This is a genomic window from Streptomyces sp. NPDC058145 (assembly GCF_042884245.1).
Taxonomy (GTDB): domain Bacteria; phylum Actinomycetota; class Actinomycetes; order Streptomycetales; family Streptomycetaceae; genus Streptomyces.
The window spans coordinates 308,406-351,232 of record NZ_JBHVUH010000011.1 but is presented as its reverse complement, the minus strand read 5'-3'; the positions used below and the strand labels follow the sequence as shown (position 1 = coordinate 351,232).

The window sequence follows — 42,827 nt, the reverse complement described above, 5'->3', positions numbered from 1 at the left end:
CTTTGTACTCACCCTCTCGGGCTTTCCTCCGGGCGCTTCCCTTCGTTCTTGCGTTTCCGACTCTATCAGATCTTTTCTCGACCCGATTTCCTCGGCGCTTTCCAGGTTCCCGCTCTCGCGTTTCCCTTTCCGGCGGTTCCGACTTTATCAGAAGTTCTGAGCCGGATTTCCCACCCGATCCGTGGCAACCGTCGTCCAGCGCATGAAGCTCTGGGGTTCCCGATCGGGCGGAGCCGTAAACGTACTGGAGCGGGGCGCCCCGATGCAAATCGGGGCGCCCCGCTCCGAGTTCACGCAGCCGGCGTGTCAGACCTCCACGACGACCGGGAGGATCATCGGCCTGCGGCGGTAGTTGTCCGAGACCCACTTGCCCAGGGTGCGGCGGATCAGTTGCTGCAGCTGGTGCGGCTCCACGACGCCGTCCTGGGCGGAGCGCTCCAGTGCCTCATTGATCTTCGGCAGGACGCCCGTGAAGGCCGCGTCCTCGATACCGGAACCACGCGCCTGGATGTACGGGCCGCCCGTGATCTTGCCGGTGGACGAGTCCACCACCACGAAGACCGAGATGATGCCCTCGTCACCGAGGATCTTGCGGTCCTTCAGGGCCGGCTCGCCCACATCGCCGACGGAGAGGCCGTCGACGTACACGTATCCGGCCTGCACCTTGCCGGAGATGGTGGCCTTGCCCTCGACCAGGTCCACGACCACGCCGTCCTCGGCGATGACGATCCGGTCGTGCGGGACACCGGTCATCGCGCCCAGCTCAGCGTTGGCGCGCAGGTGGCGCCATTCGCCGTGGACCGGCATCAGGTTCTTCGGGCGACAGATGTTGTAGAAGTACAGCAGCTCGCCCGCGGACGCGTGGCCCGAGACGTGCACCTTGGCGTTGCCCTTGTGCACGACGTTGGCCCCCCAGCGGGTCAAGCCGTTGATCACGCGGTACACCGCGTTCTCGTTGCCCGGGATGAGGGACGACGCCAGGATCACCGTGTCGCCCGGGACGATCCGGATCTGGTGGTCGCGGTTGGCCATCCGGGACAGCGCGGCCATCGGTTCACCCTGGGAACCCGTGCAGACCAGGACCACCTCGTGGTCCGGGAGGTCGTCGAGGGTCTTGACGTCCACGACCAGGCCCGGCGGGACCTTGAGGTAACCGAGGTCGCGGGCGATGCCCATGTTCCGGACCATCGAGCGGCCGACGAAGGCGACCCGGCGGCCGTACTCGTGGGCCGCGTCAAGGATCTGCTGGATGCGGTGGACGTGGCTGGCGAAGCTCGCCACGATGATCCGCTTACCAGCTCCGGCGAAGACCTGGCGCAGGACGTTGGAGATCTCCCGCTCGTGCGGCGTGAAGCCCGGCACCTCGGCGTTCGTGGAGTCGGTGAGCAGGAGGTCGATGCCCTCCTCGCTGAGCCGGGCGAACGCGTGCAGGTCGGTGAGGCGGTTGTCCAGCGGAAGCTGGTCCATCTTGAAGTCGCCGGTGTGCACGACCATGCCGGCGGGGGTGCGGATGGCGACCGCCAGGGCGTCCGGGATGGAGTGGTTGACCGCGATGAACTCACAGTCGAAGGGGCCGATGCGCTCACGGTTCCCCTCCGCCACCTCGAGGGTGTACGGGCGGATCCGGTGCTCCTGGAGCTTGGCCTCGATGAGGGCGAGGGTCAGCTTGGAGCCGATGAGCGGGATGTCCGGCTTCTCGCGGAGCAGGAAGGGGACGCCACCGATGTGGTCCTCGTGGCCATGGGTGAGGACGATGCCCTCGATGTCGTCGAGGCGGTCCCGGATCGACGAGAAGTCCGGCAGGATCAGGTCGATTCCGGGCTGCTCCTCCTCGGGGAAGAGCACTCCGCAGTCGACGATCAGCAGGCGGCCGCCGTGTTCGAAGACCGTCATGTTCCGGCCGATCTCGCCGAGACCGCCGAGCGGGGTGACGCGCAGGCCGCCCTCGGGGAGCGACGGGGGCGGTCCGAGTTCAGGATGCGGATGACTCAAAAGACTCTCCTCACCACGCGCGCCACGTACCGGTCGGGCACGTGGCGCGCATGACGTTCGTGCAGAAGCAGTTGTCGTTGTGGGGTGCGGGCACCGGTGGCCCGCTATTCGGTTGTCGATTCAGTTGTGAAGCTCGGGTGGTGCCAAGTCTGTTGTCAGAGCTGTACCCCGCCGGCAGCAAGATCGATCTTGAGCTGGGCGATCTCCTCGGGCGAGCACTCGACCATGGGCGCGCGCAGGGGCCCTGCGGGCAGCCCCTGGAGGGCGAGTGCGGCCTTGGTGGTCATGACGCCCTGGGTACGGAACATGCCGGTGTACACCGGGAGCAGCTTCTGGTGGATCTCCGTGGCCTTGACGACGTCGCCCGAGGTGTACGCGTCGACGAGGGCGCGCAGGTCGGGGGTGACGACGTGGCCGACGACGGAGACGAAGCCGACCGCGCCCACGGAGAGCAGCGGCAGGTTCAGCATGTCGTCACCGGAGTACCAGGCGAGGCCGGACTGCGCGATGGCCCAGCCGGCGCGGCCGAGGTCGCCCTTGGCGTCCTTGTTGGCGACGATCCGCGGGTGCTCGGCGAGGCGGACCAGGGTCTCGGTGTTGATCGGGACCCCGCTGCGGCCGGGGATGTCGTAGAGCATGACCGGCAGCCCGGTGGTGTCCGCGATGGCGGTGAAGTGCCGGTACAGGCCCTCCTGAGGGGGCTTGTTGTAGTACGGCGTCACGACCAGCAGGCCGTGCGCGCCGACGCGCTCCGCCTCGCGGGCCAGCTCGATGCTGTGGCGGGTGTCGTTCGTGCCGACTCCGGCCACGACGTGGGCGCGGTCGCCGACCGCCTCCACCACGGCTCGTACGAGGTCCGCTTTCTCCGCGTCACTGGTGGTGGGGGACTCGCCGGTGGTCCCGTTGATGATCAGGCCGTCGTTGCCTGCGTCCACCAGGTGGGTGGCGAGCCGCTGCGCGCCGTCGAGGTCGAGTGCGCCGTCCGCCGTGAAGGGCGTGACCATGGCGGTGAGGACCCGCCCGAAGGGGGTCTGCGGAGTCGAGGTCGGAGCCATGGGTAACACGCTACTCGGTGCTCCAGGCGTGGTCTGCCGTCGGGGTGCCGGGTAAGTCAGGACAAATATGGAGCCCGGCACTGCCTGCTCGGGGGTTCAAGCAGTGCCGGGCCCGTTTGATCAGGCTAGATGAACTTCTCCGAATGCCGCAATACGGACACTTCGCCCGGCTGATCCGTACATCCGTTCCGCGTGGGGGAACAGGGCTTCGTTATGGAGCCACACGCCCGTTCGTGTTGAAGGCGGCATATGTGAGCGGCATGAGCTTGGCCCACTCCGCCTCCATCAGCTCGCCGACCATCTCGATCTCCCGCTGCGGGAAGGACGGCACCTTGGCCAGCTCGTGCTGGGTGCGCAGACCGAGGAAGTGCATCAGGGAGCGGGCGTTGCAGGTGGCGTACATCGAGGAGAACAGGCCGACGGGGAGGGCGGCGCGGGCCACCTCGCGGGCGACGCCCTCGGCGAGGAGCTTCTGGTACGCCGCGTACGCCTGCTCGTAGGACTCCTCGAGGGTGCTGCGCACGGCCTCCTGCTGGGCCGGGGTGCCCTCGGCGAAGACGTACTTGCCCGGGCGGCCCTCCTGGACCAGCTTGCGGTCCTTGCCGGGGACGTAGAAGACCGGCTGGAGCTCCCGGTAGCGGCCCGACTCCTCGTTGTAGGACCAGCCGACCCGGTGCCGCATGAACTCGCGGAAGACGAAGATCGGGGCGCTGATGAAGAAGGTCATCGAGTTGTGCTCGAACGGGCTGCCGTGCCGGTCGCGCATCAGGTAGTTGATCAGGCCCTTGGAGCGCTCCGGGTCCTTCTTCAGCTCGTCCAGTGACTGCTCGCCGACAGTGGAGACGCGGGCGGCGAAGAGGACGTCGGCGTCCGACGCGCTGGACTTCACCAGCTCGACGGTGACATCGCTGCGGAAAGTGAGCGACTCGGGGGTGGTCACGGGGGTCCTTCCCATCACTTCTTGAGGTTCGCGCCCACTGTACGGGGCACCCCTGACAGTCCCGAACAGTGACCTTGCCACGCATTTTTTCGGACATGGGCACCTTTTGTGTCACTCGAGCGTCTGTATCGGTGAGGCCTGATCGTTCGACCCCGAAAGGAGCTGGACCCGCGATGTTCCTCCCCCAGCAACCGCCGGGAGGTGCCCCCAGTGGGCCCGTACCCTTCGCCTTCCTGGCCGAGGCGGACAGGTTCCGCAGTAATGTCACTCCCCCGCCTCGTGAGCGGGCCTCGCTCGGCGAGCTGGCCGGGCGCTGGCTGCTGGGCCTGACCCTCGTCGCCGGGCTCGTCGGGGCCCTGGTCCTCGGGATGCCGGCGCTGTCCACGCCGTCCGGTACGCCGGCCCAGCAGTCCCAGGCCTCGCAGGGGCACTCCCAGGGGCACTGACCCTTCCGGCCGCCCAAGGGTGGTGGGCGGGAATCCGGCCGGATAGCCTCACCGGGCACAGCCCCAGCGAGGATCGAGTGAGGACCAGCCGTGCCCCTGCCCTTCCTGACGGCCGACCGCTCCTTCGACGCGGCTTCCGAGAGCCCGCTGCCGTACGACGACCGGGACCGCTGGCGGCGGCCCTACCGGCCCGGGCCGTGGCGGGTGGGCGGTGCCGCCCTGGGACTCCTGCTCTCCTCGTTCGTGCTGTTCGGCGCGGTCCTCATCGCCCTGACCGACTCGGTGTCCGCCGCGGGCCTGGTCCTCAGCCTGGCGCTGGCCGTGATCGTCTCCGCGCTGCGCGTGCTGCGCATGGGCGTGTGGGTGAGCGCCCGCGGGCTGCGCCAGGTGGACTTCCTGGCGACGCGTACGGTCCCCTGGCAGCGGGTGATCGCGGTACGGACGGCTCAGCGGCCGGTGCGCTGGCTGGGGCTGCCGCGCACCGTGCAGGGGCAGGCGCTGACGCTCGTGCGCAAGGACCGGTCCGTGGACGACACGCCACCGCTGCTGACCACGCACTCCCTTGACTTCCTGCACCGGCCCGCGGCCTTCGACCGTGCGGCGGACACGGTGGAGGCCTGGGCCGCGGAGTACGGGCGCGGCTGACCGCCCTCGGACCACGGCGAAGGGGCCGGACCGCGTGTACCGCGGTCCGGCCCCTTCCTCGTACCGGCTGGGCTGCCCCGGCCGGCTCAGACCTGGACGGGCCTGCCGTCGTGCAGGGCGATGGCCCGCTGCATCGCCTTGCGGGCGCGCGGGGTGTCGCGGGCGTCGTGGTAGGCGACGGCGAGCCGGAACCAGCTGCGCCAGTCGTCCGGGGCCGCCTCCGTCTCGGCCTTGCGCCGGGCGAACACCTCGTCCGCCGAGTCGCGGTCGATGCGGCCGCTCGGGGTGCGCCTCAGCTCGTCGACGGGCAGGCCGCCCTCGGCCTCGAGTTCGGCGGCGAGCTGGTTGGCCCTGTGGACGAACTGGGTGTTCTTCCACAGGAACCACAGGCCGATGACCGGCAGGACGAGCACCGCCACACCGAAGGTGACGGTCAGGAGCGTGCCGGTCTGGATGAGCATCACGCCGCGGCTGCCGACCAGGACGAAGTAGAAGACCAGGACGGCGGCCGTGACGAGGTAGGTGATCTTCGCGCGCATGACGTGTTCGGGCTCAGCTCAGGTCGAGGAAGTGTTCAAGGCCGAAGGTGAGGCCCGGAGTCGACACCACGCGGCGGGTGCCGAGCAGGATGCCCGGCATGAAGCTGCTGTGGTGCAGGGAGTCGTGGCGGATGGTGAGGGTCTCGCCCTCGGCGCCGAGCAGCACCTCCTGGTGGGCCAGCAGGCCGCGCAGTCGGACGGCGTGTACGGGTACACCCTCGACGTCGGCCCCGCGGGCGCCGTCCAGGGCGGTGACCGTGGCGTCCGGCATCGGGGCCGAACCCGCCCGGCGGCGGGCCTCGGCGATGAGCTGGGCCGTGCGCGTGGCGGTCCCGGAGGGGGCGTCCACCTTGTTCGGGTGGTGCAGCTCGATGACCTCGGCCGACTCGAAGTACGGGGCGGCGACCTGCGCGAACCTCATGGTGAGCACGGCGCCGATGGAGAAGTTCGGCGCGATGAGCACGCCGGTCTGCGGGAACTGGGCGAGCCAGCCCGTCAGCTGCGCGAGGCGGTCCTCGGTCCAGCCCGTCGTACCGACGACCGCGTGGATGCCGTGGCGCACGCAGAAGTCGAGGTTGCCCATGACGGAGGCGGGGGTGGTGAGTTCGACGACGACCTGGGCGCCGGTCTCCGCCAGGGTCTCCAGCTTGTCGCCCCGGCCGAGGGCGGCGACCAGCTCCATGTCCTCGGCGGCCTCGACCGCCCGTACCGCCTCGGACCCGATCCGGCCCTTGGCGCCGAGTACCGCCACGCGCAGCTTGCTCATCTGTTGCTTCCTTACCGGAGGTGATTAGGCGACGGCGTCGTGCAGCCGCGCGGCCTGCTTGTCCTTGAGCGGGCCGATGACCGACAGCGAAGGGCGCTGGCCCAGGATGTCCCGGGCGACCGACCGGACCTCGTCCGGGGTGACCGCGGCTATCTTCGCCAGCATGTCGTCGACGGACATCTGCTCGCCCCAGCACAGCTCACTCTTGCCGATGCGGTTCATCAGCGCGCCGGTGTCCTCCAGACCCAGGACGGTGGAGCCCTGGAGCTGGCCGATGGCACGGCCGATCTCGTCGTCGGAGAGGCCGTTCTGGGCGACGTGGTCGAGCTCGTCCCGGCAGATCCTCAGCACGTCGTGCACCTGGCTGGGCCGGCAGCCGGCGTACACGCCGAACAGGCCGCAGTCGGCGAAGCCCGAGGTGTACGAGTACACGCTGTAGGCGAGGCCGCGCTTCTCCCGGACCTCCTGGAAGAGGCGGGAGGACATGCCGCCGCCGAGGGCGGTGTTGAGCACGCCCATGGACCAGCGGCGGTCGTCTGCGCGAGCGAGACCCGGCATGCCGAGGACGACGTGCGCCTGCTCGGTCTTGCGGCCGATCAGTTCCACCTTGCCGGTCGTGCGGATCGAGCGGCGGCCGTCGCGCGGGGCGACGGGCCGCGCGCCGAGGTCCTTGAAGGCGTCCGCCTCCTCGAAGGCGGCGCGGACCTGCCGTACGACCTTGTTGTGGTCGATGTTGCCGGCGCAGGCGACCACGAGGTGGGTCGGGTCGTAGTGCTTCTTGTAGAAGCGGCGGATGCGGTCGGCGGTGAGGGCGTTGACCGTGTCGACGGTGCCGAGGACCGGGCGGCCGAGGGCGTTGTCGCCGAACATGGTGTGCGCGAACAGGTCGTGCACACAGTCGCCCGGGTCGTCCTCGGTCATCGCGATCTCTTCGAGGATGGCGCCGCGCTCGACGTTGACGTCATCCTCGAGGATCAGCGAGCCGGTCAGCATGTCGCAGACGACGTCGATGGCGAGCGGCAGGTCGGTGTCGAGCACGCGCGCGTAGTAGCACGTGTACTCCTTGGCCGTGAACGCGTTCATCTCGCCGCCGACGGCGTCTATGGCGGCGGAGATGTCCAGCGCGCTGCGCTTGGAGGTGCCCTTGAAGAGCAGGTGCTCCAGGTAGTGCGTGGCGCCGTTCAGCGACGGGGTCTCGTCGCGGGAGCCCACGTGCGCCCAGATGCCGAAGGTGGCCGAGCGCACGGAGGGCAGGGTCTCGGTGACGATGCGCAGGCCGCCGGGGAGGGTGGTCTTGCGGACCGTGCCGATGCCGCCGGTGCCCTTGATGAGGGTTTGGGTACGGGCGACGGCCCGCGCCTCCGAAGAGGTGCGGGCCGTCGCCTTGGAGCCACGGGACGTCACTGGTCGGCGTCGTCCTTCTTCGTCTCGCCCGCGGCGGAGCCGCTGTCGGACGCGGTGTCTTCGCCCTCGACCACCGGAACGAGGGACAGCTTGCCGCGGGAGTCGATCTCGGCGATCTCGACCTGGACCTTCTGGCCCACACCGAGGACGTCCTCGACGTTCTCCACGCGCTTGCCGCCGGCGAGCTTGCGGATCTGCGAGATGTGCAGCAGACCGTCCTTGCCCGGGAGCAGCGACACGAACGCACCGAAGGTCGTCGTCTTCACGACGGTGCCCAGGTAGCGCTCGCCGACCTCCGGCATGGTCGGGTTGGCGATGCCGTTGATCGTGGCGCGGGCGGCCTCGGCGGCCGGGCCGTCGGCGGCACCGATGTAGATGGTGCCGTCGTCCTCGATCGTGATCTCGGCGCCGGTGTCCTCCTGGATCTGGTTGATCATCTTGCCCTTGGGGCCGATGACCTCACCGATCTTGTCCACGGGGATCTTGACGGTGATGATCCGCGGGGCGTTCGGGGACATCTCGTCCGGCGTGTCGATCGCTTCCATCATCACGTCGAGGATGTGGAGGCGGGCGTCGCGGGCCTGCTTGAGGGCCGCGGCCAGGACGGAGGCCGGGATGCCGTCCAGCTTGGTGTCGAGCTGGAGGGCGGTCACGAACTCCTTGGTGCCGGCGACCTTGAAGTCCATGTCGCCGAAGGCGTCCTCCGCACCGAGGATGTCGGTGAGGGCGACGTAGTGCGTCTGGCCGTCGATCTCCTGGGAGATCAGACCCATGGCGATACCGGCGACGGGGGCCTTGAGCGGCACACCGGCGTTCAGCAGCGACATGGTGGAGGCGCAGACAGAGCCCATGGACGTCGAGCCGTTGGAGCCGAGGGCCTCGGACACCTGACGGATCGCGTAGGGGAACTCCTCGCGGGTCGGCAGGACCGGCACGATCGCGCGCTCGGCGAGCGCGCCGTGGCCGATCTCGCGGCGCTTCGGGGAGCCGACGCGGCCCGTCTCCCCGACGGAGTACGGCGGGAAGTTGTAGTTGTGCATGTAGCGCTTGCGGGTCACCGGGGAGAGGGTGTCCAGCTGCTGCTCCATACGGAGCATGTTCAGGGTGGTGACGCCCAGGATCTGGGTCTCGCCACGCTCGAACAGCGCCGAGCCGTGCACGCGCGGGATGGCCTCGACCTCGGCGGCCAGCGTACGGATGTCCGTGACGCCGCGGCCGTCGATGCGGATCTTGTCCTTGATGACGCGCTCGCGGACCAGCTTCTTGGTCAGCGCGCGGTACGCGGCGGAGATCTCCTTCTCGCGGCCCTCGAACTGCGGGAGCAGCTTCTCGGCGGCGATGTCCTTGACGCGGTCCAGCTCGGCCTCGCGGTCCTGCTTGCCGGCGATGGTGAGCGCCTGGGCGAGCTCGCTCTTGACCGCGGCGGTCAGGGCCTCGAGGACGTCGTCCTCGTAGTCCAGGAAGATCGGGAACTCGGCGGTCGGCTTGGCGGCCTTCGCGGCGAGGTCCGCCTGCGCCTTGCACAAGACCTTGATGAAGGGCTTCGCGGCGTCGAGGCCGGCGGCCACGACCTCCTCGGTCGGCGCCTCGGCGCCGCCCTCGACCAGCTGGATGGTCTTGTTGGTGGCCTCGGCCTCGACCATCATGATCGCGACGTCGCCGTCCTCCAGGACGCGACCGGCGACGACCATGTCGAAGACGGCGTCCTCGAGCTCGGTGTGCGTCGGGAACGCGACCCACTGGCCGTTGATCAGCGCGACGCGGACGCCGCCGACCGGGCCGGAGAAGGGCAGACCGGCCAGCTGGGTGGACGCGGAGGCGGCGTTGATCGCCACGACGTCGTACAGGTGGTCGGGGTTGAGCGCCATGATCGTGGCGACGACCTGGATCTCGTTGCGAAGGCCCTTCTTGAAGGACGGACGCAGCGGACGGTCGATGAGACGGCAGGTGAGGACGGCGTCCTCGGAGGGACGGCCCTCGCGGCGGAAGAAGCTGCCGGGGATCTTGCCCGCGGCGTACATGCGCTCCTCGACGTCCACCGTCAGGGGGAAGAAGTCGAGCTGGTCCTTGGGCCTCTTGGAAGCGCTGGTGGCCGACAGCACCATGGTGTCGTCGTCCAGGTACGCGACGGCGGAGCCGGCGGCCTGCTTGGCCAGGCGGCCCGTCTCGAAGCGGATGGTGCGGGTGCCGAAGGTGCCGTTGTCGATGACGGCCTCGGCGTAGTGGGTCTCGTTCTCCACTAGTGTTTTCTCCTCGTCTTCGTCCCTCGCCGCCCGTGTGGCAGGGGGACGTTTGTGGAGAAGCGCTCCGTCTGGTGCGGGCCGGTCTTCGATCGAAGCACCCGGGGCTCACTTCCCCCCGGGGGCCACTACCGAGGACCGGCGGCGGCGAGGTGCGCTCCTCCTCGTTCTGTGTCGTACGGGTTCTGCCGTACGTGTTCCGTGTCGTGCGTACTGCGTTGTGCTACCACACTACAAAGCGGGTGTGACACCGCGCACGTTTCCGCACGTACGGCAAAGGGAGCGGCCCCCGAGTCCTTTCGGGAACCGCTCCCTTCACGGCGTCTTACTTCGCGCCCGCCGCACCGCGGCGGATGCCCAGACGGTCGACCAGCGCACGGAAGCGCTGGATGTCCTTCTTCGCCAGGTACTGCAGGAGGCGACGGCGCTGACCGACCAGGATCAGCAGACCACGGCGGGAGTGGTGGTCGTGCTTGTGGGTCTTCAGGTGCTCCGTCAGGTCGGAGATGCGACGCGAGAGCATGGCGACCTGGACCTCGGGGGAGCCGGTGTCGCCCTCCTTGGTACCGAACTCGGTGATGATCTGCTTCTTCGTAGCGGCGTCGAGCGACACGCGTACTCCTCATAGTCTGTAAGTGCCATCGAGTGCCCCCGGTCCACTTCTCGGGGGAGCTTCCACGACTCGGGAGGCGGGGATCCGCTGGGCGCGGCCTCCAGGGCGGCAGGGAATACCTGCGGTTGCTCCGGGGGTGCGTACACAAACGGCCGTCGACCAGGGTACCAGGCGGCCGCGGGCCCCTTGTCCCCGGTTCCGGAACGCCCCGGAGCGGGAGGCGGCCGCCACTAGGGTGAACGTGCTGAGCGTACGTACGTCGGGAAGGGGTCGCTTCGGAATGGCGGAGTCGGAAGCGGAGATGAAGGCACGCAAGGAGCGGGAGCGGGACGAGCTGTACGCGCTCGACATCTCGGATGCCGAGTGGCACTGCGCGCCGGGCACGGAGGAGGACGAGGAGCGGGTCGAGATCGCGTACCTGCCGGCGGGGGCGGTGGCGATGCGCTCCTCCCTCGACCCGGGCACCGTGCTGCGGTACACGGAGGCCGAGTGGCGGGCCTTCGTCCTGGGCGCCCGCGACGGCGAGTTCGACCTGAAGCCGATGCCGCACAACGGCGGGCTCGCGGCGGACTGAGCGGAGTACGGCAGAGGGCGGCACGCGTGCGTGCCGCCCTTTTCGGTGCCTTGGGGTTGCCGTGTCCCCTAGCTGGTCATCGCCCGGGCCCGCGCGTAGACGTCGAAGACGGCCAGCGCCAGCGGGATCAGCGTGAGCAGCACGAAGCTCTCGGCGATCTCCAGGAAGCGCCCCCAGAAGGGGGTGACGCCCCGCCGCGGGGTGATCAGGGCGATCGCGGTGACAAGGGCGATGGCCGCGCCGACCGCCGCGGCGATCCAGACGCTGCGGATGTCGAGGGCGGTGGTGTCGCCCTGGAAGGCGTCGATCACGTAGTCGCGCGGCGGGTTCAGGGCGAGCCCGAGGCCGAGGAAGACGATCGCGGCGAGGCCCGCGGCCAGGGTGGCGCCGACCTGCTGGGTGTAGCGGAACAGGTGCGCCCGCATCAGCATCGCCACGCCGGTCGCGAGGGCCAGGAGCTGGGCCCAGGTGTTGCTGGAGAAGCCGAGGACGATCGACGCGCCGACGGCGACGAGGGCGCAGCCACCGACGAGGCCGACGAGGAGTTCGTGGCCGCGGCGGGCCTGGGCCGCCACCCGTTCGGCGTCCACGGGCTCCTGCGGGGCGGGCTCGCCGCTGTCGTAGCCGCCGCGGGACGGGTTGGGCGGCTCGAAGCCGATCGGCAGCCGCGCGAAGCGCATGGACAGACCCGGCAGGAAGGCCAGCGCCACGACGGACAGCGGGGCGCAGATCGCGGCCGTCTCGATGGGCCTCAGCTCGGTGAGGGTCGCGATGAAGGTGGTGATCAGGCCGATGGCGGAGGCGAAGAGGAACGCCACGAAGGGTCCGTCACCGCCCGGCGACACCAGGGTGAGCACCAGGGAGGCGACGAGGACCGCCGCGCAGGCGAGCAGGAACTGCAGCCGCCCGATGCCCTCGCCGCCGGCGAGCGGCAGCAGCCCCGAGCCCGCCACACCGACGTTCGGCAGCGCCCCGAGTCCCAGCGCGACCGCGGAGCCCCGGTCGTCGTACACACGCGCGCGTACGCAGGCGATGCTGACGAGCAGGACGCCGGTGACGCCCGCGACGATGCCCTGCAGGCTGTTCATGTCGTGCCGGATCTGCGAGCTCCAGGCCACGAACGCGAGGAGCGCGGGCAGGACGCCGGCCGCGACCAGGCCGGCGGCACGGGTGAGGTCGCCGCTCCACAGGGTGCGGTCGCGGGTGACGGCGGAGGCCACCGCCTCGGAGACGTCGTCGAGGACGGCGGGCGGCAGCGACTCGGCGAACGGACGCAGGGTCAGCAGTTCGCCGTCGAGGATGCGCTGGGCGGTGAAGGAGCGGGCGCCGTCGAGGACGGTGCCGTCCCGCCGTACGAGGTGATAGCCGACCGGCGCGCCCTCGGCGGGGCTCTGCTGGGAAAGGCGAAGGATCTCCGGGTACAGGTCGGCGACCGGTACGTCGTCGGGCAGTGCCACGTCGATACGGCTGTCGGGTGCCACGATGGTGACCCGGCAGAAGCCGAATCCCATGCCCGCCCCGGAAGGGGCTCCGGTGCCCGGTCCACCGGTCGCGCCGGCCGGCGCGGAGGCCGTCATGCTCACCTGCTGTTCCCCCTCGTCGGTGGGGCGGGCCCGCGGTGCCGCCGCGCACCCTTCCGCCCGTAAAGATCCTGTGTAGGTTGAGTCGCGCCTTCCGTTCCGTCGGCCGACCGCGGGGTCGCATCCGGGGTTCGCGGGGTGGCGCTCGCTTCGAACCGTTGCGGATTGCCCGGGTTTTCCCGGAACGATTCGCAACTGTTCACGCGTCTCACCGGCACCCTACCGCCCGCCGTCGGCCGTGGTTGTCAGTAGGATCGCGCTTCGCGGTCGACGTTCGCCTGACACGGGGCGGCGGACGAAACATCTCGGTCCGGCAAGGGAATTGGTGCGTAGTGAGCCACATCGTCGTCAAGCGCCCGCCACGGGCGCTGCCGAAGGAAGTGCCCACGGACGAGGTCGTACTGCAGGCGCCGCCGGAGCTCCCGCGCGGTCAGCAGGAGGGCGCGATGATGCAGCTCCTGCCCATGCTCGGCATGGGCGGGTCCGTGGTGTTCTTCTTCAACCCCCAGGCCCAGCCGTTCATGAAGATCATGGGCCTGGTGATGGTGGCGTCGACGATCGGCATGGGCATCTCGATGCTCGTCCGCTACCGGCGCGGCAGCCAGGGGCAGATGGCCGACATGCGCCGCGACTACCTCCGTTATCTGTCGCAGACCCGGCGCGCGGCCCTGGACACCGCGAAGACGCAGCGCGACGCCCAGTTCTACCTGCACCCTTCACCCGAGCAACTGTGGGCGCTGGTCGCCGAGGGCAGCCGGGTGTGGGAACGGCGCACCGGTGACGAGGACTTCGGGCAGGTCCGGGTGGGCCTCGGCGCGCAGTCCCTGGCAACTCCCCTGATTCCGCCGCAGACCGCCCCGGTCGACGAGCTGGAGCCGTTGACCGCGGGTGCCATGCAGCGCTTCCTGGCCACGCACGGTGCCCTCGACGACCTGCCGATGGCGGTGTCGCTGCGGGCCTTCTACCACGTGACGATCAGCGGCGAGCCGGGCACCGTGCGCGGTACCGCCCGTGCCGTCGCCGGTTCCCTCGCCTCCCTGCACTCCCCCGAGGACCTGGTCGTCGCCGTCGTCACCGGCCGGGAGTCGGCGCCCGAGTGGGAGTGGGCCAAGTGGCTGCCGCACGCGCAGGCCCCGGGCCTCGCCGACGGCGCCGGCAGCATGCGTCTGATCACCACCAGCCCGGTGGAGCTGGAGGACCGGCTCGCCACCCGCCTCCAGGGCCGCCCCCGTTTCCACCCCGACGGGCCGCCGGTCGCAGACCAGCCGCACGTGGTGGTCGTGCTCGACGGCGTCTCGCTGCCGCCCACGTCGCTGCTGGCGAGCCCCGAGGGCCTGCAGGGCGTGACGGTCCTGGAGGTCGTGCCCGGCGACCTCACCATCGGCCGCGGTGACCTCTCCGTCGTCGTGCACCCCCAGGAGCTGCGCCTGGAGTCGGCGCACGGGATGGTCTACGAGGGAACGCCGGACGTCCTGTCGTACGAGGCCGCCGAGGCCCTGGCCCGCCAACTGGCGCCACTGCGGATGGGTTCGGGCGGTGACGACGACGAACCGCTGCTCGCCAACCTGGAGTTCACGGATTTGCTGAACCTGGGCGACGCGGCCTCGGTCGACCCGAAGCGGACCTGGCGGCCGCGCTCGCAGTCGGAGCGGCTGCGCGTGCCGATCGGTCTCGGCGAGGACGGCCGGCCCGTGATGCTCGACCTGAAGGAGGCGGCGCAGGAGGGCATGGGCCCGCACGGCCTGTGCGTCGGTGCGACCGGTTCCGGCAAGTCGGAGCTGCTGCGCACGCTGGTGCTCGGCCTCGCCGTGACCCACTCCTCGGAGACGCTGAACTTCGTCCTCGCCGACTTCAAGGGTGGTGCCACGTTCGCCGGCATGGCCCAGCTCCCGCACGTGGCGGCCGTGATCACCAACCTCGCGGACGACCTGACCCTCGTCGACCGCATGGGCGACTCGATCCGCGGTGAGCTCAACCGCCGCCAGGAGATGCTCCGCGACGCGGGCAACTACGCGAACATCCACGACTACGAGAAGGCACGCGCGGCGGGCGCGCCGCTGCAGCCGATCCCGTCCCTCGTCCTGGTGATCGACGAGTTCAGCGAACTGCTCACCGCGAAGCCCGACTTCATCGAGATGTTCGTGCAGATCGGCCGCATCGGCCGTTCGCTCGGCGTGCACCTGCTGCTGGCCTCGCAGCGTCTGGAGGAGGGCCGTCTGCGGGGCCTGGAGACCTATCTGTCGTACCGCATCGGTCTGCGGACGTTCTCGGCGGCCGAGTCACGCGCGGCGCTGGGCGTGCCGGACGCCTACGAGCTGCCGAACGTGCCGGGTTCCGGTTTCCTGAAGTTCGGCACCGACGAGATGGTGCGCTTCAAGGCGGCGTACGTCTCCGGCGTGTACCGCACGAGCTCGCAGGCGGCGGCCGCGCTGGGCGGCCCGCTGCCCGTCGACCGCAGGCCGGCGCTGTTCACGGCGGCCGAGGTCCCGGTGCAGTACGCGGCGGTCCCCCAGCAGCGCCAGGAGACGCCCGAGAAGCAGCAGGACGACGCGCTCGCCGACACCGTGCTCGACGTGATCGTGCGGCGTCTGGAGGCGCAGGGTCCGGGCGCCCACCAGGTGTGGCTGCCCCCGCTGGACAGCCCGCCGTCGCTGGACGCGCTGCTTCCCGGGCTCGCCCCGGTCCCCGGCCGCGGCATGACCCAGCCGGGCTACGAGGGCGCGGGCCGGCTCGTCATCCCGGTCGGCCTCGTCGACAAGCCGTACGAGCAGCGGCGCGACCCGCTGTGGGCGGACTTCGGCGGCGCGGCCGGCCACATGCAGATCATCGGCGGCCCGCAGTCCGGCAAGTCGACGCTGCTGCGCTCGATCATCGCCTCGTTCGCGCTCACCCACACGCCCCGGGAAGTGCAGATCTACGGCCTGGACTTCGGTGGTGGCGGCATGGCCGCGGTGGCCGGCCTGCCGCACGTGGGCGGTGTCGCCTCCCGCCTGGACCCCGAGAAGGTCCGGCGTACGGCGGCCGAGGTGTACGGCGTCATGACCCGCCGCGAGGAGTACTTCCGCTCCTCGGGGATCTCCTCCATCGCGGAGTTCCGCTCCCGCCGCGCGCGCGGTGACATCTCGGTGACCGACCAGCCCTGGGGCGACGTCTTCCTGGTCATCGACGGCTGGGGCAACTTCCGCACGGACTACGAGGCGCTGGAGCCGCTGGTCCTGGACATCGCGGCGCGCGGTCTGGGCTACGGCATCCACCTCATCCTCACCGCCTCGCGCTCGATGGAGGTCCGCGCGAACCTCAAGGACCACCTGATGAACCGCCTCGAGCTGCGGCTCGGCGACCCGATGGACTCCGAGTTCGACCGCAAGGTCGCGGCCAACGTCCCCACCGGTGTGCCGGGTCGTGGCCAGACCCCGCAGAAGCAGCACTTCATGGCGGCGGTCCCGCGGATCGACGGTCTCTCCTCCGACACGGACCTCGCGGAGGCGACGACCGCCCTCGCGTCCGAGGTCACCCGCCACTGGCAGGAGCCGGGCGCACCGGAGGTGCGTCTGCTGCCCCGCGAGTTCCCGGCGGCGCAGCTTCCTCCGGGCGACCGTTTCCCGCAGCGCGGCGTCTCCTTCGCGCTCGACGAGGACAACCTCGAGCCGGTGTTCGTGGACTTCGAGCAGGACCCGTTCTTCCTGGTGTTCGGCGAGAGCGAGTCCGGTAAGTCGAACCTGCTGAAGCTGCTGATCAAGCGTCTCACCGAGCGCTACGACGGCAACTCCTGCAAGCTGTTCGTCGTCGACAACCGCCGCTCGCTGCTCGGCGTGACGCCGCCGTCCCACCTGGCGGAGTACATCCCCATGTCGAACCAGATGCAGCACCACATGGACGCGCTGGCCGACCTGATGCAGCGCCGCACCCCGACGGCCGACGTGACCCCGGAGCAGCTGCGCAACCGCAGCTGGTGGCGGGGACCCACGGTGTACGTCGTCATCGACGACTACGACCTCGTGTCCACGTCGAGCGGCAACCCGCTGGCTGGCCTGACGGAACTGCTCCCGTTCGCCCGCGACGTCGGCGTCCGCTTCATCATCGCCCGCTCCACGGCGGGCGGGGGCCGCGCCGGCTACGAGTCCTTCATGCAGCGCATCAAGGAACTCGGCGCCCAGGGCGTCGTCCTCGCGGGTGACCCGGCCGAGGGCGACCTGCTGGGCGGCGTACGGCCACGCCCGATGCCCGCGGGCCGGGGCGTCTTCGTGTCGCGGAAGCGGGGGAAGCCCATGGTGCAGGTGGGGCAGGTCACGGACGAGGTGAGCTGAGCCCGCACGGCTCCGGAATCTTCCCGGTACGCGTCCCCCGGCACCCAGTTGGAGTTTCTGCACGTACTCGAGATTGCTGCTGCGTCCGTTCCTGCGCATTGCTACGTTGACCGGAACTGGACAATCCAAAGTGGACGACGATCACTGAACACGCGGTGCGCGAGGATGGATCACCCATGGCATGGGACGAATGGGAGCAGCTCAAGACGGAGGCGGTGACGCGCCAGCAGGGCGGGGAGACGCACATGCAGCTCAACCAGCTGCCGGCCGATCCCGGAGGTGGCCCCACCTCGGTCCCCAGCCAGACCGGTGACCTCAAGGTCACTCAGCACGATCTGGCGAAGATCGGCAGCCACGCCCATACCCTCTACACCCAGCTCTGGGACCGGGCCCGGCTGTCGAACACCAGCGTGGACTCGGCGGCGGGCGATCTGACGCAGCAGGGCTTCGCCCTCGGCTCGGGACTCCAGTACGTGTCGAACAAGTGGGACGTACAGCTCAACTCCCTGCTGGACGCGTGCGCCCACATCTCCAACCACATGCAGGTCACCAAGAAGATCCACGCAGGCGACGAGGCGTACATCCTGCGGCAGATGAGCAGCATCGACACCCTGGACGCCGGCTTCGACGAGCGTGTCGGTGGACCGGGAGACCACAACCCGATCTACGGCCCGTCGGACAAGCCGAAGAAGAACTGATCACGACGCACAACGGGGACGCCGACTGATGGATCTTGACGCTCTGCGCTTCGCCAACTTCAAGCTCCTCGACGACGCCGTCGAGGACTGGGGCCATATCGTCCGGAACCTGGAAGCCCTGGCGGAGGACGCCGAGAAGGGCCTGCACCAGGCTGCGAACAAGGCCGAATGGGCCGGTGAGAACAGCCTGGTCACCAAGGAGTTCATCGGCAAGACAGCCGGGGAGTTCCAGGACGCCCACACCCAGGCGCAGACGATCCACAACATCCTGAGCGACACCGCCGGTGAGCTGAAGGGCTACCAGAAGCAGCTCAACGGGGCGATCGAGCGCGGACTGAAGAAGAACCTGACGGTGATGGACACCGGCGACGGCGGCTTCACCGTGACGATGAACGTACACCCCGACCGGGCCGCGTCCGGCTACACACCTCCGGAACACGACGAACACGACGTCACCGCCCTCCGCGACGAGGTCGAGGGCATACTCACCAAGGCGACGGAGAGCGACAACTCGGCGAAAACGGTACTCACGGCTCTCGCCGACCAGACCGACTACGGCTTCTCGGACGCGGCCTACAAGGACCGCGACTCGGCCGACGCCGCCATCAAGGAGGCGGACGAGCTGGCAGCCCTGGCCAAGAAGGACCCGGAGGACCTGTCGCCCGCCGACTTCGACAAGCTCAACGCCGGGCTGAAGCAGTACGCCGACGACCCGCTGTTCGCGGAGCGCTTCGCCACCGGGCTCGGGCCGGATAAGACACTCGAGTTCTGGGCCGGGATCAACGACCCCCACAAGGCGGCCCGGCTGGGCCCGGAGCGCGTCGACCAGTACGGCGACCTGCAGCGCAACCTCAGCCTGACGCTGGCCACCGCCTCGCACAGCGACTCTGCCGCGATGACGGTGTGGAAGGGCAGGATGGTCGACCTCGGCGATCAGCCCGTCGGTGGTCAGGTGGGTCCCATGGGCTTCCAGGTCATGAGCAACCTCATGCGGGCCGGCGACTACGACGACCAGTTCCTGAAGAGCTACGGCACCGCTCTCATGACCACCGAGCGCAAGCTCACCGGAAACGGCGAGCACGCCAACATGGCCTGGCAGCACATGGGCATGGACCCGTGGCTCAACCGCATGGGCGACGACAGCGGCGACGACCCGTTGACGGGCTACCTGAAGGCGCTGTCCAGCAGCCCCGACGCGGCCACGGGCTTCCTCAACGAGGAGTACCTGCCCAAGGGCGGAGACCATAAGGAGGCCGTCTCAAACTTCCAGTACCTCTTCGAGGACCGGGAGTGGCCCAAGGAGACCAGCCTCAAGGGCGACGACATCTTCACCGGGCAGAACAACCTGGCGATGGCCATCGAGGCGGGCACGACCGGGCATCCGGCGGGCGAAATCCCGACGGCCGACACCCCGGCGCACAACGACCAGCAGGCCAATCTCATGGCGAGCGTGGTCAAGTCCGTCAGCGAAGACCCGAACCGTCTGACCGACCACGGTTACATGTCCGACAGCATCGGGCAGATGGCGTCGGAGTACCTTCCGGACATCAACCGGGCCACTACGGATGTGAGGCCGGACGGGGACTCCCCAGACTGGCAGCAGATCGAAAAACTCTTCCCTGTCTCCGGGGCATCGGCACAGATGAGCCACGCCGACGTCTCCCGCTTCCTGATCACGGTCGGGCAGAACCCCGAGGGCTACTCCGCAGTGGAGGTCGGCCAGAAGGCCTACATGGCGAACCTCATGGACTACCACATGAATCCGGACCTGCCCGCGGACCACCGGTACGGGCAGAGCATGGAGAACACCATCACGGAGATCTCCAGGCGGTCGGCAGAGGTGGGAGGCTGTCTGGCCATCGGCCGTCAGGAGGCTGTGCTGGGCCCCGCGAAGGAAGCGGACGACGCCTACAACCACGCCGTCTCGCAGTGGCAGAACGTGGCGAACGGCGTTGTCGGCACCGGTATCGGCGTGGGAACGAGCTTCATCGCCACGCCGGTTGTGGGCGCCGCGGTCGGTGGTGCCGCCGGTACCGTGAGCAGTGTCGTGCTCGGAGAACTGTTCAACGGCGTCGAGGGCAGCCACCTGGAGGACAGCGGGCTGGATTCCGCCAAGCTCTGGGAGGACAGCCGCGACCGCAGTATCGCCCTGGCGCAGAAGGCCGCCAACGAGGCGGCCAAGGCCCACCACGTCTCGTATGCGGACCAGGTGGGCGAATGGGCACGTTACGGCACCGGTGACGGCTTCAACGATGCTTCCACCGACGGGCGACGCATGGCCGACGATCTCCAAACCGAAATTTCCTAGCAGGAAGCGACACCGATGCAGGTCCGCCACTCCCACTTCCTACTCTCACGCGTCGTCGGTCTCTTGGCGGTCCCCGCTGTGGGCCTGGCCATGACCGCATGCTCGCCGGGAGCATCATCAGCGAAGCGGGAATACGCCGTTCCATCGTCGCTGTGCGGAACACCGGTGCCCGCGTCGGCTCTCGAGCCGCTTCTTCCGGCCGGGAAGAAGATCTCGTCCCGGAAGAGCGGCTCGCCCGGCTACGCCCGATGTCAGGTCTCGGTCGACGGACAGCTCGTCCTCTCGAGCATCATCGAGCGGTGGCAGCCGAGGACCACCCTTTCGAACGTCGCCTTTGGCACTTACGGCCTGACCGCCGCGAGCATCAAGATGGAAGCGCAGCGGTTCATCGTTTCCGAGTCGGCCGCAGTGGAGCGCGTGGACTGCAACCCGAAGCGGAAGGACGCCGCCGAAGTCTTCACGGTGATCAGAAAACACCACGATTCGGTCGACGCAGCCGCCATGGAAAAAGCGATCGCCGAGTTCGCCGATGCGGCGTCCACATCCGCGGAGTGCACCGAAAAGGACACTTGAGGGAAGGAACGCGAGACTGGGTGGCCTCGCGCCGATCGACGGGAGGCCACACCGCTTCAGAAAGTCGTCAGGGCTTCGAGCGCGCTGTCATACATGACGAAGACTCGGTTGCCCGCGGCGGCGAGACGGACATTGTCGAAATGGGGCAGCGGGTAACGCCACACCTCGTCGCCATCGGCCGCCTTGGCTGCAATGAGCTGCGTCGGATACGACTCCATGCCTGATGAGTCGAATGCCCACACGGCGTGGACCGCCACCAGAATGCGACTCTTGTCCAGCGAGGTCATTGTTTTGCCGACGTAACCGGTACGCTCGGGCGTCCACATGCGGCTGCCGTCGCGCATGTCCAAGCGCATGGGGTAGTTGCCATCGCTCGCATAGATCGCCTCCGCACCGACGGCCGGCGAGCCCCAGCCATCCCGGACGCTGCCGCCTGTGGACTTCGTGCTCCAGATCATCTCCCCATCGCTGAGTCTGCGCGCTTCGAGTGCCCTGCCGTTGACATACACGGTGCTTCCGTAAATGAACGGACGAACCTTGATGTCGTGTTCGTCGAACTGAGCCGTCCGGATCCATGCGGCACGGCCGTCGCTCGTCCGCACCGCGAGAACGCTCCCGTTCGACGCCGACAGGACAAGCCTGCCCTGCCCGACGGCGGCGGGGTTGATCAAATTCTCACGGAAATCAGCCGGTACGGTGGCCGTCCACCGGACCTTCGCGTCCGAGCGACCGACGCTGCGCACGCTGCCCTCCTTCGTGAGGACGTACACCGCCTCCGCGTCGGCGGCGAGCATCGTCGCCGCTTCCGCGTCTGAACACACCCATTTGGCCTCTCCGGTGGACGGAACGAAGGTACGCAGTGCGCCCTGGCTGTCGACGCACGCAACCAGCCGATCCGACAGCGACAGGTACCCGCCCTTCGCCATGATGTCCGGTGCACTCCAGCGCCGCTTGCCGTTCGTGACGTCGTGCCCCGCGATACCGCCGCTCGCGGCGCCGAAGACGAGGACGTCCCGTACCGGCAGCAGCCCGGGCGAGTAGATGTCCGCCACATCGCTCAGTGACCAGATGTTCGCAGGGTGGTCGCCCACGGGTTCGTCCCTGCCGAGGCGGCGGTCCAGCCGCTCGATGGGGGTCCGCACAGCCGGTGGGATGTCGAACGGGCCGCTCGTCTTCGGGCTCCGGGATGCCGTGCCGTCCCGCGTGCCGAGCCACCAAGCCGTCGTACCGCTTGCGGCCGCGACGGCCACACCTGCCCCGGACAGACCGGTGAGGAGTCGTCGCCGCGTCAGGGTCGGCGAGCCGGCGGTCCGCTGCGCCGTGATGTGAGTCGTCAACCGTTGGGCATCGGTCTCACGTGACTTGATCGCGTCCGCGACGTTCCCTCGCCGCCACACCCGACCGGCCCCCTTGGGCGCTGACATGGCCTGGGCGATCTGAAGAGGCACGGGGCGGACAGCCGGATCCTTCGCCAGACACGGAGCGATGAGAGTCCGCAGGTGGGGGGACATGCCGTCCAGTTGCGGCTGACCGTGTACGACCTCGTACTGCAACGCCGCAACGTGATCGCCGTCGAAGGCGCGTCTGCCGGTGGCGGCGTACACGAGCACGGCTCCGAGGGAGAACACGTCCGCAGGCGGCGCGACGCGCTGTCCCAGGACTTGCTCGGGCGCACCGTAGCCAGGAGTGACGGGGATCTGACCGGTGTTCGTGAGGGTCAGCCCGTGTTCGGGACGGGCGATGCCGAAGTCGATTACGCGCGGCCCTTCCGAGGTGAGCACGATGTTCGGCGGCTTGAGATCTCGATGGACAAAGCCCGCGGCGTGAATGTCGGCAAGAGTCCGTGCCAAGGACGTCGCCATATCGCGCAAGGCAGGTTCGGAGAGTGGACCGTATGTGTCGACCACCTGGTCCAGGGTGAGGCCCGCCAGGAACTCGGTGGCAATCCAAGGTCGCGCGGCCTCCGTCTGCGCCCCGAGTACGGCTGCGATTCCCTTGCTGCGCACGGCCTGGGCCGCATGAGCCTCGCGAACGAAGCGCTGGGCGAGATTCGTGTCGTGAGCGAGTTCGGGACGCAGCACCTTGACGGCGGCGAGGACGCCGGCGCCGTCCTGACCCACGTAGACCTTGCCCATCCCGCCCTCGCCGAGGACGCCGAGCAGGCGATAGGGGCCGAGACGGACCGGATCGCCGGTGCCGAGGGTTTTCATGAAGGTCGGTCCTTCTGCCGAGGGCACGAATTCGGTGTCCGCGATGCTGTCGTGGACGGTGACAAACTAGCGGCCCGCTCGTGGCTACTTGAGCGGGTAGGCGGAGAGGCGGTCCGGGGCCACGCCGAGGATCAGTCCGGACTGGGCATCCATGTGGAACCGCTCGGCTGCCGTCTTGTACGTCAGGGCGGTTCCGTGGCCGGACAGGGAGATGGCCCGCAGTTGCATCCCGTTCCTGTAGAACGCGTAGCTGGCGCCGACAACTGGTTGCCACCCCGTGTACGCCTGGTCCGCCTCGGCTGTCGCTTCGGCCCACAGGGTTTGCCCCCGTTGCGCGTCCACGGCCGTGAGCCCAACCCCCTTACGTACGGCGTAGAGCACGCCCTTCTTCAACGCGGGCGGGCTGTAATCCCCGTCGCCTTCAAGGGTCCATACCTGAGCCCCGTCACTCAGTCGCAGTGCACGCAGCTGAGCACCACCGAGGTAGAGGTACTTTCCGTCCGAGACGATGTCGCTCCTGAGGGAGTCGGGGTCCCCGACATCGCACGGCTTGTCCCACAGGACGGCTCCGCTGGCCGTGTCGCGGACGACGACATGCACCTTTCGGTCAGCCACCTCCTGAAGCGTCACCAGGCGGCCGCCGACGACCTTCGCGGCGAGGAAGTGCAGCCGGGTGCTCGTGGTCGACCGCTTCGGCAAGGACTCCTTCCAGAGCGTCTTGCCGGTCCTGAAGTCCGCGGCACGCAGGGTCCAGATCTGTGAGGGCTCAAAACCCGTGCCGGATGGCCCCTTCCCGGATCCCAGTGCCACGTACACGATGTCGTCGGAGACGGAGAGGATCTGGTTCGGCTGAATGTTGGGATTGGTGTCAGCGAAACGAACCGAGGTCGGCTTCTCGTAACGCTGACTGTCCTCCCAAGTGACGATCGCCGTTGACTGCGGATGCGGCTGCGGCTGCCCGGAGTAGTCCTGATCGAGCGAGCAGAGCCGACCGTTGCGGACCGCCGTCTGCCACCAGGTGCCCGAGACGAGAGCGTCCCGTTGAGCCCGCCCAGTGGACGGGTCGAAGCGTTTGGCGCGCCCGTTCAGCGGCAGCACGACGGATCCGTACGCGTGGTACGGCACCGTGAGGCCCCAGCCGTCCATCGTGAGATCGATGTTTTCGCCGTAATGCCACAGCGGATCGAGGTTACGTGTCTGCCGCGGCGCCTTCTTCGACTTCGGAGCGGGTGCGGCACGCCCTTGGTACCACCACGCGGTCCCGCCCACGATTGCGGTCAACACGAGCGCCCCTCCCGCAGCCAGGAATGCCCGTCGCGAAGGGCCTCGCCCGAGCGGTGCGGCGACTGCGGAGAGATCCCTCTCGGCCGAGGGCGCCGGAAGCCGCTGCGGTACCAGCCGCCAGACGTCGGCAGCCCGCCGCCCGATGTCCGCGAGCAGCTCGTCGGGAAGGTGATCGGCGAAATCGCCGGCTCCGTCGTGAAGGTGAGCCGCCAGTTCGGCCGTCGTGGGCCGCTCGCGCGGATCCTTGGCCAGGCACCTGGCGAGCATCGGCGTGAGCGAGGCCGGTACGCCGCTGAGGTCCGCCTGCGTGTATCGCACCCGGTAGAGCAGGTCCGCCGCCTGGCCGTGCCCGAACGGGGCGTGCCCGGTGGCCGCGTACACCAGCACGCCGGCGAGGGCGAACACGTCACCGGCCGCATCGTGATCCTGCCCGGTCGCCTGCTCCGGGGACATGAAGGCAGGTGTGCCGACGGCGGAGCCGGTACGAGTCAACCGGTCGTCCCCGATGGCCCGCGCGATGCCGAAGTCGATGACCTTCGGCCCGTACGCCGTCACCAGGATGTTGGACGGTTTGAGGTCGCGGTGCACCACATCGGACCGATGCAGCTGGCCGAGCGCCGAGCACAGCGCAGCGCCCAAGGCCCGTACTGACTGTTCGGGCAGGGGTCCCCCCGCTTCCACGGCCTCGCCGAGCGGGGGCCCAAGCACGTACTCCGTGGCGAGCCAGGGCGTCTCCGCGAGGGGATCCGCGTCCATGACCCGCGCCCCGAACTCATCGCCTATGACCCGAGCAGCGTCCACCTCCAGCCGGAAACGGGTGCGTGCGGCCGGATCGGTGGCGATGGAGGCATGCATGGTCTTCACAGCCACGGTGCGCCCACCGGAGGAACGCGCCACGTAGACGGTGCCCATGCCTCCGCCACCGAGTCGGGCGATGAGCCGGTAGGGGCCGAGGGCGACGGGATCGTCGTGGGTGAGTGGAGTCGGCATGGAAATTCTTGTCGTCAGTTGCTGGGGTGGCGGACTGCGGCGTCCGGAGACGGCGCGCGACCCTGTGTCCAGGCCTGTTGCTGAGGCGTTCGCACCTCTGCGGCCAGCACTGACGCCGCCTGATGAACGATGGCGGCGATGAGTCGGGCAGGCAGCCAGCCGGGGCCGAGCAGCGTGTCAGCACGCGAAGGGGCAGCGAAGCCCACCGGAGCGTCCGGTTGGGTTCGCCCGGTCAATTCTTCTGTCAGTTCGGGGAGTTCCGGCCGCTGTGCCGGGTCACGGGAAAGGCACCGGGCGATCAGGGAGCGCAGTTCGGCCGGAAGTTCCTCTCGTTCCGGCATGGTGTATCCGGTGGCCGCGTAGGCGAGCGTGGCGCCGAGTGCGTAGACGTCACCCAGTGGGCGCGGCCGGCCACCCGCGGCCTGCTCGGGCGGCAGGCTGCCGGGATCGAGCCCGGGGATCTCCTGCCGTGGGACACCGTCAGGTGCGGCGGCCCGTGCCGCTCCGAAGCAGGTGAGGCGGGGTCCGTCCACCGCGATGAGCACTGCGGACGGACAGAGGCCCGCGTGAGTCAGGTTCTGTCCGTGCATCACGGCGAGGTTCTCGGCCAACGCCACGGCGAGAGCCCGAACGGTCCGCTCGGGCAGCGGCCCCCCGTGCAGGGCAAGGGCGGTGGGCAGCGGAAGAGCGGGCACGTAAGGACGCGCGTGCCACGTCTGGTCGCCGGGAGCGGCGAGTTCGACTGCCGGGAGAACCCAGGATCCCAGGAGATACCGAGAGGCATCGGCTTCGGCCATGAAGCGCTGCGGATCGACCGTCGCCAGAGGTGTGCTCAGCAGTACGGTGCGGTTTCCGTCGGAGCTGCGGGCGATGAAACGGTATTCGGATACGGGTGCGTGCGCAGGCATGCGGGTGTCGAGTCGGGTGACCACCGTGTACGGACCGATTGACCGCGTATCGCGGGTTCTTGATCCAGTGCCTGCGCGCATGTTCATCGTTCGTCCATTCGGCTCACCTCACCGGCTCGGCACAGCAGCAGGGTGGGCGCCTCCCGCGCGCGCCCACCCTGGAGTTGCTTCCTGCGAGCCTCGTTCTACTGGAAGTAGCTGGAGGCCTTCTTGTCGCCTTCCATGTACGTACCGCCGGACTGGGCGACGACGTGACCGATCCCGGTCAGCGCCTGGTGGATGTCGTTCGCCTCCTTGTCCCAGCGGTGCAGCTTCTCGTGGAAGGTGTTCTGGGCCTGGCCCTCCCAGTACTGCAGGCTGCTCACCACCATCTTGCGGAGCTCCTGCAGGTCCTGCTCGAGCTGGCTCGCCTCGTTGCCGATCTTCGTCGCCGCGATGTCGAGCCCGTCGTAAGTTACTGACAGTCCCTCAGCGTTGTTGGCCATGGCTGTTTTCCTCGTCTCGCCGATGTGTGCCTGTTGGGTGCGCCGGTTGCCCGGCAGTAGCTCTGAGTGCCGTTCGCCTCGTGAAGAGGCCGAGCTCAGTAGGAGCTGAGGGAGGAGGACTGAACCGTGGGAGCGCCGTCCTGGACGTCGATCTTGTTGACGGCCGCGCGCACCTCGTCTTCCTTGCTGTCCTTGATGTTGCGCGTCGCGGTCATCGCCTCGATGACGTCACCGAGGATGTCGCCGATGTTCTTCAGCGACTCGTTGATCTCGTACTGCTTCTTGTCGAACGCGGCACGACCGATGCCCTGCCACTGACCCTCGAGGCCGTCGATGACGCCCTGAAGGCCGTGCACGCGCTTACGGATGCCCTCGTACTTCTCGGCCATCCTCTTCTGCAGGTGAATTACTGCGGCATCTTCGAGCTTCTGCTTGTCGGCCATGTCAGCCCGCCCTTTCTTGTCTGTCTCTTCGGTCCAACTGTTTCGGCTCACCGCTCTTGTGGTGCGTTGTGGCGGTGAGCCCGCACTGCATGCCCTATCCCGAAAACACAGGGCTACATACGACTGCCGACGTCACCTGGCACGCCGAGCCCACATGACGGCAGCCCCTCCGCCACCGATCACGATGACCGCGGCGACGACGCCGAGTGCGATCCAGAGGGTGTTGCTGTCGTCCGACGACTCCGTGCTCGATCCTGCCGCCGAGGTGCCGCCGGTAGAACCCTTTGCGGGGGCTTGTGACGGGGTTGATGCAGAAGAGGATTCGGAAGAAGAAGCTGCGGCGGAAGTTCCTGCCTTGGCCAGGAGGTCGCCGCCGTTGTCCTTGGCAAGCGGGTCGGTGTGCGCTGGGCCCGCATCGTACTTGGGGTCCTCAAGAACCAGGCGGGGGCGAATAAGGCCATAGCCGGCGTACTTACTCGGGTTGTTCTTGTCCCACTTGCGACCTGCCGTGTCAATAAGAGCTCGGGTTACCTGGTTCACCGTCCAGTCAGGATGCGCGGACCAGATCAGCGCGGCAGCGGCGGAGGTGATTGCGGCCGCCGAACTCGTACCGTTCACGTTGTCACAATAGGAACGGAAGCTTGCGTCACACCATCCGGGGAAGCCTTGGCCCGGGGCCGAAATGTCCACGTAGTTTCCGGACGAGGAGAACGGCGACACCGTGAGGGACTGGTTCGCCGAGGCTACGCCGACTACGTACGGGAACGCAGCCGGATATTCGATGGTGTCCCCAGACTTGCGCCCGTCGTTACCCACAGCGGCGACCAGCAGCTTGCCCTTCGACGCCGCGTACTCAATAGCGTCCTTTTCGTTGGAGCTCGGCCCCTCTGCTCCGAAGGACATGTTGATGATCTTCGCGTCGGTGTCGGCTGCGGCGCGGATCTCGTCTGTGGCGTCGGGCGTCTTCTTCTTCTCTTCGGCCCCGCCATTGAATCCGTCGAACACCGAGCGGTAAGGGACGATCTTCGCACCGGGCGCCAGGCCCTTCAGGCCGCCCCCTGCTCCCGTGCCTGCGATGAGCTCGGCCATGGTCGTCCCGTGGCCGAGGTAGTCGTCCGTCGCTCGGTACGCGACCGCCTTGGGGACTTCGTCCATCAGGACTTGCCCCTTGAGCGACGGGGTCTCCGCGTTCACACCGCTGTCGATGACAGCGACCTTCACGCCCTCCCCCGTGCTGACTTTCCACATCTTCTCGGCCTGCATCGGCCCCAGGTACCACTGCTTCGACTGAACGTCGGATGCGACAGCATTCGGAGCGAAGCTCACAGCCGTGGCCGTAAGGACACCGGCGACCGCGCCCACAGCTCGCACTCGTCCGCTGCAGCGCGTTTCGCGGCCCGCAACGCGCTCGGCTCGTCGGGTGGTCCGTGACTTCATCGTTTCCGTGTCCTCGTTCGCACTCAGTCGACCACCGGCGGCACATCACGCCGGGGCTTGTTGGGCAGGTGTGTCTCTTCGTCTTCGACGAGATAGTCGGGACGCGGCGCCGCCTGGGCGTTCTCCTCTTCCCCCGGCTTGCCGTGGTGGCCGGTACCGCGCACAAGTCCGGCGCCCCCACGCGTCATGCCGTTGCGCTCGGCGCCTGCGACGGAGTTGCGTGTGGACGGTCTGCCCGTAACGGCTTCCGACGCTCCCGCACCCGTACGGGAACCGGTCGCACTCGAACCCGGCCTCGCGGTGGAGTCGGGCGCTCCGACGACACCGCGCTGCCCCACTCGGCCGGCCGTGGGGCGGGAGTTGGCTGCCCCCTCGCGACCGATGACGGTACCGCGAGGGATTTTCGACCCGCCCTTCGCCGGAGTGCCACCGGTGCTCGTGGGCCGTCCCCCGACGACCCCGTTAGAGCGACCGGCGCCGGTCGTCGGCCCGGCGTTTACCCGTGGCGTCGCCGAACCGCCGGTCTTCGGCGTACCGCCGGTGACCCCTCGGCCCATCGACGTCGGCTTCGACCCGGAGGTGGAGCCCTTGACCGCGGACTGCCCCGTCGAGGCGGAGCGACCCATCTGGTTCATGGGCCCTTGTCCGGAGGTACGTCCGGAAGCCGGATTGGCCGTGCCGGACGTACCCACACGGCCTTGAGCGGACGGAGGCGTGCGGAAATTGCCTGCGCCGCTCAGGCCCCGACCAGATGAGGCGCTCGGAACCGGCGTTCCGAAAGGCCCGTCGAACACGGGGGGATGGCCGCCGGTTGCAGGAGGTGTACCCACGACCGGCGGAGTGTGACTGGTACCGGCCGGCGCAGTGGGAGGAAGCAGCGTGCCTACGGTGTCGATGTTCGTACCAACAGGCGCCTCTGGGTACGAGACCTTTCCGGGGATGTGCTTGGCCGGCGTCGTGCCATCGGTCGTCACGTGGCCGGGAACATCACCAGTCACCGAGGTGTGGTGGCCCACAGGAGATACCGCGGAAGCTGCTTCGGCACCTCCGTGCGATCCAGTGCTTGACGCCGAACGGTCGACTTCGCGCACACCCCGGGGGCGAGGCACTCCCACGTCAGGCATGGAGGTGAACGTCGGAGTCTTCTCCTTGACGGGCAGACCCGACAACACCTCTTCGGACACCGCGTAGTACGACGCCAACCGGTTCATCTGGTTGATCGCCTCCTGGCGGTCCTTTTCCACCTTTACAGCGGCGGCGTACCCCTCCTTGTCGGCCGCCTTCTCGGCCGCCGTGAAACGTGTGGGCCGCTTGTGGTTTACCGGATCGCGATCCGGCATGGCGCCCCGTACCGACGCGAGACCTACGGCTGCCGCTGTGATCTGGTCGCCGGCCGTTCCGGCGAAGTCACTCAAGTGGTGGGTGTTGGTGACGAGCTGGGCGCCCCAGCCACGAAATGCATCGCCGGACTCTCCGACCCAGTGAACCTTGTCGATGTGACCGTAGAGTTCGTCCGCAGCCGCCTTGATCGCGTCCCGCGCATCCCACAGGGCCTTGCCCGAGGATTCCAGATCCTCCGGGTCCGTCTGCTCGACCAGGTCGAGCATCTTGTTCAGATCAAGGTCGCGGTGCCCGAAGTCCGTCCGGCCGACGACGGCCTGCCCGAAAGGGGTGGCTCCGACCGCTGCCCTAACGATGCCGTCGAGAAACCCGGCTTGCGGACCGTCTTCCACACCGCGGACGAAATCCGTCACGTCATTCTGCGATGAGACTCGGTTCAGGTCCGCTTCATGCCGCTTGTCCGTCATCGTCACGCCTTCATCTCTGTGCCGGTGCCGGTGCGCCGCTTGCCGCCCTGCTTGTCCTCGATCTTGCCGATCTCCGTCTGGATCGCCCAGAACCGCCGGCGCTGCTCCTCTTCGAGTTTCTCGAAGCCGTTGTACGCGCCCTGAACCGCGATGCCGATCGCCTCGATCTGCAAGTGCAGGCTCTTGGACAAGGAAGTGAGCTCTGCGTGGACTCGGTTGTACTGCTTGTACAAGCCGTGCGCTTCAGGGAAGTCGCTTTCCGCGCCTGAAGTCAGAGAGGTGGGCCTGATCGTCTGAGCCCCAACCTTCGTCGGATTACCTGCGGACGCCTCAAGGGTTGCGAGAACCGCGTCCACTCGCGACACGAACTTGTCCAACGCCTCACCGCTGGCCTCAAGGTTCGCCGCCCTGGTCGCTGACACGCCCCCCACCATGTCTGCCGGAAGCACGACGCTCCTCCCCGTTTCCCCGTACGGCCCACGGGTCCTGACGGACCGGGACCAACTACCCGCTCGCCGTACGATCGCAAAGCGAGCCGCGTCTCACAACGCCTTTACCACTCTAGTCAACCTGCCCAACCGGTCCAACCAAGCATGTGTCTTAACTCGGTTACGAGACCGCACCTGACGCCACGGTTTGTCCCATTTTTCTGTTTGCAGCGAACCGGCACCAGCCAAGCCCCGCGTTGCACCTTCACCACGGATGAACCGGCTACGAAGCGCGGCCGACGCGGACGGCGAAGCTCGTTGGCGATCTTCATCAAACCTCTACACCAAGTCAGGCGCATACCAAGCCAACTGGAATGCGAGCCTGGTGAGTTGCTGGATCCGGCAACACCCTCGCGGGTGAACAGGAATAGTTGAAGAGTGCACTAGGCGTTCTCCAGTCACCTCGGCCGCGCCCCGAGGAGCAGGCATGAACTCACGGGCTGTCGCAAGTACTTGGCACGGGCGCGACTGCGAGCGACAGCGGTGTGCGATGAGCTCACTCCACTGATCTGGAGTGCTGCTCCTCTGTGGAGATCTCGCGCGGGAAAACCGGAGGACTCAGGGAGAGCCGGCGAGCGTTGTACGCGGGCACCGCCTCGGGAGTGTGGGCGCGACCCCGCCCAGTATGCTGCCTGCGTCTTTCTGTCATGCTCAGCAAATCGGAGATCCGACATGCCTAAGTTCCGCAGGTCCGCGGCCATTACGGCCGTTTCGGCAGCAGCCGTAGGCACCCTGCTCTCCGGTTGCTCGGCCTCCGTCAGTGTCGGGGAGTCCACGCCGAAACTGTCCGCCGACAAGCTGGCTTCCACGCTTTCCGCGAAGCTCGCCGCCGCCACTGGGCGGCCCAAGCCGGACGTCACCTGTCCCGAGGACCTCAAGGGCAAGGTCGGTACCACGACCCGGTGCACGCTCACCGCGGACGACGGCAGCACCTTGGGGATCACGGTGAAGGTGACCTCCGTGGACGACGGGAAGATCAACTTCGATTTCAAGGCCGACGACAAGGCTTCGCCCGCCGCGGGCTGAGGTCGTTCAGCGGGGTCGTTCAGCGGGGGCCGCGCTACGACGCGGTCAGCCAAGGGGAGTTGCCGCGCGGACTCGGCGGCGCACGGGGAGAGGCGGAGTCATGGCAGGGCCGGAAGCAGGACAGACGGCGGGCGACGCGACCGCGCGGCCCGTAGGGATGCGGCTGAACCAGTTGCCGGCCGATCCCGGAGGGTCCTCGGGTCCCCCGCCGCTACTCGGAGGGCAGAAGGACCTCGCCTCCTCCCCGGCCGAGAAGAAGGCCGCCGCGAAGGCCATCGAGGACCACATCGAACCCGACACCCGCAAGGCCGGCGACTGGGCGGACACGGAGACCGACTCGGCCGTCTCCGGGCTCCGCGACGGCTGGCACACGTCGGGGGCCCTGAAGAAGGCGCATGGGACATGGGGTGAGCAGGTTCAGAACCTGCTGAACATGCTCGCGTCCGACAAGGCGTCGCTGCGGAGCGCGAACACCGTGCTGCAGAACACGGACATCCAGACCGGGACGAACGCCGGCTCGGTGTCGGTGCTCACCAGTTACTGACGGGACCACCGGGCGCGGTCGCCCGGACCGCCGTCCCGACCGGCACGCTGCCACGCCATGACAACGGGGAACCCATGCCGAACTATCACGAGATCATGACCACCGACCTGTCCAAGCTCTCCACGGCGGCGGACCGTTGGGACGGGATGGCGAAGGAGTTCCACAAGCAGGAGATCGCCTACAAGCGGGATGTGCACGGCGTCTCCACGGGGCAGACCTGGACCGGGCTGAGCGCGGACGCCGCCGGCCGGCGGTTCGACGTCACGCTCAAGCAGTTCCAGAGCGCCCAGGTGGAGGCCAAGGCGGTGGCCTCGCTGCTGCGTGAGGCGCACACCCAGTTCACGGACCTGCGCAAGAAGTTGGAGTCGGCCCGAGCGGACGCGGTCAAGGCCGGCATGGCGGTGTCCGAAGCGGGCGTGGTCTCCTACGACACCACGAAGCTCAGCGACGGTGAGCGCAACGCTCTGCACCACGACCCCGACTACCAGCAGTCGGTGCACTCGGCCGTCGCCTCCTGGCAGGAGCACGTGAACACGGCCGTGAAGAACGTCGTCGAGGCCGATGCCCATGTCGAGACCGCGCTCAAGGCGGTGGTGCTCGACTCCGACGTGAACGACGGCACGCTCACCGGCTTCAACAGCCATGCGCACAGCGGCATCGACAAGTACGTGGCCGAGTCGAAGCAGACTCCCACCAAGCCCGACGGGTGGGTCTCCGACGGGGAGGCCGAGGCCTCGGGTCCGGGTGTCGGCGCGGAGGCGACCGGACCGGACACCGGAGCCGGCAAGCTGGGCGAGGCCGAGGCGCATGCCGACCTCGGGCGCGCGAGCGCGGAAGGCTCGCTCACCAATGGGCCGGTGAAGCTCGACGGTGAGGCCGAAGCCTATGCGGGCGCCAAGGGCTCCGTGAGCGGTGGCATCACCCATGAGGGCATCCAGGGGGAGGTCGGCGCCCTGGCGGGCGGCGAGGCCTCGTCCAAGGGCCGCTTCGACGTCGGCCCGGTCGGCGTCTACGGACGCGCCGAGGGCATGGCGGGTGCCGAGGCCGGGGCCCACGCCGGGGCCGGCCTCGAGGGCGTCAACCTGGGCGCCGAGGCGTTCGCGGGGGCGAAGGGCGGCGGCACCGTGGGCGCGGACATCGGCGGTATCGGGGCGGGTGTCACCGCCGAGGGATGGGCCGGTCCGGGCGCCGAGGCCAATCTGGACATAGGGAAGACCCAGGACGGGAAGTGGGAGTTCAAGACCAGCGTGGGTCTCTCCCCCATCGTCGGTGGCGAAGTGGGCTTCGAGTTCACTGTCGACCCGGACAAGGTCACGGACACCGCGGGCGATCTGGCCGATGCCGTCGGCGACGGGTTGAGCTCGGCCGGTGACGCCATCGGCAGTCTGTTCTGATCCACACTTCTCAGGCCCCTCGCCAGGGCGCACCGCTTCAGGAAGGAGGGCTCGCGATGACCACGAGCCTGCCGGTCCCGATCGACTTCGAGCTGCCGGAGGGCTGGCGCTCGGCACCTCCGGACGAGGTCGGTGCCCCCGGTGCCGCGTTCGTGGCGGTGCATCTGCCGTCCGACGGCGGGTTCACCGCGAACATCACGATCGACGGCGAGTACCGTCCGGACCCGGCGACGCTTCCGGAGATCGCCGACGAGTCGGTGGCACGCCTCGGTCGGGCGATCACCTCGGTCGTGGTCACCGGCCGGCGCGAGACGGGCTCCGCGGAGGCTCCTGGCCTCACGCAGACGCTGTCCTTCTCGACCATCGCCGGCGGAGTGAGCCGCGACCTCGTCCAGTCGCAGGTGTACATGTCCATGCTGGACGTCTCCGATCCGCACAAGCGGGCGGTGATCCGGTTGATCCTCACCTCGACCGCGGCCCAGCATCCGGCCGTCCTGGACGACTTCAGCGACCTCGTGCGCAGTGTGCGCCCGGGCAGTGGCGCGACGTCGTGAAGCGGTCCGCGGGAGCCGGAGGGGCGTTTGTTGTGCCGGCGGCGGTGTCCCTCGTAGGTTGAGCCCATGGGACTCTTCGACAGGCTGACCGGAACCCGGCGTCCCGCGGACGGTGTACCGCCGGTCCCGGCGGAGGAGCTGCGTACGGCCCTGCTCGGGCTCAGCCGGCCGGATGTTCCGTACGTCGTCCGCTACGGTGCCGCGGAGGGCGCCGATCTGGTGGCGGAGTGGCGGATCGCGGAGCCCGCCTGGCAGAGCTTCTTCGTGGAGTCCCAGATCACGCATGCCGTGCGCATCCGGATGCGGCTGGACCGCGACGACCATGAGGTGCGTGCCCTCGAGGAGCAGTGGGAGGTCAGCCGGGTCGGCAGTCCGCCGAGGCTTCAGGTCGCGTCGTCGTACTCGCGCGGGCAGGACCGGACCGTCACGCGGCAGTGGACGCTCGGCCGAGGGGACAACGGTCGTGTTGAGGCGACGGAGACCTTCCGATTCGATGCCGCGGAGCTGCGTGAGCCGCTGCGGAACGCCGTTCTGAAGTCCGGCTGGACCTGGCGTGGGGTCGTCCTCGGCAAGCTCTGACGCCGGGCGGAACGAGAGTCAGCACTCCCCGTCCCGCACCCCGGCCGCCAGCCGGTACCCCCGGAAGGTCAAGACGCCAGGCCTGCCGTTCAGGCCCGGGGGTGTGTAGTCGTCCTTCTTGGAGCGGCTGCGTTCCAGGTGGACGCAGAAGGCGTGGTCCGCGCCGGACGCCGTGACGGTGAGGTGGGCTTCGGTGTCCGTGTTGGCGTCCGCGGGGTCGGCGGAGACGCCGGTCTCGGGGGCGTCTCCGCCGCCGTAGCGGGTCACTTTCTCCTCCGTCAGCGACTCGTAGTCGGTGAAGTAGGACGAGTTGCCCGTCTCGTCCGTCGTGTAGGCATAGCCGTCGAGGTCGTCGGTGGCCTGGTGCACCGCGCTGGTCAGCTCGCCGTCGCTCCAGGACATCCGGTCGGAGACGCCGAAGCCCTGGACGGCCGTGTAGACGCCGCCGACGGCCAGGGCGACGAAGATGACGCGGGCCACGACGAAGGCGGAGTCGGGCAGTTGTGGGGCCGACGGGTTGATGCCGGCGCGCCATGCTCGTACCCGGTCCGCCTTCACACAGGCCATGGCCAGCAGAACGGCGCACAGGGCGAGGAGGAACACGTTCATCTTGGTCAGCGCGTCCATGAGCCGCCTCCCGGCTGCCTCGCGCGCCGGCGCCGTGCGTCGCGGACCGCGACGGCCGTGCCGGTCAGGCCCGCGACGAGGACCAGGCCGCCGACCACCACGTAGGTCGCCATCCGGGTGTCCCGTTCCTCCGCCGTCTCGCCGAAGTGCAGGGGGGTGACCGAGGGGGCCTCGCCCCTGGCGACGCCGTTCTCGGGTTGCGGTGACTGGACGGGGTGCTCCGGGTCCACGTCCGTCAGTGCCTTCACCGGGTCCACCACGCCCCAGCCGACCAGCCGGTCGTGCCCGGGGATCGAGCGTTCCGCGGTCTGCTCGATCTGGGCGGTGACCTCCTGGGCCGTCCACTTGGGGTACTTGGCCTTCAACAGGGCGGCCACGCCCGCGACATACGGTGCCGAGAAGCTCGTGCCGTTGTCCGAGCAGTGGCCGCCGCCGGGCACGGTGGAGATCATGTCGACACCCGGAGCGGCGACGCCCACGAAGTCTCCCGACTGTGAGAACGCCGCCCGCTCGTTGTTGCGGTCGGACGCCGCCACCGCCAGCACGCCCTTGTACGACGCCGGGTACGTCACCTTGACGTTGCCGCCCAGGCCGTCGTTGCCGGCCGAGGCGACGACCACGACCTTCTGGTTCAGGGCGTAGTCGACGGCCTGCTCCAGTCTGGAGTCCGGCCGGACCGCGTTGGCCGTGTCCTGGGAGATGTTGATGACGTCGGCGCCGGCCTGGACGGCGTGGCGGATCGCGTCGGCCAGGGTGAGCGCGGTGCCGTCGCCCTCGGCGTCGTTCTGCTTGACCGGGATGATCGTCGCGTCCGGCGCCAGGCCCACGAAGCCGGTCCCCGTGGCGGGCCGGGCGGCGATGATGCCCGCCACGCGGGTGCCGTGGCCGACCGTGTCCGTGGTGCCCGAGTTGTTGCCGCGCTCTATCTTCTCGCCCTTGGCGTTCTTGGGCGGCAGCAGGTTCTTGCCCTTCGAGGCGTCGACGGCCTTGGTGAGCTGCGGGTTCTTGACGTCGACACCGGTGTCGATGACGGCCACCCGCACGCCCTTGCCCGTGGACTGGGCCCACAGCGCGTCCAGGTTGACGCGCTGCAGCGCCCACGGCCGGCCCGTGTACTTCTTCGCCGGGAAGGTGCACTGGCCGCCGTCCGCGTGGGCCGGGGTGGCGGGGAGGGCGAGGGTGGTGGTCGTGGCGGTGAGAAGCGCCGCGGCGGCCACGGCCGCGGTCCGGGCCACGGTCCTGGGACGTTCGGGTGCCGCGGGCCGGGCACCCGACGGCACCGTGCCCGCGGGCGTCGTCCCCGGCGGCTTCGACTTCTGCATGAGTGCGTTCTCCTCCCGCGCCGCTACGAGCCCTGCGGCTGCCGTGCCGCCGACTCCGACAGGCGCGGGCCGGTCGGCAGGAACCTCGACCATTCGACGGGGATGGGCGTGGGCGTCACGTTCTCGTAGCCGAGGCGGGTCTGGGCGATCTTCGCCTCGCTCAGCTCCTCCTTGCGCCGCTTGGCGGAGGTGCCGATGCCCTGGTCGTCGGTGGCGCTGTCGCTATTGGACTGCAGGGCGTAGCGCAGGCCGGTGTCGGTGACCAGGAAGACGCCGCCGGCCGAGGTCTCGGTGCCCTGGAACTGGCGGTAGAGCTGGCCGGAGCCGGGGGTGACGTAGGCGCTGGAGGAGCCGGTGGGCAGCTGGGCGGGGAAGTCCTTGCCGACCCAGGTGGACAGGGTGGTGGCGCCCTTGGCGCCGGCCGAACGCATGACGTTGCAGAGCGTGTTGCGGCCGCTGGTGGTGCTGGTGCCGTCGTTCACCGTCCTCGGCTTGTACTCCGGCCAGTTCCGGCCGCCGTCGAACGTCGTGCTGTCGACGACCGCGCCGGGGCTGACCTGCTGCGCCTCACCGGCCTGGCCCACGCCGACGAGGACCCCGCTGTTGAGCAGGAGCGTGGCCGTGAACTCGGAGACGCGGGCCACCTTCCCCTTCAGGACGACGTAGTACTGCATCGTCTGCCCGTCGTAGGCCTTGATGACCTCGCCGACCTTGTCGTACTGGCGCAGCAGTTCGGAGGCGCCCGCCTTCTCGCCGGGGGTGCCCTGGATCGACGGGATGGAGATCGGGTCGCCCTTGTGAAGGGTGTCGAGCCAGTCCTGGGAGACGCGCTGCGGGGCGCGGCCCTGGGTGTCGAGGGCCTTGAGGAGTTCCTTGTCGGCGGGGTCGGCGATCTCGTACGCCGTGCCCCGCGCGTCGACCACGTACTGGGTCTTTCCGTCGGGGCCGACGACGTACATCAGGTCGCCGTGGGCGAGCTTGTCGCGCCCGTCCGTCCTGGACCATTCCTTCTGCGCGAGGACGAACGCCGCCTTCTGGATGGCCCGGCCGCCGTCACCGGGGCGTTCGCAGACCGCCCAGCGCTTGGTGGCCGATGCCTCGTCCGGGGTGGGCAGGCGGTCGGGGGCGTAGGGGATGCCGATGGTGGCGCCGTGCGGGGGCTTGCCGCTGTCGAGGATCTTCTCGTCGACGGTGATGACGCTGTCCTTGCCGGGGTCCAGCAGGAGCTTGGCCGAGGCCATGTTGAGGACCGGGTGGAGCTGCTTCTGCTTGCCGGTCTTCAGTACGACGTACCGGGTGGTGGACTTGCTCGCGACGATGACGTGTTCTTCCGGGGTGTCCCAGCCCTTGGGCGCGGTCGGGCTGAACATGCCGATCGCGCCGAACACGGCGAGGACGACGGCGCCGACGACGAGGCCGGGCACCAGTGCCTTCAGCGGCTTCGGGGCGCCCTCCTCGGAACCGGAGGGGGAAGGCTGCAGGAATGACGCGAGCGTGCGGCGCTTCGCGAAGGTGTAGGCGTTGAGTTCGTCCCGCCGTGATGCCATCTGTGTCCGCTCTCTCCCCGTTGCGGAGCCGTGGGGGACCTGTGAAGATCCGTCCCCCGCCCTCGGTTGCCTCTGGTGCCTCGACTGTCAGACCCGGCCCCTACTATGCCTGTTGCGTGGACGTGCGTGTGGCACGGGTAGGGTGCTCAGGGCCTGAAGGGACCGGAGCGCCAAGGGATTTCGGGAGAGTTCGGGGGTTTTGGAGTGATGGCTTCCGCAACGCGGGCCCGGTCGCGATCGCAATCGGGGGCACGATCGGGCGACGCGGGCCGGTCGGGTACCCGCGGCTCTTCTCCCTCCGGGCGGCGTGGTGGGCAGGCGCCCACGACCCCTCAGGGCGCTTTCGCTCCGCATCCGGAGTCCCGCTCCGGGCGCGGCGGTTCGTTCGCGGTGCAGCGGCTGGTGCTGCTGGAGATCGCGGGCGCGCTCGTGGTGTGCGGCTGGCTCGCCGGTACGGTCGCGCTGATCGCCGCCGCCGCGATCGCCGCGGTGCTGGTGGTGCTCGCCGTCGTACGGCGCCGGGGGCGCTCCCTGCCGGAGTGGCTCGGCACCCTGCTGGCGCTGCGGGCCCGCAACCGGCGGGCCGCGAGCACGCCGGTGCCGGTGGGCACCGACTCCGGTCTGGCGCCCGCCGTGGAGTGCGACCCGTCCCTGCGCACCTACAGCCACAGCCGCGGTGACGACCGCGATCAGCGGCCGATCGGCATGGTGGGCGACGGCGGTTTCCTGACCGCGGTGCTCCAGGTGGAGTCGGACACGGGCGCGCTGCGCGCGGAGCGCGGCCGCAGACCGCTGCCGCTGGCCCTCGTGCGAGACGTCCTCGAAGTCGACGGGATCCACTTGGAGTCGGCGCAGATCGTGGTGCACACGCAGCCCGCGCCCGCGCTGCACCTGCCGCAGCAGTCGGTGGTGGTCAGCAACTACGCGCCGCTGCAGGCGGAGACCGGCTCTCCCGCGGTGCGCATCACGTGGGTCGCGCTGAAGCTCGATCCCGAGCTCTGCCCGGAGGCGGTCGCCGCGCGCGGCGGCGGGCTGCTCGGGGCGCAGAAGTGCCTGGCGCGCTCGGCCGAGCACCTGTCGAGCCGGCTGACCGGCGCCGGGTTCCGGGCGAGTGTGCTCAACGAGGAGGAGCTGACGGCGGCCATCGCCACCTCGGCGTGTGCCAACCCCATGGTGACGGCGCAGGCCGCCCAGGCAGGGCGGGGCGAGGCGCCGCAGCGCCGCACCGAGGAGTCCAGCCGTAGCTGGCGCTGCGACAACCGCCGGCACACCACCTACTGGGTGCGCCGCTGGCCGCAGCTGGGCGGATCCGGCGGCTCGCTGGCGCAGTTGGTGGCGCGACTGACCGCGGTGCCCGCGCTGGCGACGACCTTCAGCCTGACCCTGGCCAGGGGTGCGCAGCAGAACGTCTCCATCACCGGTCATCTGCGGATCACCGGCCGCAGCAACCAGGAACTGACCGACGCCCGGCGCGATCTGGAGCGTGCGGCGCGCGAGGCGCGGACCGGACTCGCGCGTCTGGACCGGGAACAGCTCCCCGGCGTTCTGGCCACCCTGCCGCTCGGAGGTGCCCGCTGATGGCCATCACGACTTCGCCCACCCAGCCGGGTGGGTCACGTCCCGGCGCGGCCCCGTCGCGCGCGGGTCTCGGCGAGCGGCTGCGGACCGGCTTCGGCCTGCTGGGCCCCCGCCATCCGCGGCACACACTGCCTGTTGAGCAGGCCGACGCGCTGTCCCTGCCGATCGGCGACGACGGTGTGGTGGTCGGCGTCGACACCGAGGGGCAGCCCGCGGTGCTCGGGGTCAACCGTCCGACGCCGTTCGACATGGTGCTCATCGGCGGTCTGTGGACCGCGCAGGTCATGGCCCTGCGCGCGGCGGCCACGGGTGCCCGGGTGGCGGTGGAGACGGGGCGGGCCCAGGCCTGGATGCCGATGGTGCACGCCATGGGCGGCGGGCAGAACGGTCTCGCGGTGTACGACGTCGGCCGGGTGCCGCCGCAGGGCGCCTCGGCGGGGACGCCGGTGCTGGTGGTGCGGGACTGCGGTATGCGGCCGCCGCGTGGACGGGTGGCGTCGGCGCCGTGGCAGTCGGTGCTGACGTTGCTGCCGTATCTGAGCCCGGTGGCGCCGAGGTTGATGCGTCAGGCGCGTCTGGTGGGTGTGCAGCGGGTGTCACCGGACGAGGCGGCGGAGATCGGGCGGGTGCTGGCGCTGCCGCGCCCGGAGCTCGAGTCGCTGCCCACGCTTCCGGACGGCGTGACCCTGTGGTGCACCGAGCGGGACCGGCAGTACGTGATGACGCGGGCGACGGACGCCGAGACCGGACTGCTGGGCGTGGCACGCCGGATGGACTGACTCGCGTCCAACTTGGCCCGTTTTGGTTCTGGATTGGCGACTTTTCGCGTCAATTCCGGCGCCGTCCGGGGCTGGACGTGGTGTGTTTTCGTCACGTTTTGGTGTACGTCGATGCGTGCCGCGCCCCTCGTCGGCCCGGTGTGACGCCGCGGAGCAGGCAGGTAAGGGGCGGACGGGCCTGCCGGGCCCGCGCTTTTGGTGATTAGGCTGGGGCAGGGCACGTCGCGAGTTCCCGCGAGCGGGCGGAGCGGCTTCGCGACTGAGGGGCCAGTGGCCCACGTGGGGAAGCCCTGGCGACATCGCACGACGGAACGGGGCGCCCCGAGCACGGCATGAGGGTGCCCGACCACACCAGGAGGAACTGTGAGCAGCGATCGGGACGGGATCCGCGGGGGCTGGGCCACACCCGGCGATGACCAGCCCGACGCGGAATCGGCCATCGAGACCACCGGCGAGTTCACCATCGACTACGCCCCGCCCGCCTGGTACACGCAGAACGCGTCCGGGGCGCCGGGGGGTTCCGGTGGCGCGGGCGACAGCGGGGACGCGCATGGTTCCGGTACGGCCGACGGCCCCGGCGCCTCCGGTGCCGCTCCGCTTCCGCAGTTCCCGTCCGGGTCGCCCGATTCGGGGCCGACTCCGCCGCCGTACGCGACTCCGGCGGCCGGTACGGCGTCGCCGGGCGCCCCGTACGCCCCGCCGGTCCCGCCCGCTCCCCCGGCGCACGCGCCGGGTGCGCCCTTCGCACCGCCCGCTCCCGCCCCGGGGGCTCCGTTCGCCTCGCAGGATCCGGCCGGCGGCCCCGGTGCGCCGTACGCCCCTCCCGCGCCGCCGACCGGGAGCCCGGTTCCGGTGCCGCGGTTGCCCGAGGGGTTCGAGCCGCAGCGGTCTTCGTGGCCGGCCGAGCCGCCCCGGCAGGAGAGCACGGCTGCGGCCGCCGCGCCGGTGGCCGGGTCCGAGCCGGAGAGCGGGGACCTGGAGAGCGGGGCGACCATGCGGTTCTCCGCCGTCGCGCTGCAGCGCGAGATGGCCGAGATCGCGGAGCGCGCGGCCGCCGCGGAGAGGGCAGCCGGCACCGCGGACGAGGATTCCGCGCAGGGTGCCGGACCGCTCTCCGAGGGCGGTGAGGTTGCGGCTGGGGCCGAGAGTGAAATCGCTTCGCCGGAGGGCTCCACCGAGGAGAGCGCCGGCGAGAACGGCGTCGGTGACGGTGACTCCGGGGTCGCCGATGTCGCCGCGACGGCCGGGGACGCCGCGGGAGCGGACGCCGATGCGGCCGCTTCCGCCGGGCCGGCCGAGGTCACGGAGCCTGCCGGATCCGCCGAGTCCGACGACTCCGCCGAGAGTGCGGCCGGGGCCGGTCTCACACATGAAGCGGAAGGCGAGACGGAGGCAGAGGCCGCGGCGGGCATCGCCCCCGAGAGCCGGAACGAAGGCGACGAGGCCGCCGAGCCCGCCGTCGCCGCGCCGGCGCAGGACGGCACGGCTGCCGACGCCCAGCAGGACTCACCGGAGCCTGGGGACGCCCTGGCGCAGGACGGTACGCCCGAGGACGGCGCCCCGCAGGCCGGAGTCCCGCAGCACATCGCTCCTGCCGATCCGGCCGCTCCCGGCACGCCCCAGGGCGCACCGCCCGCCTGGGGACCTCCGCCCGCGCAGCAGAACGGGCTGCCTCCGCTGCCGCCGTCGTACCAGCCCGCCGCCCCCGCGCCGGCCGCCCAGTGGCCCGTGCAGGGCGCGCACGCGCCGCAGCAGCCGGGCCCGATGCCGGCCGGTCAGGCGCAGCCTGCCGCCGCTCAGGGTCCCGGAGGGGTGCCCGGGCAGCAGCCACCCTTCCAGCCGCAGGCGCCCCAGCCCGCGCCCGCCGCCTGGCACCAGCCCGGTCAGCCGCCGGCCGCCGGAGTCCCCGGGCACCCGGGCCCCGCGCCCGAGCAGCCCGGCGGTTACGGCTTCCCGCAGCAGGGTCAGCAGCAGGCCCCCGCGGGGCCCACTCCCCCCGGCGGCTACGGCTTCCCCCAGCCGGGGCAGCAGCAGTCGAACGCGACCGCACCCCAACCGCAGCAGCCCGGCACGCCCAACCCCCCGGCGCAACCCGGCGGTTACGGCTTCCCGCAGCAGGGTCAGCAGCAGGCCCCCACCGGCCC

The 42,827-nt window shown here is 69.5% G+C and carries 35 protein-coding genes; 15 read left to right on the top strand and 20 right to left on the bottom strand.

The window, feature by feature from the left end; translation table 11 throughout:
• Window positions 1–306 precede the first annotated feature (306 nt).
• From ACFVVO_RS26130 to thyX, 3 genes are all read right to left on the bottom strand, one after another.
• Window positions 307–1,992, bottom strand: a complete 1,686-nt coding sequence (locus tag ACFVVO_RS26130) for a ribonuclease J (RefSeq protein WP_390058013.1) — start codon at window positions 1,990–1,992, stop codon at window positions 307–309.
• A gap of 155 nt (window positions 1,993–2,147) precedes the next feature.
• Window positions 2,148–3,047, bottom strand: a complete 900-nt coding sequence (gene dapA / locus ACFVVO_RS26125; RefSeq protein WP_390058012.1) for a 4-hydroxy-tetrahydrodipicolinate synthase — start codon at window positions 3,045–3,047, stop codon at window positions 2,148–2,150.
• Between the two features lie 211 nt (window positions 3,048–3,258).
• Window positions 3,259–4,002 carry an FAD-dependent thymidylate synthase gene (thyX, locus tag ACFVVO_RS26120; protein ID WP_390058011.1) on the bottom strand — a complete coding sequence of 248 codons (744 nt, stop codon included), beginning with the start codon at window positions 4,000–4,002 and terminating at the stop codon, window positions 3,259–3,261.
• A gap of 158 nt (window positions 4,003–4,160) precedes the next feature.
• Here thyX and ACFVVO_RS26115 point away from each other — a divergent pair, with 158 nt between their 5' ends.
• Together ACFVVO_RS26115 and ACFVVO_RS26110 are read left to right on the top strand one after the other, a co-directional pair.
• Window positions 4,161–4,433, top strand: coding sequence for a hypothetical protein (locus ACFVVO_RS26115; RefSeq protein WP_390058010.1), 273 nt, complete (start codon window positions 4,161–4,163; stop codon window positions 4,431–4,433).
• A 90-nt stretch (window positions 4,434–4,523) separates the two neighbouring features.
• On the top strand, window positions 4,524–5,078 hold the full coding sequence (locus ACFVVO_RS26110; protein ID WP_390058009.1) for a hypothetical protein: 555 nt from the start codon (window positions 4,524–4,526) through the stop codon (window positions 5,076–5,078).
• 86 nt (window positions 5,079–5,164) lie between these two features.
• Here ACFVVO_RS26110 and ACFVVO_RS26105 read toward each other — a convergent pair whose 3' ends face one another.
• The 5 genes from ACFVVO_RS26105 to rpsO form a co-directional block, all read right to left on the bottom strand.
• A complete protein-coding gene (locus ACFVVO_RS26105) occupies window positions 5,165–5,617 on the bottom strand; it encodes a hypothetical protein (protein WP_390058008.1) in 453 nt (150 codons plus the stop codon).
• Window positions 5,618–5,630: 13 nt separating this feature from the next.
• On the bottom strand, window positions 5,631–6,383 hold the full coding sequence (gene dapB, locus ACFVVO_RS26100) for a 4-hydroxy-tetrahydrodipicolinate reductase (protein WP_390058007.1): 753 nt from the start codon (window positions 6,381–6,383) through the stop codon (window positions 5,631–5,633).
• A gap of 24 nt (window positions 6,384–6,407) precedes the next feature.
• Entirely contained in the window at window positions 6,408–7,787 is a 1,380-nt protein-coding gene (locus tag ACFVVO_RS26095; RefSeq protein ID WP_390058006.1) for a M16 family metallopeptidase, read from the bottom strand.
• Entirely contained in the window at window positions 7,784–10,027 is a 2,244-nt protein-coding gene (locus ACFVVO_RS26090) for a polyribonucleotide nucleotidyltransferase (protein ID WP_390058005.1), read from the bottom strand. Before ACFVVO_RS26090 ends, ACFVVO_RS26095 begins: the two co-directional genes overlap by 4 nt.
• Before the next feature lie 325 nt (window positions 10,028–10,352).
• A complete protein-coding gene (gene rpsO, locus ACFVVO_RS26085; RefSeq protein WP_005479656.1) occupies window positions 10,353–10,640 on the bottom strand; it encodes a 30S ribosomal protein S15 in 288 nt (95 codons plus the stop codon).
• 280 nt (window positions 10,641–10,920) lie between these two features.
• Here rpsO and ACFVVO_RS26080 point away from each other — a divergent pair, with 280 nt between their 5' ends.
• Window positions 10,921–11,214 (top strand): DUF397 domain-containing protein, encoded by a 294-nt coding sequence (locus ACFVVO_RS26080; protein WP_390058004.1) that lies wholly within the window; start codon window positions 10,921–10,923, stop codon window positions 11,212–11,214.
• Between the two features lie 68 nt (window positions 11,215–11,282).
• On the opposite strand, the gene eccD is transcribed toward ACFVVO_RS26080, so the two are convergent.
• A complete protein-coding gene (gene eccD / locus ACFVVO_RS26075; protein ID WP_390058025.1) occupies window positions 11,283–12,791 on the bottom strand; it encodes a type VII secretion integral membrane protein EccD in 1,509 nt (502 codons plus the stop codon).
• 335 nt (window positions 12,792–13,126) lie between these two features.
• On the opposite strand from eccD, the gene eccCa reads away from it, so the two are divergent.
• The 4 genes from eccCa (at window position 13,127) to ACFVVO_RS26055 (ending at window position 20,680) form a co-directional block, all read left to right on the top strand.
• Window positions 13,127–17,101 (top strand): type VII secretion protein EccCa, encoded by a 3,975-nt coding sequence (gene eccCa / locus ACFVVO_RS26070; RefSeq protein ID WP_390058003.1) that lies wholly within the window; start codon window positions 13,127–13,129, stop codon window positions 17,099–17,101.
• A 176-nt stretch (window positions 17,102–17,277) separates the two neighbouring features.
• The gene (locus tag ACFVVO_RS26065) at window positions 17,278–17,799 is read left to right on the top strand and encodes a hypothetical protein (protein ID WP_390058002.1); all 522 of its coding nucleotides are present in this window, start codon (window positions 17,278–17,280) and stop codon (window positions 17,797–17,799) included.
• Window positions 17,800–17,827: 28 nt separating this feature from the next.
• Window positions 17,828–20,107: a hypothetical protein gene (locus tag ACFVVO_RS26060; RefSeq protein ID WP_390058001.1), complete on the top strand. Its 2,280-nt coding sequence runs from the start codon at window positions 17,828–17,830 to the stop codon at window positions 20,105–20,107.
• A 15-nt stretch (window positions 20,108–20,122) separates the two neighbouring features.
• Window positions 20,123–20,680, top strand: coding sequence for a hypothetical protein (locus tag ACFVVO_RS26055; RefSeq protein ID WP_390058000.1), 558 nt, complete (start codon window positions 20,123–20,125; stop codon window positions 20,678–20,680).
• 56 nt (window positions 20,681–20,736) lie between these two features.
• On the opposite strand, the gene ACFVVO_RS26050 is transcribed toward ACFVVO_RS26055, so the two are convergent.
• The 8 genes from ACFVVO_RS26050 to ACFVVO_RS26015 form a co-directional block, all read right to left on the bottom strand.
• Window positions 20,737–22,890, bottom strand: a complete 2,154-nt coding sequence (locus ACFVVO_RS26050; protein WP_390057999.1) for a protein kinase — start codon at window positions 22,888–22,890, stop codon at window positions 20,737–20,739.
• A gap of 84 nt (window positions 22,891–22,974) precedes the next feature.
• Complete coding sequence (locus ACFVVO_RS26045) at window positions 22,975–25,164, bottom strand: protein kinase (protein WP_390057998.1); 2,190 nt, start codon at window positions 25,162–25,164, stop codon at window positions 22,975–22,977.
• Window positions 25,165–25,178: 14 nt separating this feature from the next.
• Complete coding sequence (locus ACFVVO_RS26040; protein WP_390057997.1) at window positions 25,179–26,159, bottom strand: serine/threonine protein kinase; 981 nt, start codon at window positions 26,157–26,159, stop codon at window positions 25,179–25,181.
• A gap of 98 nt (window positions 26,160–26,257) precedes the next feature.
• On the bottom strand, window positions 26,258–26,557 hold the full coding sequence (locus ACFVVO_RS26035; protein WP_390057996.1) for a WXG100 family type VII secretion target: 300 nt from the start codon (window positions 26,555–26,557) through the stop codon (window positions 26,258–26,260).
• 95 nt (window positions 26,558–26,652) lie between these two features.
• Window positions 26,653–27,000, bottom strand: coding sequence for a WXG100 family type VII secretion target (locus ACFVVO_RS26030; protein WP_390057995.1), 348 nt, complete (start codon window positions 26,998–27,000; stop codon window positions 26,653–26,655).
• Window positions 27,001–27,132: 132 nt separating this feature from the next.
• Window positions 27,133–28,371, bottom strand: coding sequence for a S8 family serine peptidase (locus ACFVVO_RS26025; RefSeq protein WP_390058024.1), 1,239 nt, complete (start codon window positions 28,369–28,371; stop codon window positions 27,133–27,135).
• Window positions 28,372–28,460: 89 nt separating this feature from the next.
• Window positions 28,461–30,245: a hypothetical protein gene (locus ACFVVO_RS26020; protein WP_390058023.1), complete on the bottom strand. Its 1,785-nt coding sequence runs from the start codon at window positions 30,243–30,245 to the stop codon at window positions 28,461–28,463.
• A gap of 2 nt (window positions 30,246–30,247) precedes the next feature.
• Complete coding sequence (locus tag ACFVVO_RS26015) at window positions 30,248–30,667, bottom strand: hypothetical protein (protein WP_390057994.1); 420 nt, start codon at window positions 30,665–30,667, stop codon at window positions 30,248–30,250.
• Between the two features lie 738 nt (window positions 30,668–31,405).
• Between ACFVVO_RS26015 and ACFVVO_RS26010 the strand changes: the two genes are divergently transcribed.
• The 5 genes from ACFVVO_RS26010 to ACFVVO_RS25990 all read left to right on the top strand — a co-directional run bounded on the left by ACFVVO_RS26010 (window position 31,406) and on the right by ACFVVO_RS25990 (window position 34,830).
• On the top strand, window positions 31,406–31,759 hold the full coding sequence (locus ACFVVO_RS26010; RefSeq protein WP_390057993.1) for a DUF4333 domain-containing protein: 354 nt from the start codon (window positions 31,406–31,408) through the stop codon (window positions 31,757–31,759).
• Window positions 31,760–31,859: 100 nt separating this feature from the next.
• Window positions 31,860–32,303, top strand: a complete 444-nt coding sequence (locus ACFVVO_RS26005) for a hypothetical protein (RefSeq protein ID WP_390057992.1) — start codon at window positions 31,860–31,862, stop codon at window positions 32,301–32,303.
• 74 nt (window positions 32,304–32,377) lie between these two features.
• Window positions 32,378–33,697: a hypothetical protein gene (locus ACFVVO_RS26000; protein WP_390057991.1), complete on the top strand. Its 1,320-nt coding sequence runs from the start codon at window positions 32,378–32,380 to the stop codon at window positions 33,695–33,697.
• Between the two features lie 56 nt (window positions 33,698–33,753).
• Window positions 33,754–34,251 (top strand): hypothetical protein, encoded by a 498-nt coding sequence (locus tag ACFVVO_RS25995; RefSeq protein WP_390057990.1) that lies wholly within the window; start codon window positions 33,754–33,756, stop codon window positions 34,249–34,251.
• Window positions 34,252–34,317: 66 nt separating this feature from the next.
• Entirely contained in the window at window positions 34,318–34,830 is a 513-nt protein-coding gene (locus ACFVVO_RS25990) for a hypothetical protein (RefSeq protein WP_390057989.1), read from the top strand.
• An 18-nt stretch (window positions 34,831–34,848) separates the two neighbouring features.
• Here the strand turns inward: ACFVVO_RS25990 and ACFVVO_RS25985 are convergent, their stop codons facing one another.
• From ACFVVO_RS25985 to eccB, 3 genes are all read right to left on the bottom strand, one after another.
• Window positions 34,849–35,457, bottom strand: a complete 609-nt coding sequence (locus ACFVVO_RS25985; RefSeq protein ID WP_390057988.1) for a hypothetical protein — start codon at window positions 35,455–35,457, stop codon at window positions 34,849–34,851.
• Window positions 35,445–36,674, bottom strand: coding sequence for a type VII secretion-associated serine protease mycosin (gene mycP / locus ACFVVO_RS25980; protein WP_390058022.1), 1,230 nt, complete (start codon window positions 36,672–36,674; stop codon window positions 35,445–35,447). The genes ACFVVO_RS25985 and mycP overlap by 13 nt, the downstream gene beginning before the upstream one ends.
• A gap of 128 nt (window positions 36,675–36,802) precedes the next feature.
• Window positions 36,803–38,326, bottom strand: coding sequence for a type VII secretion protein EccB (gene eccB, locus ACFVVO_RS25975; protein ID WP_390057987.1), 1,524 nt, complete (start codon window positions 38,324–38,326; stop codon window positions 36,803–36,805).
• A 207-nt stretch (window positions 38,327–38,533) separates the two neighbouring features.
• Here eccB and eccE point away from each other — a divergent pair, with 207 nt between their 5' ends.
• From eccE to ACFVVO_RS25960, 3 genes are all read left to right on the top strand, one after another.
• Complete coding sequence (eccE, locus tag ACFVVO_RS25970; protein WP_390057986.1) at window positions 38,534–39,904, top strand: type VII secretion protein EccE; 1,371 nt, start codon at window positions 38,534–38,536, stop codon at window positions 39,902–39,904.
• On the top strand, window positions 39,904–40,683 hold the full coding sequence (locus tag ACFVVO_RS25965) for a hypothetical protein (RefSeq protein ID WP_390057985.1): 780 nt from the start codon (window positions 39,904–39,906) through the stop codon (window positions 40,681–40,683). The genes eccE and ACFVVO_RS25965 overlap by 1 nt, the downstream gene beginning before the upstream one ends.
• A gap of 363 nt (window positions 40,684–41,046) precedes the next feature.
• A partial coding sequence (locus tag ACFVVO_RS25960) for an SCO5717 family growth-regulating ATPase (protein ID WP_390057984.1) occupies window positions 41,047–42,827 on the top strand: 1,781 nt, incomplete at its 3' end.

What these genes read in the sequence shown, in the direction of transcription:
- dapB (WP_390058007.1), bottom strand. Translation starts at nt 6,383, where the DNA reads ATGAGCAAGCTGCGCGTGGCGGTACTCGGCGCCAAGGGCCGGATCGGG.
- eccE (WP_390057986.1), top strand. Translation starts at nt 38,534, where the DNA reads ATGGCTTCCGCAACGCGGGCCCGGTCGCGATCGCAATCGGGGGCACGA.
- ACFVVO_RS25995 (WP_390057990.1), top strand. Translation starts at nt 33,754, where the DNA reads ATGACCACGAGCCTGCCGGTCCCGATCGACTTCGAGCTGCCGGAGGGC.
- ACFVVO_RS26035 (WP_390057996.1), bottom strand. Translation starts at nt 26,557, where the DNA reads ATGGCCAACAACGCTGAGGGACTGTCAGTAACTTACGACGGGCTCGAC.
- ACFVVO_RS25990 (WP_390057989.1), top strand. Translation starts at nt 34,318, where the DNA reads ATGGGACTCTTCGACAGGCTGACCGGAACCCGGCGTCCCGCGGACGGT.
- thyX (WP_390058011.1), bottom strand. Translation starts at nt 4,002, where the DNA reads ATGGGAAGGACCCCCGTGACCACCCCCGAGTCGCTCACTTTCCGCAGC.
- ACFVVO_RS26115 (WP_390058010.1), top strand. Translation starts at nt 4,161, where the DNA reads ATGTTCCTCCCCCAGCAACCGCCGGGAGGTGCCCCCAGTGGGCCCGTA.
- ACFVVO_RS26030 (WP_390057995.1), bottom strand. Translation starts at nt 27,000, where the DNA reads ATGGCCGACAAGCAGAAGCTCGAAGATGCCGCAGTAATTCACCTGCAG.
- ACFVVO_RS25965 (WP_390057985.1), top strand. Translation starts at nt 39,904, where the DNA reads ATGGCCATCACGACTTCGCCCACCCAGCCGGGTGGGTCACGTCCCGGC.
- ACFVVO_RS26000 (WP_390057991.1), top strand. Translation starts at nt 32,378, where the DNA reads ATGCCGAACTATCACGAGATCATGACCACCGACCTGTCCAAGCTCTCC.
- ACFVVO_RS26105 (WP_390058008.1), bottom strand. Translation starts at nt 5,617, where the DNA reads ATGCGCGCGAAGATCACCTACCTCGTCACGGCCGCCGTCCTGGTCTTC.
- ACFVVO_RS26055 (WP_390058000.1), top strand. Translation starts at nt 20,123, where the DNA reads ATGCAGGTCCGCCACTCCCACTTCCTACTCTCACGCGTCGTCGGTCTC.
- dapA (WP_390058012.1), bottom strand. Translation starts at nt 3,047, where the DNA reads ATGGCTCCGACCTCGACTCCGCAGACCCCCTTCGGGCGGGTCCTCACC.
- ACFVVO_RS26040 (WP_390057997.1), bottom strand. Translation starts at nt 26,159, where the DNA reads ATGAACATGCGCGCAGGCACTGGATCAAGAACCCGCGATACGCGGTCA.
- ACFVVO_RS26060 (WP_390058001.1), top strand. Translation starts at nt 17,828, where the DNA reads ATGGATCTTGACGCTCTGCGCTTCGCCAACTTCAAGCTCCTCGACGAC.
- ACFVVO_RS25985 (WP_390057988.1), bottom strand. Translation starts at nt 35,457, where the DNA reads ATGGACGCGCTGACCAAGATGAACGTGTTCCTCCTCGCCCTGTGCGCC.
- ACFVVO_RS26010 (WP_390057993.1), top strand. Translation starts at nt 31,406, where the DNA reads ATGCCTAAGTTCCGCAGGTCCGCGGCCATTACGGCCGTTTCGGCAGCA.
- ACFVVO_RS26065 (WP_390058002.1), top strand. Translation starts at nt 17,278, where the DNA reads ATGGCATGGGACGAATGGGAGCAGCTCAAGACGGAGGCGGTGACGCGC.
- eccD (WP_390058025.1), bottom strand. Translation starts at nt 12,791, where the DNA reads ATGACGGCCTCCGCGCCGGCCGGCGCGACCGGTGGACCGGGCACCGGA.
- ACFVVO_RS26045 (WP_390057998.1), bottom strand. Translation starts at nt 25,164, where the DNA reads ATGCCGACTCCACTCACCCACGACGATCCCGTCGCCCTCGGCCCCTAC.
- ACFVVO_RS26080 (WP_390058004.1), top strand. Translation starts at nt 10,921, where the DNA reads ATGGCGGAGTCGGAAGCGGAGATGAAGGCACGCAAGGAGCGGGAGCGG.
- ACFVVO_RS26050 (WP_390057999.1), bottom strand. Translation starts at nt 22,890, where the DNA reads ATGAAAACCCTCGGCACCGGCGATCCGGTCCGTCTCGGCCCCTATCGC.
- ACFVVO_RS26005 (WP_390057992.1), top strand. Translation starts at nt 31,860, where the DNA reads ATGGCAGGGCCGGAAGCAGGACAGACGGCGGGCGACGCGACCGCGCGG.
- ACFVVO_RS26020 (WP_390058023.1), bottom strand. Translation starts at nt 30,245, where the DNA reads ATGACGGACAAGCGGCATGAAGCGGACCTGAACCGAGTCTCATCGCAG.
- eccB (WP_390057987.1), bottom strand. Translation starts at nt 38,326, where the DNA reads ATGGCATCACGGCGGGACGAACTCAACGCCTACACCTTCGCGAAGCGC.